Origin of the sequence: Planomicrobium sp. YIM 101495 (assembly GCF_009707665.1) — a bacterium.
GTDB lineage: Bacteria > Bacillota > Bacilli > Bacillales_A > Planococcaceae > Planococcus.
This window is the reverse complement of the sequence record NZ_WLZW01000006.1, coordinates 1-57215: the sequence shown is the minus strand read 5'-3', so window position 1 is coordinate 57215 and position 57215 is coordinate 1. Positions and strand designations below refer to the sequence as shown.

At 49.6% G+C, this 57215-nt stretch carries 55 protein-coding genes, 2 tRNA genes, 1 rRNA gene, 1 other RNA gene, 2 pseudogenes and 1 other annotated feature (1 of these 62 running past the window's edge); of the genes and pseudogenes, 11 read left to right on the top strand and 50 right to left on the bottom strand.

Annotated elements, in window-relative coordinates; all coding sequences use genetic code 11:
* From ftsH to tilS, 3 genes are all read right to left on the bottom strand, one after another.
* Positions 1–45, bottom strand: partial view of an ATP-dependent zinc metalloprotease FtsH gene (gene ftsH / locus GIW82_RS14180; RefSeq protein WP_154750611.1) — the beginning only. The gene continues 1971 nt to the left of window position 1, outside the view; only the first 45 of its 2016 coding nucleotides appear in the window; it begins with the start codon at positions 43–45; the stop codon falls past the left edge of the window.
* A 123-nt stretch (positions 46–168) separates the two neighbouring features.
* Positions 169–720 carry a hypoxanthine phosphoribosyltransferase gene (gene hpt / locus GIW82_RS14175; RefSeq protein WP_154750610.1) on the bottom strand — a complete coding sequence of 184 codons (552 nt, stop codon included), beginning with the start codon at positions 718–720 and terminating at the stop codon, positions 169–171.
* Positions 721–751: 31 nt separating this feature from the next.
* Positions 752–2128 carry a tRNA lysidine(34) synthetase TilS gene (gene tilS, locus GIW82_RS14170; RefSeq protein WP_154750609.1) on the bottom strand — a complete coding sequence of 459 codons (1377 nt, stop codon included), beginning with the start codon at positions 2126–2128 and terminating at the stop codon, positions 752–754.
* Between the two features lie 92 nt (positions 2129–2220).
* Here tilS and GIW82_RS14165 point away from each other — a divergent pair.
* Positions 2221–2294: transfer RNA gene (locus GIW82_RS14165), tRNA-Met, on the top strand.
* A gap of 42 nt (positions 2295–2336) precedes the next feature.
* On the opposite strand, the gene GIW82_RS14160 is transcribed toward GIW82_RS14165, so the two are convergent.
* The 3 genes from GIW82_RS14160 to GIW82_RS14150 all read right to left on the bottom strand — a co-directional run bounded on the left by GIW82_RS14160 (position 2337) and on the right by GIW82_RS14150 (position 3880).
* Entirely contained in the window at positions 2337–2816 is a 480-nt protein-coding gene (locus tag GIW82_RS14160) for a DinB family protein (RefSeq protein ID WP_154750608.1), read from the bottom strand.
* Between the two features lie 108 nt (positions 2817–2924).
* A complete protein-coding gene (locus tag GIW82_RS14155) occupies positions 2925–3344 on the bottom strand; it encodes a S1 domain-containing RNA-binding protein (protein WP_154750607.1) in 420 nt (139 codons plus the stop codon).
* A 116-nt stretch (positions 3345–3460) separates the two neighbouring features.
* A complete protein-coding gene (locus GIW82_RS14150; protein WP_154750606.1) occupies positions 3461–3880 on the bottom strand; it encodes an FtsB family cell division protein in 420 nt (139 codons plus the stop codon).
* Between the two features lie 275 nt (positions 3881–4155).
* Between GIW82_RS14150 and GIW82_RS14145 the strand changes: the two genes are divergently transcribed.
* Both GIW82_RS14145 and argF read left to right on the top strand, forming a co-directional pair.
* Positions 4156–7248: a carbamoyl-phosphate synthase (glutamine-hydrolyzing) large subunit gene (locus GIW82_RS14145; protein ID WP_154750605.1), complete on the top strand. Its 3093-nt coding sequence runs from the start codon at positions 4156–4158 to the stop codon at positions 7246–7248.
* A complete protein-coding gene (gene argF / locus GIW82_RS14140; protein ID WP_154750604.1) occupies positions 7249–8214 on the top strand; it encodes an ornithine carbamoyltransferase in 966 nt (321 codons plus the stop codon). It abuts the gene before it with no gap.
* Positions 8215–8508: 294 nt separating this feature from the next.
* Here argF and GIW82_RS14135 read toward each other — a convergent pair whose 3' ends face one another.
* The 19 genes from GIW82_RS14135 to metG all read right to left on the bottom strand — a co-directional run bounded on the left by GIW82_RS14135 (position 8509) and on the right by metG (position 29059).
* Positions 8509–8667 carry a hypothetical protein gene (locus GIW82_RS14135; protein ID WP_154750603.1) on the bottom strand — a complete coding sequence of 53 codons (159 nt, stop codon included), beginning with the start codon at positions 8665–8667 and terminating at the stop codon, positions 8509–8511.
* 366 nt (positions 8668–9033) lie between these two features.
* Positions 9034–9324 (bottom strand): RNA-binding S4 domain-containing protein, encoded by a 291-nt coding sequence (locus GIW82_RS14130; protein WP_154750602.1) that lies wholly within the window; start codon positions 9322–9324, stop codon positions 9034–9036.
* Positions 9321–10787 (bottom strand): bifunctional methyltransferase/pyrophosphohydrolase YabN, encoded by a 1467-nt coding sequence (gene yabN / locus GIW82_RS14125; RefSeq protein WP_154750601.1) that lies wholly within the window; start codon positions 10785–10787, stop codon positions 9321–9323. The genes GIW82_RS14130 and yabN overlap by 4 nt, the downstream gene beginning before the upstream one ends.
* Entirely contained in the window at positions 10784–12373 is a 1590-nt protein-coding gene (locus GIW82_RS14120) for a putative polysaccharide biosynthesis protein (RefSeq protein ID WP_154750621.1), read from the bottom strand. The genes yabN and GIW82_RS14120 overlap by 4 nt, the downstream gene beginning before the upstream one ends.
* A 42-nt stretch (positions 12374–12415) precedes the next feature.
* On the bottom strand, positions 12416–15949 hold the full coding sequence (gene mfd, locus GIW82_RS14115) for a transcription-repair coupling factor (RefSeq protein WP_154750600.1): 3534 nt from the start codon (positions 15947–15949) through the stop codon (positions 12416–12418).
* A gap of 63 nt (positions 15950–16012) precedes the next feature.
* On the bottom strand, positions 16013–16573 hold the full coding sequence (pth, locus tag GIW82_RS14110; protein ID WP_154750599.1) for an aminoacyl-tRNA hydrolase: 561 nt from the start codon (positions 16571–16573) through the stop codon (positions 16013–16015).
* A gap of 102 nt (positions 16574–16675) precedes the next feature.
* On the bottom strand, positions 16676–17311 hold the full coding sequence (locus tag GIW82_RS14105; protein WP_154750598.1) for a 50S ribosomal protein L25/general stress protein Ctc: 636 nt from the start codon (positions 17309–17311) through the stop codon (positions 16676–16678).
* A gap of 98 nt (positions 17312–17409) precedes the next feature.
* Positions 17410–18378 (bottom strand): ribose-phosphate diphosphokinase, encoded by a 969-nt coding sequence (locus GIW82_RS14100; RefSeq protein WP_154750597.1) that lies wholly within the window; start codon positions 18376–18378, stop codon positions 17410–17412.
* An 18-nt stretch (positions 18379–18396) separates the two neighbouring features.
* Complete coding sequence (glmU, locus tag GIW82_RS14095; protein WP_154750596.1) at positions 18397–19767, bottom strand: bifunctional UDP-N-acetylglucosamine diphosphorylase/glucosamine-1-phosphate N-acetyltransferase GlmU; 1371 nt, start codon at positions 19765–19767, stop codon at positions 18397–18399.
* A gap of 221 nt (positions 19768–19988) precedes the next feature.
* Entirely contained in the window at positions 19989–20273 is a 285-nt protein-coding gene (gene spoVG, locus GIW82_RS14090) for a septation regulator SpoVG (protein WP_154750595.1), read from the bottom strand.
* 171 nt (positions 20274–20444) lie between these two features.
* Complete coding sequence (locus tag GIW82_RS14085; RefSeq protein WP_154750594.1) at positions 20445–20822, bottom strand: RidA family protein; 378 nt, start codon at positions 20820–20822, stop codon at positions 20445–20447.
* A gap of 1 nt (position 20823) precedes the next feature.
* Complete coding sequence (gene purR, locus GIW82_RS14080) at positions 20824–21651, bottom strand: pur operon repressor (RefSeq protein WP_154750593.1); 828 nt, start codon at positions 21649–21651, stop codon at positions 20824–20826.
* Positions 21652–21706: 55 nt separating this feature from the next.
* Complete coding sequence (gene ispE / locus GIW82_RS14075; RefSeq protein ID WP_154750592.1) at positions 21707–22570, bottom strand: 4-(cytidine 5'-diphospho)-2-C-methyl-D-erythritol kinase; 864 nt, start codon at positions 22568–22570, stop codon at positions 21707–21709.
* Between the two features lie 245 nt (positions 22571–22815).
* Positions 22816–23082, bottom strand: a complete 267-nt coding sequence (gene veg / locus GIW82_RS14070; protein ID WP_154750591.1) for a biofilm formation stimulator Veg — start codon at positions 23080–23082, stop codon at positions 22816–22818.
* A 169-nt stretch (positions 23083–23251) separates the two neighbouring features.
* Positions 23252–24130, bottom strand: coding sequence for a 16S rRNA (adenine(1518)-N(6)/adenine(1519)-N(6))-dimethyltransferase RsmA (gene rsmA, locus GIW82_RS14065; RefSeq protein ID WP_154750590.1), 879 nt, complete (start codon positions 24128–24130; stop codon positions 23252–23254).
* Complete coding sequence (rnmV, locus tag GIW82_RS14060; protein WP_154750589.1) at positions 24127–24687, bottom strand: ribonuclease M5; 561 nt, start codon at positions 24685–24687, stop codon at positions 24127–24129. Before rnmV ends, rsmA begins: the two co-directional genes overlap by 4 nt.
* Positions 24688–24789: 102 nt before the next feature.
* Positions 24790–26067, bottom strand: coding sequence for a ubiquitin-like domain-containing protein (locus tag GIW82_RS14055; RefSeq protein WP_370456250.1), 1278 nt, complete (start codon positions 26065–26067; stop codon positions 24790–24792).
* 75 nt (positions 26068–26142) lie between these two features.
* Complete coding sequence (locus GIW82_RS14050; RefSeq protein WP_154750588.1) at positions 26143–26910, bottom strand: TatD family hydrolase; 768 nt, start codon at positions 26908–26910, stop codon at positions 26143–26145.
* A 190-nt stretch (positions 26911–27100) separates the two neighbouring features.
* The gene (metG, locus tag GIW82_RS14045; protein ID WP_370456248.1) at positions 27101–29059 is read right to left on the bottom strand and encodes a methionine--tRNA ligase; all 1959 of its coding nucleotides are present in this window, start codon (positions 29057–29059) and stop codon (positions 27101–27103) included.
* A gap of 265 nt (positions 29060–29324) precedes the next feature.
* Between metG and GIW82_RS14040 the strand changes: the two genes are divergently transcribed.
* Positions 29325–29603, top strand: a complete 279-nt coding sequence (locus GIW82_RS14040; protein ID WP_154750586.1) for a transition state genes transcriptional regulator AbrB — start codon at positions 29325–29327, stop codon at positions 29601–29603.
* Positions 29604–29708: 105 nt separating this feature from the next.
* Here GIW82_RS14040 and rsmI read toward each other — a convergent pair whose 3' ends face one another.
* The 15 genes from rsmI to GIW82_RS13965 all read right to left on the bottom strand — a co-directional run bounded on the left by rsmI (position 29709) and on the right by GIW82_RS13965 (position 41603).
* A complete protein-coding gene (rsmI, locus tag GIW82_RS14035) occupies positions 29709–30578 on the bottom strand; it encodes a 16S rRNA (cytidine(1402)-2'-O)-methyltransferase (RefSeq protein WP_154750585.1) in 870 nt (289 codons plus the stop codon).
* Positions 30575–30841, bottom strand: a complete 267-nt coding sequence (locus tag GIW82_RS14030) for a GIY-YIG nuclease family protein (RefSeq protein ID WP_154750584.1) — start codon at positions 30839–30841, stop codon at positions 30575–30577. Before GIW82_RS14030 ends, rsmI begins: the two co-directional genes overlap by 4 nt.
* On the bottom strand, positions 30831–31568 hold the full coding sequence (locus tag GIW82_RS14025) for a tRNA1(Val) (adenine(37)-N6)-methyltransferase (protein WP_370456247.1): 738 nt from the start codon (positions 31566–31568) through the stop codon (positions 30831–30833). The genes GIW82_RS14030 and GIW82_RS14025 overlap by 11 nt, the downstream gene beginning before the upstream one ends.
* A 93-nt stretch (positions 31569–31661) precedes the next feature.
* Positions 31662–32024 (bottom strand): DNA replication initiation control protein YabA, encoded by a 363-nt coding sequence (gene yabA / locus GIW82_RS14020; RefSeq protein WP_370456251.1) that lies wholly within the window; start codon positions 32022–32024, stop codon positions 31662–31664.
* A gap of 10 nt (positions 32025–32034) precedes the next feature.
* Positions 32035–32847 (bottom strand): PSP1 domain-containing protein, encoded by an 813-nt coding sequence (locus GIW82_RS14015; protein ID WP_154750581.1) that lies wholly within the window; start codon positions 32845–32847, stop codon positions 32035–32037.
* Positions 32848–32851: 4 nt separating this feature from the next.
* Positions 32852–33844: a DNA polymerase III subunit delta' gene (gene holB / locus GIW82_RS14010; protein WP_154750580.1), complete on the bottom strand. Its 993-nt coding sequence runs from the start codon at positions 33842–33844 to the stop codon at positions 32852–32854.
* Between the two features lie 96 nt (positions 33845–33940).
* Entirely contained in the window at positions 33941–34270 is a 330-nt protein-coding gene (locus tag GIW82_RS14005; RefSeq protein ID WP_154750579.1) for a cyclic-di-AMP receptor, read from the bottom strand.
* A gap of 72 nt (positions 34271–34342) precedes the next feature.
* Positions 34343–34963, bottom strand: a complete 621-nt coding sequence (tmk, locus tag GIW82_RS14000; protein ID WP_154750578.1) for a dTMP kinase — start codon at positions 34961–34963, stop codon at positions 34343–34345.
* A gap of 21 nt (positions 34964–34984) precedes the next feature.
* A complete protein-coding gene (locus GIW82_RS13995) occupies positions 34985–36403 on the bottom strand; it encodes an aminotransferase class I/II-fold pyridoxal phosphate-dependent enzyme (protein ID WP_195914063.1) in 1419 nt (472 codons plus the stop codon).
* Positions 36404–36529: 126 nt separating this feature from the next.
* The gene (locus tag GIW82_RS13990; protein WP_154750576.1) at positions 36530–36745 is read right to left on the bottom strand and encodes a YaaL family protein; all 216 of its coding nucleotides are present in this window, start codon (positions 36743–36745) and stop codon (positions 36530–36532) included.
* A gap of 16 nt (positions 36746–36761) precedes the next feature.
* Entirely contained in the window at positions 36762–37358 is a 597-nt protein-coding gene (recR, locus tag GIW82_RS13985) for a recombination mediator RecR (RefSeq protein WP_154750575.1), read from the bottom strand.
* A gap of 13 nt (positions 37359–37371) precedes the next feature.
* Positions 37372–37692 (bottom strand): YbaB/EbfC family nucleoid-associated protein, encoded by a 321-nt coding sequence (locus GIW82_RS13980; RefSeq protein ID WP_154750574.1) that lies wholly within the window; start codon positions 37690–37692, stop codon positions 37372–37374.
* A 27-nt stretch (positions 37693–37719) separates the two neighbouring features.
* Complete coding sequence (dnaX, locus tag GIW82_RS13975; protein ID WP_154750573.1) at positions 37720–39447, bottom strand: DNA polymerase III subunit gamma/tau; 1728 nt, start codon at positions 39445–39447, stop codon at positions 37720–37722.
* A gap of 149 nt (positions 39448–39596) precedes the next feature.
* Positions 39597–39863, bottom strand: an RNA gene (gene ffs, locus GIW82_RS13970) — signal recognition particle sRNA large type.
* 111 nt (positions 39864–39974) lie between these two features.
* Entirely contained in the window at positions 39975–41603 is a 1629-nt protein-coding gene (locus tag GIW82_RS13965; protein WP_154750572.1) for a glutathione ABC transporter substrate-binding protein, read from the bottom strand.
* A gap of 353 nt (positions 41604–41956) precedes the next feature.
* Here GIW82_RS13965 and GIW82_RS13960 point away from each other — a divergent pair, with 353 nt between their 5' ends.
* The 5 genes from GIW82_RS13960 (at position 41957) to GIW82_RS13940 (ending at position 46066) form a co-directional block, all read left to right on the top strand.
* On the top strand, positions 41957–42862 hold the full coding sequence (locus GIW82_RS13960; RefSeq protein ID WP_154750571.1) for an ABC transporter permease: 906 nt from the start codon (positions 41957–41959) through the stop codon (positions 42860–42862).
* Positions 42863–42877: 15 nt separating this feature from the next.
* Positions 42878–43825, top strand: coding sequence for an ABC transporter permease (locus tag GIW82_RS13955; RefSeq protein WP_154750570.1), 948 nt, complete (start codon positions 42878–42880; stop codon positions 43823–43825).
* An 18-nt stretch (positions 43826–43843) separates the two neighbouring features.
* Positions 43844–44902 carry an ABC transporter ATP-binding protein gene (locus GIW82_RS13950; RefSeq protein WP_154750569.1) on the top strand — a complete coding sequence of 353 codons (1059 nt, stop codon included), beginning with the start codon at positions 43844–43846 and terminating at the stop codon, positions 44900–44902.
* Positions 44847–45860: an ABC transporter ATP-binding protein gene (locus GIW82_RS13945; protein WP_154750568.1), complete on the top strand. Its 1014-nt coding sequence runs from the start codon at positions 44847–44849 to the stop codon at positions 45858–45860. Before GIW82_RS13950 ends, GIW82_RS13945 begins: the two co-directional genes overlap by 56 nt.
* 113 nt (positions 45861–45973) lie before the next feature.
* A tRNA-Ser gene (locus GIW82_RS13940) sits at positions 45974–46066 on the top strand.
* A 217-nt stretch (positions 46067–46283) separates the two neighbouring features.
* Here GIW82_RS13940 and GIW82_RS13935 read toward each other — a convergent pair.
* Together GIW82_RS13935 and GIW82_RS13930 are read right to left on the bottom strand one after the other, a co-directional pair.
* Positions 46284–46952 (bottom strand): deoxynucleoside kinase, encoded by a 669-nt coding sequence (locus tag GIW82_RS13935; RefSeq protein ID WP_154750567.1) that lies wholly within the window; start codon positions 46950–46952, stop codon positions 46284–46286.
* Positions 46949–47587 carry a deoxynucleoside kinase gene (locus GIW82_RS13930; RefSeq protein ID WP_154750566.1) on the bottom strand — a complete coding sequence of 213 codons (639 nt, stop codon included), beginning with the start codon at positions 47585–47587 and terminating at the stop codon, positions 46949–46951. Before GIW82_RS13930 ends, GIW82_RS13935 begins: the two co-directional genes overlap by 4 nt.
* 165 nt (positions 47588–47752) lie before the next feature.
* Here GIW82_RS13930 and tadA point away from each other — a divergent pair, with 165 nt between their 5' ends.
* Complete coding sequence (tadA, locus tag GIW82_RS13925; protein WP_154750565.1) at positions 47753–48241, top strand: tRNA adenosine(34) deaminase TadA; 489 nt, start codon at positions 47753–47755, stop codon at positions 48239–48241.
* Positions 48242–48254: 13 nt separating this feature from the next.
* Here the strand turns inward: tadA and GIW82_RS13920 are convergent, their stop codons facing one another.
* From GIW82_RS13920 to GIW82_RS13905, 4 genes and pseudogenes are all read right to left on the bottom strand, one after another.
* Positions 48255–49112, bottom strand: a complete 858-nt coding sequence (locus GIW82_RS13920; protein ID WP_154750564.1) for an alpha/beta fold hydrolase — start codon at positions 49110–49112, stop codon at positions 48255–48257.
* Between the two features lie 131 nt (positions 49113–49243).
* Positions 49244–50518: a serine--tRNA ligase gene (gene serS, locus GIW82_RS13915; protein WP_154750563.1), complete on the bottom strand. Its 1275-nt coding sequence runs from the start codon at positions 50516–50518 to the stop codon at positions 49244–49246.
* Between the two features lie 64 nt (positions 50519–50582).
* Positions 50583–50789, bottom strand: a binding site (T-box leader).
* Positions 50790–50855: 66 nt separating this feature from the next.
* Positions 50856–51296 (bottom strand): annotated as a pseudogene (locus tag GIW82_RS13910) (VOC family protein); the annotation flags it as partial.
* Positions 51289–51699, bottom strand: a pseudogene (locus GIW82_RS13905) (flavin reductase family protein); the annotation flags it as partial. The pseudogenes GIW82_RS13905 and GIW82_RS13910, both read right to left, overlap by 8 nt.
* Positions 51700–52057: 358 nt before the next feature.
* Here GIW82_RS13905 and pdxR point away from each other — a divergent pair.
* The gene (pdxR, locus tag GIW82_RS13900; RefSeq protein WP_154750560.1) at positions 52058–53452 is read left to right on the top strand and encodes a MocR-like pyridoxine biosynthesis transcription factor PdxR; all 1395 of its coding nucleotides are present in this window, start codon (positions 52058–52060) and stop codon (positions 53450–53452) included.
* 43 nt (positions 53453–53495) lie between these two features.
* Here the strand turns inward: pdxR and GIW82_RS13895 are convergent, their stop codons facing one another.
* The 4 genes from GIW82_RS13895 to rrf all read right to left on the bottom strand — a co-directional run.
* Positions 53496–54854 (bottom strand): serine hydrolase, encoded by a 1359-nt coding sequence (locus tag GIW82_RS13895; RefSeq protein WP_154750559.1) that lies wholly within the window; start codon positions 54852–54854, stop codon positions 53496–53498.
* Between the two features lie 100 nt (positions 54855–54954).
* The gene (gene guaB, locus GIW82_RS13890; protein ID WP_154750558.1) at positions 54955–56418 is read right to left on the bottom strand and encodes an IMP dehydrogenase; all 1464 of its coding nucleotides are present in this window, start codon (positions 56416–56418) and stop codon (positions 54955–54957) included.
* A 106-nt stretch (positions 56419–56524) separates the two neighbouring features.
* On the bottom strand, positions 56525–57001 hold the full coding sequence (locus tag GIW82_RS13885) for a glutathione peroxidase (RefSeq protein WP_154750619.1): 477 nt from the start codon (positions 56999–57001) through the stop codon (positions 56525–56527).
* A gap of 143 nt (positions 57002–57144) precedes the next feature.
* Positions 57145–57215 (bottom strand): 5S ribosomal RNA (gene rrf / locus GIW82_RS15085); the annotation flags it as partial.

Genomic DNA, 57215 nt, shown 5'->3' with positions numbered 1-57215 from the left:
AAAAATCAATAAATAAAATATGGTGTATCGAAATATGCGATTCATCCCGCGCCTCCTCACAAAGTTTCCCAAAACTATACTAAATACTACCACACGAACGATTAGTCACACAAAGAAAAGCTCTTGCCACATTAATGAGAAACCCGTAAAGCGATCAAAGGTTTCCGCTTATTTTTCTTCGTCCGCGTAAATGGCTGGTTTCAGGATGCCGATATACGGGAGGTTCCGGTATCTTTCCATATAATCCAAGCCATAGCCGACAACGAATGCATCCGGCACTTCAAAGCCGATGTAATCCGCTTGCAGGTTGACTTTACGTCCTGTCGGTTTGTCCAACAGTGTAACGATCCTGATCGATTTTGCTTTCCGATACTTGAATAGGTCTACGAGATAGCTTAGTGTCAGTCCGCTATCGATGATGTCTTCGATGATCAAGATGTCGCGCCCTTCTACACTTGTGTTCAAGTCTTTGACGATTTTCACTTCACCGGAAGAAACAGTTGCGCTGCCGTAACTTGAAACATCCATGAAGTCCATCTCGATGTAACCGTCGATGCGCTTCATCAAGTCCCCCATGAACGGCATGGCACCTTTCAGTACGCCGATCGCGAGTGGATATTTCCCTTCGTAATCACGCGTCAGCGCCTCCCCTAATTCACAAGCTTTCGCTTGCAGCTGCTCTTCTGAAATCAAAACGTTTTCGATGTCTTTTTCTAACATGATGAACCTCCTAGTAATCTTGCTTGCATTTTCAAATCAATTGTTCGATCAATGCCCAATTATCTTCCGGCCGCTTCTGCCGGCTCATATGAAGAGATGAACGAATGCCTGGCACTAGCAGGATGTCCCCGCCGTCGATCGCAACGACCGGATGCTCCGCCCTTTCAGGCAATGGCACTTTCTCATCGATCATCAAACGTGCTACTTTTTTCGGCTGCTCCATCCCGGATAGCTGAATCCGGTCTCCTGGCTGCCGGTTCCGCAGGACAGCCTTTGCCGTCTCCGGCGCCTTGAAGTACCAGGCATCTCCAGGACCTACCTCCTGCTCCTCCAGCCGGACAACACGGAATCTCCGGTTGCCACGCTCCGTCCACTCTTCACCGAGCAGCACTTGCCCCCTTTCGCCGTCTTCCAGGGGAAGCGCTTGACGGGTGAAGCGCATCCGGCCATAACTCCGGATGGCTCTTCCGCCTTTCGGAAGGTGTATAAAAACAGTGCCGTCTGTCTGTTGCATCGCTTGTTGCACTTGTTCAGCCAATTGCTTTGTAAAAGTCACAGAACCCGTATCGTACAGGTAATTCAATAGTATTAGAACCATTCTTTTTTGTAAAGCAAGTGCTTCCTGACAGAATGTCGCCACGTCGACCGAGAAGCCATCCTGTTCCGGTTGCATGAGAAAATGGACTTTCTCTTCCGCCAGCTGCGTGAGAAAGCGGTCCTGCTCCTGCAGTTCTTCTGTGAACTCCGTCACTTGGCGGGCAAGCCACTCATTTTCCTGCTGCAGTAAGGGGATGACTTGCTTACGAAGCCTGTTCCGCGTGTAGACAGGCTCTGCATTGCTAGGGTCTTCCCGGTACGGTGTTCCCCGTTCCGACACATATGAAAGGATCTCATTTTTCGACACCGAAAGGAACGGACGGATCAGCTCTCCTGATGCGAACGGTCGGCGTACGGGCATACCTTTCGCACCCTCAGATAGTCTACCCCTTACAGCTGCCAGTAGCACCGTCTCGAGCTGGTCATCTTCATGGTGGGCGACCGCGAGCTTCTCAGCTCCCGTAGCGCGCATCGTTTCTTCGAAGAAGCGGTAGCGCTCTTCCCGGCACACTTGCTGTTTATTGCCGCCACGTTCTGCGAGGATAGCAGGAATCGGGATGGCCGCACTGTAGCACGGAATCCCCCACTTTTGACAAGTCTCTTCTACAAGGCGACGGTCTTCGCTGGATTCCTCTCCCCGCAGCATGTGATCGACATGCGCTGCGCTGACCTTGATGCCTTGTCTATGCATATAGGAAAGAAGCGCCATTGAATCGGCGCCACCGGAACAGGCGACCAAGACATGGTCTTCTTTTGCAAACAACTGTTGGCGTTCATTATAGGAAGTCACACGGTCTTCAAGCGGCTCCACATCGGCACCTCTTCCTGTTAAAAATTAATTGCTGAAAAAGAATTGACACTTTGCGATCCCAGTAATATAATACTATTTGTCCGTTTGATTACGGCGGCGTAGCTCAGCTGGCTAGAGCGTACGGTTCATACCCGTAAGGTCGGGGGTTCGATCCCCTCTGCCGCCATCGATAAAAAAAGCGTTCCTTAAATTTAAGGAACGCTTTTTTCTATGCCAAAAATCCGTCGATCTGACGTCTATGATGGGCATCGTGCTCAAGAATTCCTTCAAAATAATCAGCAGGTGTCATGCTGTTCCCGCTGATTCTGAATGCGCTGTTCCAATTTTCCTCAGGCATCTCTTCAATCACTTTCCCTAATAGCGCACGCTGTCTCTGAGCATGTGAGAGCACTTCCGGGAAACGGTAATTGTCCACCGACCGGACAGCTTCGCGGTTGAACGTGTCCACCTCAGGAAACGTACCGACTTCTCTGCCGGGCTCCATTTGATTGATCCGTTCTTCCCTGATGAACCGGTCCCACTCTGCCATGTGATACAAAATCTGCGATATCGACCATTTTCCTTCAGCGATGGGGGCATGGGCTTCCTCATCCGTCTGAACGGATGTATTCAATGATGCCAAATAAACTTCGTAGTCTTTGAATGCTTCGAGAATTTGTTGTTTTTCCATGATTCTCTTCACTCCCATTAGGTTCGGATTGATAAAAAAACGCTCCCCTTTTCAGAGAAGCGTTGCCTGAATCTTTTTGTAAGCTGCATCGAAGCATCTTTTTATGCCTTTAAAACAGCTAGCAAGTTACCCTCTTCTTGCACCTCGTCCGCCGCGTTTCGACTCTGTTGCGCGTTTCAATGAAGAAAGGTTATCTTCACTTTCTTTCAAGAACTTAGCCATTTTCGTTTCAAAATTCTCTTTTGGCTGACGATCGAACGTACGGTTGTTCGAACGTGGACGTTGCGGACGTTCAGAGCCGCCTGCCGGTTGAGGCTTCGCTTTACGGATGGAAAGACCGATTTTACCGTCAGCTTCCACATTCATAACCTTGACTTCGACCATTTCGCCTACCTTCAAATGGTCGTTGATGTCTTTCACATAGTTGTCGGCGACTTCACTGATATGCACGAGGCCTGTCTGACCGCTTGGAAGCTGTACAAAAGCTCCGAAGTTTGTAATTCCTGTTACTTTACCTTCTAACTTGCTGCCTACTTCAATCGACATAAAAAAAATGCTCCTCCTTAAAGTTTAGATGATCTGTTTGGAGACCAAATTCAGATATATCACCGCCAAAACACCAGCAATATCCTACTTTTATTATACCAATCAATGAAAAAGAGTCAACTAGACGGCTCTTTTTCCTCTTCCTTCGCCCCTTCTTCAGGCAATGTAAAAATGAGCTCCTCATCTTCCGACAAGAAATACCTCTTGCGTGCGAGCTTCGCGATGTACTCATCATCATTCAACAGCATGATCTGTTCCTGCAAAATTCCTTGTTCAGCTTCGATCTCGGCAAGCGCTGCCAATGCTTCTTCTTGTTGCCGTTCTTTCTCAGCGATCGTCTGTGACTGGCCATACCACGTGACTCCGATCCAGATCGCAGCCAAAAGAACCAATATACCGAAAACGGTCAACCTCCTGAATAACCTTACTTTCTGTGCTTGCTGCCTTTTTTCCTGTCTTTCCTTCGAGCGGACATAGTCATTTCGAATCGGAGCAACTGCGCCGACAGCCGACTTCTTCTGTTTCTTCAACGTCATGACTGTTTGCCTCCCCTACAATTCATCCCAGTCATTATACAGGATTTCCCGGTGTATTTTAAGCGTCTTTATATGGAATTTAATAATTTTCATCGAATTGTAATAAGGTTAATAAAAATACAGTTGACTTAATTTTTATACAAATATATAATCAATAATATTCATCAGAATGAATATTTACTCTCAAAACGTAATTTATATACAAGCTAAAAGAATAAGACAACAAAGCAAACCGCTCTGTTCTCTATCACTTATAGAAAAGAAGGTGCACATTCATGCCGAAAGAAACGAACATTCAGAAAGTTCTGGTCATCGGTTCAGGTGCCATAGTCATCGGCCAAGCTGCTGAATTCGATTATGCCGGCACTCAAGCTTGTCTCGCTTTGAAAGAAGAAGGGTGCGAAGTCATACTCGTTAACAACAACCCCGCGACGATCATGACGGACGACCGCATCTCCGATAAAGTTTACTTCGAGCCTCTGACACCCGGGAGCATCACCCGTATCATCGAAAAAGAACGGCCTGACAGCTTACTTGCAACGGTCGGCGGCCAGACGGGATTGACCATCGCGATGGAACTTTCAGCTTCCGGAATTTTGGCAAAATACGGCGTATCGCTCCTCGGCACACCGATGACAGGAATCAAGCAAGCGGAAGATCGCCAGAAGTTCCGTACATTGATGCATACATTGAATCAGCCGGTCCCAGCCAGTGACATCATTTATTCTACCGAACAAGCGCTGCAGTTCGCGGCAACTGCAGGCTATCCACTGATCGTGCGTCCTGCCTATACACTCGGCGGCTTTGGCGGAGGCATTGCAGCGGACGAGAGCAGCTTCCTCGAACTTGTCCGACAAGGGCTCTCTGCCAGCCCAATCGGCCAATGTCTCGTGGAAGTGAGCATTGCAGGTTATAAAGAAATCGAATACGAAGTGATGCGCGATGCTTCCGGTACATGCATCACGATCTGTAACATGGAAAACTTGGACCCGGTCGGTGTTCATACGGGCGATTCGATCGTTGCCGCACCGAGTCAGACATTGACGGACCAAGAGCGCCACATGTTGCGCGGCGCTTCCATCACTATTATCGAAGCGCTCGGCATCATAGGGGCATGTAACGTCCAGTTTGCCCTGCACCCGGAAGATTCCACTTACTATTTGATCGAAGTCAACCCGCGTGTCAGCCGTTCGTCGGCACTCGCTTCCAAAGCGACGGGCTATCCGATCGCCAAAATCGCAGCAAAACTTGCACTCGGCTACAAGCTCGAAGAATTGACGAACCCGGCGAACGATTCGAAGTCCGCCTCTTTTGAACCAGTTCTCGATTATGTTGCAGTCAAAATTCCGCGCTGGCCATTCGATCAATTTCCGGCAGCCAACCGAACACTTGGCACGCAGATGAAAGCGACGGGCGAAGTGATGGCGATCGAGCAAAATATCGAAGCGGCTCTCCAAAAAGCAATCCGATCGCTGGAATTGCCACTTGATGGTTTCCGGCTTCCTGCTCTGCAAGCTATGACGAAAGAAGAGCTTTATCATCTCGCACACCATGTGGATGATCGCCGGCTGTTTGTCCTGTTCGAATTGCTGATTCTCGGAGAAAGCTGCGAAGCGCTACAGGAACTGACAGGCATCACACCATTCTTCCTTCAAGCACTCGAACACATCGCCAATGAATGGAGCACTCTCCAAACGGTCGACTGGCATGCGGTCAAAGCGGATCAACTACAAGCGGCGAAAAAGCTCGGCTTCAGTGACCAGCAGCTGGCGGACATGTGGGCGGTCGCCCCGCAACAAGTCGCACAGCGCCGAAAAGACTGGTCCATCCTTCCTTCCTATCGGATGATCGACACGTGCGCAGCCGAATTCAAATCGGAAACGAACTATTTCTACTCCACTTGGTGCGGTGCGTCCGACGAGCGCCAAAGCCAAGCGAAGAAAGTAGCAGTCATCGGCTCCGGCCCAATCCGTATCGGTCAAGGCATCGAATTCGACTATTGCTGTGTGCATAGCGTACTCGCCGCACAAAAACTCGGCTACGAAGCAATCATGATCAACAACAACCCCGAAACGGTATCGACCGACTTCGAAATCGCCGATGCTCTGTACTTCGAACCGCTTACAGCGGAAGACATCTTGCATGTACTGGAATTCGAAGGCATCGATCAAGTCATCCTGCAGTTCGGTGGCCAGACGTCCTTGAACCTCGCGGAAGAAATGGAACAAGCCGGACTCACAGTACTTGGCTCTTCTGCACAACTGCTCGACCAAATGGAAGACCGCGACCGTTTCTACCAGTTCCTGAATTCCATCGGTCTGGAAAGCATCCCGAGCTTCACCGTACAAACTGCCGCTGAAGTGCCGGCCTTTGCTGCCAAACTCGGTTACCCGGTCCTGCTCCGCCCGTCCTACGTGATCGGTGGCAGCGGTATGGCCGTATTCCACAGTGAAACGGAATTGGTGGATTGGCTCGAGCATACGGAGATGTCATTCCCACTGCTCGTCGATCACTTCATCATCGGCAAAGAAGCAGAGATCGATGTGTTGAGTGACGGAAAACAAGTATGGATCTCTTCAGTTTTCGAACACCTCGAAGGTACCGGTGTTCACTCAGGCGACAGCTTATCTGTCACGCCACCTGTTACCTTATCCATTGAAGAGATCGGAAAGATGACGGACGTGGCGACAAAAATCGCACAGCAAATCGACTTCATCGGTCTATTCAATATTCAATTCGTTTTCGAAGACGGAGAATTGTACGTCATGGAAATCAACCCACGTGCATCCCGTACCGTTCCAATCAGCTCGAAAGTGACCGGCGTCCCGCTTGTCCAGCACGCCACGTCCTTGATGCTCGGTGTCCCATTCAACGATCTCGCGATTGAGAGCACGTACAACGGACAGCCGGAATACACGGTCAAAGCACCGGTCTTCTCACACATTAAGCTGCCTGGCCTGTCCCCCGTGCTGTCACCGAAGATGATGTCGACTGGCGAAGTCATTGGCTCCGCTGCTTCATCAGCTGAAGCGTTGCAAAAAGCGCTAATTGGCAGTACAGCAGGACTCGCAGACTTATTGAAAACCGGTACTGTGTTCATCGCTGATTCTTCCGTTGAAACTGCGGACACTGCATTTTGGAAAGAGCACGGCTTCACAGTCGTCACAGCGGCAAATCAGCCGTTCGACCAATGGATCCAATCAGATAATAAAAAAGCATATATCGACTTTCACGCGCAACAAGCGGATCAGCATCCACAAACTGCAGCAGTCCACCGTATACATGTGTGGACACGCCCAGAAACCGCAGCGGCATTCAAACGTTTCATCCAATCAAGCGCCCCAACTAAAAAAGGAGTGTATGTCTAAATGGCAACCGTTTACCAGACCATCCCACAACTCAGCCAGCCGCATTTGTTAACGCTGGCTGACTACAGCGCACAAGAAATCTTGGATCTTTTGGACTTAGCAATCAAAATGAAAAAGCCAGAGAACAAGCACCGTCCCCTCTTACAAGGGAAAATTCTCGGCATGATTTTCGAGAAGTCATCGACACGTACACGTATCTCCTTCGAAGCGGGCATGCTCCAGCTTGGCGGACACGCGATGTATTTGAACACACAAGACACGCAGCTCGGTCGCGGGGAAACTTATGGCGACACAGCGCGTATCCTGTCCGGTTACTTGGATGGCGTCATGATCCGTACATTCAAGCAAGAAGCGGTTGTCGAGCTTGCGACAAACAGTACAGTTCCGGTCATCAACGGACTAACTGACGATTACCACCCGTGCCAAGTGCTTGCGGATTTCATGACTATCCTGGAAGTGTTCGGTACTTTGAAAGGCAAGAAGTTCGCTTACATAGGCGACGCTAACAACATGTCCAATTCCTTGATGATCGGCGCGGCAAAAGTCGGCATGGACTTGTCCATAGCTACACCTGCCGGCTATGCGCCGAACCAATGGGTCATTGACGCAGCGGAAGGGTTCGCGAAAGAAAGCGGCGCTACGCTGACGATTACGACAGATCCGAAAGAAGCGGTGAATGATGCGCATATCATCTATACGGATGTGTGGGCGAGTATGGGGCAAGAAGAGGAAGCAGCTGAACGACTGGCACACTTCGAAGGGTTCCAGGTGAACGAAGCGCTCACAGCACTGGCCGATCCGAATTACATCTTTATGCACTGCTTGCCAGCACACCGCGAAGAAGAAGTGACGACCGCGGTTCTTGAAGGGCCGCATTCCGTCGTCTTCCAAGAGGCTGAAAACCGCCTGCACGCGCAAAAGGCACTGCTTGTAGCATTGATGGCCGATCCGAGCATCGAGATTTGATTGTTGTGGAGTGGGCGTCGCAATGGCAAGCGCTTGCGGCTTAAGGACATGGCTCCCGGGATAAGCCGAGCTGAAAACCGCTCGTCTTATCCCTCCACCATGTCCAGGCCAGCCACTTCGCTGGGGTGTGGGTTAAATTGGAGTATGGAGACAGGTAGTGTTTCTTTCTAATTTCAATGTTTCATAGTTGCTTGGCGGCTGACTACGTAGGCCACTGGGATTCTTAGTTGGTGAGTGGAAAAGGGAAAGGGCTTTCTTTTTATTATGAAGAGTTCTTGAACAGTTTGAAATTATTCATTGAATCTGGTGAAATGCGATATCAAGTGCGTGAAGGGCGATATGAAGGTTACGAAATGCGATATCGAACACGTGAAGTGCGATATGAATCTGGTGAAATGCGATATTGGACAAGCAGAGTTCTTTTTCCCTGGTCAAGTCGATGCCAAATTCCAAATGGATACCCTCCTGAACTCACCGCCTACTATTCGACACCTTCTGATTGAAAGCAACGAAGTCTGCTACGCCAGATTCATCCAACTCACAAAAATTCTATTCCTCTTCTCTTGTCAAAGGAGCGGAGCCGGAATGGAAGAGTGAGCACGCGCCGGAGGAGCAGTGAAGGAGCATAGCGACTGAGTGACTGAGCGACTCTTAGAGACCCCACAGGTTGCGCAAGCGACCGAGGAGGCTCGGGTCAGCGTCTCCAGCGTGCGAAGCTCTGGAATGCAGGGCAGCCGTTCTCCAATTACATCACCCACACAACAAGAGAGGGCCAGAACAACGACTCGTGGTTTTGGCCCTCCTCCTATTCCCGAACCCTCACGCTTCATCATCGATGAATTCGGGTTCGACTTTCTCGGTTTTTTCTTCTCTCAGAATCGTATACATCTGTGCCGTTTCTTCTTTCTTCGCCATTTCTTTCAACTGGTCGATGCGGACAGTCACAATTTTTTGGCCGAAGCGGATCTGCAGCTCGTCGTTTTCTTTGACGACTGTGCTCGCTTTCGCTTTTGTTCCATTGATCATCACACGTCCTTGGTCCGCCACTTGCTTGGCGAGTGTGCGGCGCTTGATCAGCCGTGATACTTTCATGAATTTATCGAGTCTCATGTTCGTTCCTCCTGTTCGCGCGCTTTCGCGTCGTTCCAGAAGCCGTCCAGCTGCTCAAGTGTATAATCTCCGAACTCCCCTGTGCCTTCCTGGACTTGCTGTTCGACATACGAAAAGCGTCTGCGGAATTTTTGGTTGGCTTGCACCATCGCCTGCTCCGGTGACAGGCCATGGAAGCGAGCAAGATTGACGAGCGTGAAAAGGACATCGCCCAACTCATCCAGCTGGCTGTCCTTCGTTCCTTTCTCCACTTCATCACGGAATTCCTGCCACTCTTCCGCAAACTTCGTCCATGCACCTTCTGCATCTCTCCAACTGAATCCGACACCAGCGGCTTTTTTCTGGAAATTGTAAGACGTCAGCAATGAAGAAGCCGCTCGTTCCTGACCATCCAGTAACGAGAGGGTTTCTCCTTTTTCAGCCGTCTTGATCGCTTGCCAATTGGCAGTTACTTCTTCGGCTGTAGCCGCCTCGGTATCAGCGAACACATGTGGGTGGCGACGGATCATTTTAGCCGTGATCGATGCCAGCACATCTTCCAGCTGGAAGAAGCCATTGTCTTCCCCGATCTGGGCATGCAAAAACACTTGCAGCAACACATCCCCAAGCTCTTCGATGATTGCATCGTCATCCTGCTCCTCGATCGCTTGCAGCAGCTCATGCGCTTCCTCCAGCAAATACGGGCGCAGCGATTCATGCGTTTGTTCACGGTCCCACGGACAACCGTCCGGACCACGCAGCGTCGCGATGACATCGCGGAATGTTTGCCATTCCTTCAAGCGGTCTTCTTGCTCCGTTGCAGGTGGTACGTAAATGGTCGTCAAATTGTCGATTTCCATCGCACGGTCCAGCTCGTATAAAGGCAAGGTGCGGAGCTTTTCATTTGCCGAACCGGCAGCGGTCACAATCGTCACCGGGTAATCGTCGGTGTATTTCTCCATCAGCGTCAGTTTCACTTCGGATGCACTGAACGAATCGTACACTTGCGCGATGAGCAGATGCTGATTCATGTGCACTTGTCCACTTGAGAACGCCACGCCGTCTACTAGCTGGAAGCCTTCGATCGGATCGATGCGAAGTGCGCCAAAAATCGGGTCGAGAAAGCTTTGTCCCCCTTCGATGTTTAAGTGACAGCGGCCTTCTTCTTCCGCTTTAATCAACAACTGCACGGTTTGTTCGGCCACTAACGGGTGACCTGGCACTGCGTAGTACACCGTGCCTTGTTGTGCTGCGGCGATTAACGTTTCTGCAATCTCTACATAGACTGGTCTAAACTGGTCGTATTTTTCATACACAGTATCGAAGGATGAGAACGTCTGCCCTTCTTCCGCGAGTTCAGCCAGTACGGGATGATCGTTGGTCCGCACATAGAGCGGTGTCGCTTGTTTAAGTTTCTTGTAGACTCCGAGCGGCATTTGATCAAGATCACCTGCTCCGAGTCCAATAATATGAATCTGATTCATTCTATCCCTCTTTTCTGTCGGTTACTTCGCAACTTCAATTGAAAAGCTGCCATTTTACGGCCAAGCGGCACACTGTACCATTGCCGTTCCGTGATGACACGGCTTGTTGCAATGATTGTTAAAAAGATGATGGCGCCAAAAGGCACAGCAGTCAGTGCTGTCAATGAAGCACCAGTACGGCCGCTGCCAAATACGAAGCGATCGGCAACTGTCGCCCACGCTGTCGTTCCCGCGACCATTACGATTGTGGCAAACAACAGCCAGCCGTAATAACGGAGCGGGGCAAATCGGATGGACCAGTGGCGCTTGAAGCTAATGAACAAACCTATTGCACTGAGTGCTAGCCCGATATTGCCGGCCGTTGCCGCCCCTGTGATGCCCCATAACGGGATAAGCAGCGCATTCCCCACCACTTTCAGTCCAAGGCCTGCAAGCAGCCATAGAACCGGAAGAAATAGCTTGCCGATGCCTTGGAGAAGCGATGTCAGGACTAATGACAGCGATAGCCAAATGATTTGCCACGAAAAGACAATCAACGCGAACGAACCGGTCCGCGAGCCGAACAGCATTTCATTGACGTATGGCATCACAGCGGTCAGTCCGCCTGCTGCAGCTGCCGCAAACAAAAACGACATCCTGTAAGATAGCGCAGCATATGTCGCCGCTTTGGCAAGATCATTCTTTTTCTTCATTTCAGCGACGAGTGGCACAATCGACAGAACGAGTGAACTCGCGATGACGATGCCAAACTGAACGAGCGGTTGTGCCCGGTCGTACACTCCTTTTTGTTCCATGGCGGTCATGCGTTCTGTCCCGCTCTCTGTCAGCAGACGGAAAACGGTGAAGGAATCGACCAGCTGAAATAAGAGGAGAATCAATGAACTGACACTGATGCTTATACTGATAGCAGCAAGCTGCTTGATAATCGGGTAGCGTTTGATTGTCGCGCCATTTTTCAAAGCGAGCCGGTCAAACGACGGGCGGCGGTATGGCAATAGGAATAGAACCGCTGCTGCGCCACCTGCCACTGCACCAAAAATCGCTGTTTGGCCTGCATGATAAAGCGTCCCGCCCTGGGCAAGTACGATCCACGTACCGATAAGAATGACGGCGACGCGGACCATTTGTTCACCTACTTGCGCAACAGCGATCGGCTGCATTTGGCCTGCCGCTTGTAGCCGCCCTTTCACGAGTGCCGCAACTGGCATGAATAGCGCGGCAAAAGCGCCGGTCTTCAGGAGTGGCGCCAGCACCGGGTCTCCCATCCAATGTGCCAGTCGGTCGGAGCCGAAATATAGCATAGCAAACCAAAGGATGGACAATGCCATCAAGAAACCTAAGGCCGTTTTTTCAATGGCCCGATGGACTGACGGGTCGTGGTCCGCCAATAGCTTCGAGACCGCTACAGCAAGCCCATAAGTCGTCCACACCGCGAAAATCCCGACAAACGGATAAATTTGCTGGTAAATATAGAAGCCTTGGTCGCCCACCATGTTCTGGAATGGCACACGGTAGAGCGCACTGAGCAATTTCACGAGAATGCCGGCCATCGCTAGCCAAACCGCCCCTTGCATAAACTTCTTCATCTTTCGCTGTTCTGCCAAGGAGCTTCCCTCGCTTTCCACCGTTCACTCTGCCGCTTTTTGATCCTGCAACGTTTCCGGCAATAGTTTCATCATGCTCTCCAATACGTCGAATGGATGCTGTTTCTTCGTTTTCTTCTCATCGATAGTCATCGTCAGCTTCGTTCCGGCCATGCCGAAATTGACAGCCCGGTCAAACGTGCTCGCTTTTTGGTACAGCTCGCCGATTTTGATCTTGGCTGTTCCTTGTTCCGTAAAACGGACTGTGATGATCGGTCCGTTTTGCTTGATGGATTCCGCTCCGACTTGGCGCGCCCATACTTTCATGCGCGCGATGCGCAATAAACGATCCGTCTCAAGCGGCAGATCGCCGAAACGGTCGATCAGCTCTTCCTGGAGGTCAAGCATCTCTTCTTCGCTTTCGACTGCCTTCACGCGCTTGTACATTTGGATTTTTTGGAAGCCGTCCGGAATATACGTATCCGGAATATAGGCATCGAGTGCAAGGGAGATTTCCGTTTCCAGCTCTTCTTCTTTTTTGACACCGCTCTGCCGCTCATCGATTGCATCCTGCAGCATTTGCGAATACAGATCGAAGCCGACCGAGTCGATAAAACCGTGCTGCTGGGAGCCAAGTAAGTTCCCTGCCCCGCGGATCGTCAAGTCGCGCATGGCGATTTTGAAGCCTGAGCCGAGCTCAGTGAATTCCTTGATCGCCATTAGTCGCTTCTCTGCCACTTCGCTCAAGATCTTATCTCGCTGGTACATGAAATAAGCGTAAGCGACGCGGTTCGAGCGTCCGACGCGTCCTCGTAATTGGTAAAGCTGGGACAGCCCCATTCGGTCCGCATCCTGGATGATCAATGTGTTGACGTTTGGAATATCGATTCCTGTTTCGATGATCGTCGTCGTCACAAGCACATCGTATTCCCCTTCTAGAAACGCGATGATGACCGATTCCAACTCAGTCTCCGTCATTTGTCCGTGCGCATAACCGACGCGCGCTTCCGGCACCAACGACTGGATTTCCTCGACTTTCCGCGTCATGTCTTCGACGCGGTTATATAAATAAAACGTCTGGCCACCGCGTGCCATCTCCCGTTCGATCGCTTCGCGCACAAGTGCGCCGTTATGCTCCATCACATAGCTCTGCACAGGGAACCGGTTCGCTGGTGGTGTTTCGATGACAGACAGGTCCCGGACCCCGATCATCGACATGTGCAACGTCCGCGGAATCGGCGTTGCTGTCAGTGTCAGGACGTCGACATTCGTTTTCATCTGTTTGATTTTCTCTTTATGTGTCACTCCGAAGCGCTGCTCTTCATCGACGATGAGCAAGCCGAGATCTTTATAGGCAATGTCTTTCGAAAGAATGCGGTGAGTGCCGACGACGACATCGACCGTCCCATTCTTTAAACCTTTCAACGTTTCGGTTTGTTGTTTTTTCGTACGGAAGCGGCTCAACAAGCCGACTTCCACCGGATAATCCTTGAAGCGCTCCATCATCGTTTCGAAATGTTGTTGTGCGAGGATGGTCGTCGGAACAAGAAATGCGACTTGCTTACCGTCAAGGACTGCCTTGAACGCCGCACGTACCGCCACTTCTGTCTTGCCGTAACCGACATCTCCACAAAGAAGGCGATCCATCGGGCGTTCCCGCTCCATGTCGCGCTTCACTTCGCCGATCGAACGCAATTGATCGACCGTTTCCTCGTAAGGGAATTCCGCTTCGAATTGCTGCTGCATGTCTTGGTCGACGGAGAACGCGAAACCTTTTTGTGCTTCCCGCTCTGCATAAAGCTTAATCAAGTCATCCGCAATATCCTGGACGGCTTTCGAAACTTTACGACGCGTTTTTTGCCACTCCGCTCCGCCCATCTTATGAAGCTTCGGCTCTTTTTCCTCGGACGCGACATATTTCTGGATCAGATCGATCTGGTCGACCGGGACGAACAGCTTGTCTTCGCCTTTGTAGACGATGTGCAAGTAGTCTTTATGCACGCCGCTGACTTCAAGCGTTTCCATCCCAATATATTTCCCGATCCCGTGATGCACATGGACAATGTAATCGCCCGGCTTGATCTCAGAATAGCTCTTAATGCGCTCGGCATTCGTCAGCTTTTGCGGACGTGCTTTTTTCTTCGCCTGTTTCTTGAACAACTCGGCATCCGTAATGACTGCCAAACGCTGCAGCGGCATCTCGAAGCCGCCCGACATGGAACCGTCCACGAGATACATGACCCCTGGGACTGTCAGACTGCCTTCCTCGTAAAACGCCGCTTCCATCTGGTAATCGCTGAGCACTTCACGGACTTTCTCCATCCGCTCCGTGCCTTTGGCTAAGACGAAAACAGTGAAGTTGCTGATCTTCCAACGTTCCGCCTCTGCTTTCAATAAATGCATCTGACCGTGGAACGATTGCATCGGCTTGCAGGAGTATGCGATGGAACGTTTTATTTGGACGCCCGGGAATGTCCGGACGAATAGCGAGATGTAAACACGTCGCTGAACAATGTGTTGCAAGGCCGTTTTAAATGGTCGGGCAAGCTCCATGCCGTGCAGGAATTTCCCTTCCTCGAGCATCGATAGCATCCAGTCGGCTTCTTCTCGCTCGAGCGTCTCGACCATTTCCTGGATCCGGCCGAGCTCGTCGAATAGAATGATGCCATCATCCGCAAAGTAATCCGTTAAGAACGACGTCTGTGTCTCGGACAGTGCCGCGTATTTCACAGACTGCTCAGGTGCATCCCCTTGTCGCAGCATGTCAACATCGTGCTGTGTATGCAACAACAAGGCTTCTTTCGTTTCATCCATCTTGACTTTTTTCAGTGTTTTTGCCAATTGGCCTTCGATGCGGTCTGCCAGCGCTGCCTTTTCCGTTTCCGGCAAGATCCATTCGGAAGCCGGAAGCACCGTCAGCGTCTTCGCTTTTCCGAGCGAGCGTTGGTCTTCCGCCGAAAAGCTGCGGATGGAATCCACTTCCGTGTCGAACAGTTCAATGCGTGCCGGGTGATCGAAGTTCAATGGATAGATGTCCAAGATTCCGCCGCGCAAGGCAAATTCACCTGGCGCAGTGACCATCGATGCGCGTGAATAGCCCATCGCAACGAGCTGCTGCAGCCAGTAGTCGATATCCAGCTCAGTACCTTCTTCTGTCCGGAGCGTCATCTCCCGCCACTGGCTCTTCGCCGGAAGCCGTTTTCTCAGCGCTGCGGCCGGCACAATGTAGATGCCTTTGCCGATACTTTCCATATGGCTCAGTGTGTCGATGCGCTGTGCGCGCAGTTCCGGTCCGGAAAAGGACAATTCCGCTGCGATCAGCTCGTCTGCCGGGTAGAGATGAACCATCTCGTCTTCTGACAGTCTGATTAAATCGTCGTAAAGACGCTGTGCATGCAGCAAGTTCGGCGTCACTATCATCATCGGCTTGTTCGTGCCGCGGGAAATTGCTTCGAAATAAAGGGCTCTGGCACTGCCTGATAAGCCGGAAACAAGCTGCTGATCAGCGCCTGTGTTCAATTCTTCAATCAGTCTTTGCAGGTTTTGGTCGTTTGAAAAAGATCGTAATATCGGGTCCATCCATCGTTCCTCCTCCCCAATGTCAACAGAAAAAAGCTCTGAACGCTGCGCGTCAAAGCAAGGTCATCCGTTATATTGGTTCATCACTTCTATAAATGGCTTGTTCAGCCAGTATTCACAAGCATCTGCACTTTTCTTCACGGCATCATCAAGCAATGGCCGTTCATCTTTCATGAATCGTCCCAGCACATAATCCGGCACTTTCATTCCGGCAGGCGGGCGTCCGATTCCGATACGCATCCGGTTAAAGTTAGGCGTGCCAAGATGCTGGAGCAATGACTTGATGCCATTATGTCCACCAGCGCTGCCTTTTTGGCGAAGGCGCAATTGGCCAGGTGGCAAATCGAGATCATCATAGACAACGACGATATCTTCAATGTCGATGTCGTAGTACTCCATTAATGGCTTAACGCTTTCTCCTGACAAATTCATGTAGGTGAGCGGCTTCAAGAGCACCACTTTGCCTTCAGGACGATGGACTACCGCGTATGCCCCTTTAAATTTCGACTGGATGAGCGGTGCATTCCATCTGTTTGCCAGCTCATCAATCGTCTCGAAGCCAATGTTGTGCCGTGTCTTATCATAAGGTTTGCCCGGATTGCCGAGCCCAATAATCAATTTCATCCGCGTTCTTCCTTTTCAATTCAGTCGATTTCCTAACTTCCGATCTTTAAAACAGAAAAAGAGGGGCTGTCCCGAGACAGCCCCTTGTTCTTTTTCATCTCATCATTTTTCTTCTTCGTCAGCGCCGATGACTTCCGGTTCTGCTCCTTCAGCAGCAGCATCTTCCAGTTCATCCAACTCTTCTTGTGAACGTGGGGCAGTGATCGCAACAAGCGTGAAATCGTCTTCATCAAGGATTTCGTAGGAGACTTTACTACGAATATCCCCGACTGTCAGACTTTCACCGATTGCAAGCTCTGACACATCCACTTCCACTGCATCCGGGATATCTGATGGTTTCACGCGGATTGTGATTTCACGGTTAGGCTGCGTCACCGTACCGCCTTCTTTTTCACCTGGGGCTTCCCCTACCAAGTGAACCGATGTAGCTACTTCCAGCTCTTCGGTCATATTGATTGCAAGGAAGTCCACGTGCTTGAAATTGCCTTTCAATGCATCGCGCTGATAATCACTCAAAACGACGTTGAACGATTTGCCTTCCACATCAAGACTGATGACACCGTTCCGTCCTGTTTCACGCAATGTCTTCACTAAGTCGCTTTCAGTTACCGAGACGGTCAACGAATCGGTCTTATATCCATAAAGGACGCCTGGCACTTCACCTGCTGTGCGCAAAGCCGTTAATGTCGAATGTGGTGTACCCTGTTCTCTCTTTTTTGCCTTCATTTTTGTACTCATTCCATTTCACCCTCCAGTAATTTTTAGAAACACGATTAGTAGTAATATACCCTAAACCTTCCTAAGCCAAACCTTTGGACAGAAGAGCCGTCAGTGAATCAATCGAATAAAGTAGAGACGGATTTCTGTTCGTGTACGCGAACAATTGTTTCTGCAAGCAATTTCGCAACAGACAATTGCTTGATCTTGCCGATGTGTTTCTCTTCAGGAAGTGCAATCGAGTTCGTGACGATCAATTCTTTGATGACCGAATCGTTGATGCGCTGAACTGCCGGTCCTGAAAGAACCGGGTGCGTACAGCAAGCATATACTTCTTTCGCACCGCTCTCGATCAATGCTTGTGCAGCGATTGAAATCGTTCCTGCCGTATCGATGATGTCGTCGATGATGATTGCTGTTTTGCCTTCTACGTTCCCGACGATGTTCATCACCTCTGCGACGTTCGGACGCGGCCGGCGCTTATCGATGATTGCGATCGGCGCTTTCAGGCGATCGGCCATCTTACGCGCGCGCGTTACACCACCGTGGTCAGGCGAGACGACGATGACATCTTCAAGATCAATTGAAGATTCATTCAGGAAATAATCGGAAATCAATGGAACTGCAATCAAATGGTCAATCAAGATGTCGAAGAATCCTTGGATTTGCGGTGCATGCAAATCCAATACAATGACGCGTGTCGCTCCTGCAGTTTCCAGCAAGTTCGCTACAAGCTTCGCCGTAATCGGTTCGCGTGAACGTGCTTTACGGTCTTGGCGTGCATAGCCATAGTAAGGCATGACGACGTTGACTGTGCGTGCAGATGCACGCTTCACTGCATCCACCATGATCAATAGTTCCATCAAGTTTTCGTTGACGGGCTGTGAAGTGGACTGGACGATGAACACGTCGCACCCTCGGATACTTTCTTCGATATTGATCTGAATTTCTCCATCACTGAAATGTGTAACGGAACTTTTGCCAAGCGGCAAGCCGACGTGCTCTGCAATTTCCTGAGCAAGTGCCTCGTTCGAGTTTAATGAAAAGATTTTCAACTTCGTATTTGCCGCATCAATTTGATAACCCATTCGGTGCGTACCTCCCAATTATTTCCTGTTTATTTTTTTTGCATAGCCTTCTTTATTCTCTTGGCGGGAACGCGCAATCGCCAACGAATCTTCTGGTACATCCTTGGAGATGGTCGAGCCTGCAGCTACATACGATCCTTTGCCGACAGTCACCGGTGCAATCAAGTTCGAGTTGCATCCGATGAAGGAATCGTCTTCGATTGTTGTCAGGTGCTTGTTCTTGCCATCATAGTTCACTGTAATCGTTCCGCAGCCGATGTTGACGTTCGTGCCGACGTGCGCATCGCCGATATAGCTCAGATGGGAGACTTTGCTGTTGTTGCCAAGCTCCGATTTCTTCACTTCGACGAAGTTGCCGATCTTCACTTCATCCCCAAGCTGGCTGTCCGGGCGAATGTGTGCGAACGGACCGACTTTTGTTTCGTTGCCGACCGTGCTTTGCAGGACGACGGACGAATGGATCGTCGTGCCATCACCGATCCGGCTGTCGACGATTTGGCTGTTCGGGCCGATCAAGCAATCTTCACCGATTACTGTCGCGCCTTCGATCATGACGTTCGGCTGCAGCACCGTGTCAGCGCCGATTACCGCTTCGGCACTGATGAATGCTGTCGCCGGGTCGATGATTGTCACGCCTGCACGCATGTGCTTCTCGGCAATGCGTGCGCGCATCGTGTTCTCAGCTTGGCTGAGTGCGACGCGGTCATTGACGCCAAGCGTCTCTTCGAAACTGTCTGTCGCATAGGCAGAGATGGTCGCGCCTTCATTCTTCAGAATCTCGATGACATCCGGCAAATAATATTCGCCTTGGGCATTTTCATTGGACACTTTCTTCAATGCTGTAAATAACGCTTCGTTGTCGAAGCAGTACGTGCCGGTATTGATTTCTTTCACTTGCTGCTCTTCGGCAGAAGCATCTTTTTGTTCGATGACCTTCGCGACATGCCCTTCTTCGTTCCGGATGATGCGGCCATAGCCGGTCGGGTCATCCGCAAGTGCTGTCAGGATCGTTGCTTTCGCGTTCGTCTCTTTATGGTGGGCAAGCAAATTCTCCATCGTTTCCGGACGGATGAGCGGTGTATCTCCGCAGACGACCAAAGTCGTTCCTTCCAGTCCTTCGATCATGGATGCAGCTTGCTGGACCGCATGAGCTGTACCGAGCTGCTCTTCCTGCAGCGCATACTCACTCATCTCCCCTAATTGCTCTTTCACTTTTTCTGCGCCGTGTCCGACGATTGTGACTGTTTTCGCGACATCCAACTGACGGATGTTGCGTGCCACATGTTCAACCATCGGCATACCGCAGACAGGATGCAACACTTTATAAAGTTTTGACTTCATGCGGGTTCCTTGACCAGCAGCCAAGATCACTGCGTATGTATGAGTCATATTTTAATCCTCCGTCGTCAAAATGGATTTGAAGTTCAGCTTACAGATAATCTTTCCGGATTTTGGAAGTGCGTCTAAATCAAGTTTTCAGCTGTTTACGCTGTTATTAACTATATAGGAAAAAATGATGTATTTCAAGGAACGGGATGATGACAAAGCCTTGACAAAAATGACATAAGAAAAAGAGCCTCTTTTTATGAAAGGCTCTTCGGCTTGGGAGATTATACGCCGGCTTCTTCATAAACCGGATCATTTTCGCTTTGTTCATAGGCCGTCAGGACGGCTTGCTGGAGTTTGGAGCGGGTGTCAGAATTAATAGGATGCGCAATATCACGGAATTCCCCGTCCGGTGTCCGTTTGCTTGGCATTGCCACAAACAGTCCACCATTCCCGTCGATCACCCGAATATCATGAATCACGAACTCATCGTCCAGGGTGATGGAAGCGATCGCACGCATTCTTCCCTCGGTTTGGACACGGCGAAGCCTTACGTCAGTAACTTCCATTCTTTCACCACCTCTCTTAGCTGCAATTTACTGTCACTCTAATCACTATTCGCCTAAGACTTCCTTATTCCTGCCGATAAACTCAGATTTGAAAGAAAATTTCTTCAATTAAAAAGATAGAAGAAAAAAACAGCAACTCTGCGATATTTGCAGAAGTGCTGTAATCGTTAGTTATGCATTTACAAGTGCTATGACTTCGATTTCGACTTTGGCGTCTTTTGGCAGGCGCGCTACTTCAACCGTGGAACGTGCCGGCTTATGATCGCCGAAATAAGATGCGTAAATTTCGTTCAGCTCTGCAAAGTCGTTTATGTCCTTGATGAACACAGTGGTCTTGACCACTTGGTCCAATGAGCTTCCTGCTTCAGCCAGAACCGCCTTCAAGTTCGCAAACACTTGGTGCGTCTGTTCAGTGATCGTTCCGTCTACGAATTGGCCATCCGCCTTCAACGGAATCTGTCCGGAACTGTAAAACATGCCGTTCACCACGATGCCTTGCGAGTATGGGCCGATTGCTGCCGCCGCTTGATCTGTCACTACGTATTTCATCTCATCGTCCTCCGTCTGTTAAGTAGTTTCCTTGTTGCAATTCAATGGACCGCTCTTTTTCATCGACGCTTGTCAATTTCACAAGCGACAAGTAATCGTCCACGAGACATTCATCCGCATGCTCCGCTTCTACGAGTACAGCTACTCCTGCCAGCGTACAATCAAATTCTTCCAGCAAATTCTTCATGCCGTTCATCGTACCGCCGACTTTCATGAAGTCATCCATGATTAAGACGCGCTGTCCGCTTTTCATGCTTCGCTTAGAGAGCACCATCGTCTGGATACGCCGTGAAGAGCCTGATACGTAATTGATGCTGACCGTCGATCCTTCCGTCACTTTGCTGTCTCTGCGCACGATGACGACCGGTACGTTCAAATGTCTTGCCGTTGCTTGGGCGATCGGAATCCCTTTTGTCGCGACCGTCATGATGGCATCGATTTTCTGATCAGCAAATGCAGAGGCAAATACTTTCCCGACACGATTCATCATGCGCGGATTGCCGAGGACGTCCGTCAAATACAAATAGCCGCCTGGCAATAATCGGTCCGAATGGCTTAATTCCTCCAGCAGTTCATCTACCACTTCTTGGACGGCGGTATCCCGCAGCTTCGGCACGAATTTCACACCGCCCGCTGCACCAGGTACCGTCTGCAGAATGCCGATGCCTTTTTCCTCGAACGTCTCCTTGATGATGCCGAGGTCTTCACTTATCGAAGATTTGGCAGATTCGTACAGATCCGAGAAATACGTCAGCGGAATCAACGTATGGGGATGGTCCAGCAAATAATGCGTCATATCAACAAGTCGTTCACTGCGTTTCCATTTCATGGCTACCTCTCCTAAATCCGAATGTTTAAAGCAAACCTACCATAAACATACGCTTTTAAGCAAGTATCTCCCGCTCCCCGATCATCCGTACAGCATATACTTCCGAACAAAAACCGCGAAGACCATTATAGATGCGTGAAATTCTTGCTTCTTGCTGGACCAGTCCGAAGACGGTCGGGCCGCTGCCACTCATCAAGACCGCGTCCGCACCGAATTTCTTCATGTGATCTTTGATTTGCTGCACTTCAGGATGCATGCCGAGTGTCACGCTTTCCAGCGCATTCCCGAGATTGTCGCACATCGCTTCGTAGTCGCCGGCATGGAGCGCTTCGATCATCGCTTGAGTGTCGGGATGATCCGCAGTCTCAGGATTGAATGCGCCATAAACTTCTGCAGTAGAGACCCCGATTGTCGGCTTCGCCAAAATGACCCAGCAATGCGGTGGTGCCGGCAGTGCTTCGATGATTTCGCCACGTCCTGTGGCAAGTGCCGTACCGCCGTAGACGCAGAATGAAACATCCGAGCCGATCTTCGCGCCAAGCTCCGCCAGTTCGTCCAATGACAGATTAAGCTGCCATAGGCGGTTCAGCCCTTTCAATGTAGCAGCTGCATCACTCGAGCCGCCTGCAAGTCCTGCAGCGACCGGAATCTGTTTTTCCAAGGAAATGATGACACCGGTTTTGATGCCGAATGTATTTTTGATCAGTTCGGCTGCCTGGTAGGCAAGGTTGCGGGAATCATTCGGGACGAAACGGTCGTCCGAACGGATGTGGATGCCACTCGCCGTACCCATCAAGCCGATCCGGTCCGCCAAATCGACGGTCGTCATGATCATTTCGACTTCATGGTAGTTGTCGGACCGCTTGTGCAGCACATCTAATGTTAAGTTGATTTTGGCAGGTGCTTTCACATAAAGCATGTTACACAGACTCCTTTGTCCATAAGTTCAGTTTCGTGCGAATGCAGTTCCGATATTCCGTAAAATGGCGCTTTCTTCCCGGCCTTTCAGCAATAGCATTCCCTCGCTTAACTTAATGGATGGGTTAATGGAGACTATTTTAACATATGCAGGGGGTGGATGGAAAAGCTGTGAAAATAGAAAAAACTCACAGAGGCGACGATCGCCCTCTGTGAGCATAAAAAATATGGAAATAAAATTAATGATTATCTAATAACGAGTGCTTCTGCTTCTTCTTCTTCGTAGACTGTAATCTCTACGGCTTCTGTTAAGATGTCTGCGTAGCTGTAAGAAACACGTTCAAACGCATGTTCATCCTGGTCAAGCTCAATGACAAATACGGAATGATATGTTTCTCTCAAAATCCCGGCCCGTTCGACCGTTTTCTTGCGACCTCCGTTTGCTTTTAACACCAAACGTTTTCCTAAATGCAAATCCATCGACCTTTTAATATCCGCCAAAGTTTTAGGCATTTATCTACACCTCACTCGAAGATAAGCATACGATAAACAGCCGAATTTGTCAAGCAAATTTTATATTTTAACAAGTTTGGCGACCAGCTGTCAATATTTATTTTTCCGAAACATTTCAGAAGAACAGCAGATGTGCCAGGAGTGTGAATAATTCTGACAATTTGTTCCTTTACGAAAATGAAGGATATAATGCGTTCGCCAACTGCGCGAATTCCTGGATTGTTAAGGTCTCTCCGCGGCGTGATGGTTCGATGCCTGTCCCTTCAAGTGCTTCGATGATCGCTTCTTTCTTCGCCTTGCCTTCCGGAAGACCGGCTTGCAAGTTGTTGAAGATCGTCTTGCGGCGCTGAACGAACGAAGCACGGGTCACGGTAAAGAAAAACTTCTCGTCGGTTACTTGTGCGATCGGCTCGGTTCGTTTGATCATACGGATTACTGCGGAATCGACGTTCGGCTGTGGCATAAAGACGGTCGGTGGGACGATCATCGCAAGTTCCGCATGTGTATAGTACTGGATAGCAATTGACAACGAACCGTATGCTTTTGTTCCTGGCTTCGCCGTGATGCGTTCCGCCACTTCTTTTTGCAGCATGACGACAAGGCCACGGATCGGTAGGTTCTCTGTCAACAAACGGATGATGATCGGTGTGGTGATGTAGTAAGGCAAGTTGGCGACGACCATGATGTCTTCATAGCCGACCAATTGTTCGTCGATTGTTTTCTGGACGTCTGCTTTCAAGATGTCTGAATGGACGATGTCGATGTTGTCGTAAGGAGACAACGTGTCTTCGAGCACCGGCAGCAAGCGTTGATCGATTTCGAAGGCAAGAACCTTCCCTGCCTGACGCGCCAATTGTTCCGTCAATGCGCCGATGCCAGGACCGACTTCGATGGCAGCCGAGTCTTTCGTCAGCCCTGCGTGATCGACGATGTTGCGCAAAATGTTCGGATCGATCAAGAAGTTCTGCCCAAGGCTCTTCTTCACTTTCAGTCCGTATTTGTCCATGATCTGTTTCGTGCGAATCGGTGTTGCTATATCTTTGGTCATTCTTTTTCCTCCTGGTTCACCATTTGTACCGCCTGTCCGAATTGCTCTTTCGTGATGCCGAACAGCTGCAGGCGTTTATGCAGCTGCTTGCCATTTGTATAACCGATGCGTAAATGTGCGCCGACGCGTGTCCGTCGCTCCTTGGCGGCAGGATGTCCAATCAGCCGTGCATCGATCAGATCTTCCAATGTGATGAGAGACTTCTCAGAAGCAGTCCGGGGAGTGTACACGGCAGCTAACGCTTCGCGGATATCTGCATCACACGCATGCTCGATGCCAAGGCCTTTACCATTTTTGGCGATGGTCTTTTCCTTCGGTAAGAAGGCATGCTTCACTCCTGGGATATGTTCTTCAATAATAGCACGAATGCGCCGGCCAGGATAATCCGGATCGGTAAAAACGATGACGCCCCGTTTTTCCACTGCATGCGCGATTTTCATCAACGTCTCTTTTGAAATTGCTGAACCGTTCGTCTCGATCGTGTCTGCGTCTACCGCCCGCTTGATTGCGGTCGTGTCGTCTTTTCCTTCTACTATAATAAATTCTTGGATGCGCATATCGGTTCCTCTTTCCTTCGATGCCGTTTTAACCATAGTTTACGGGGTATACAGATAAAAAGCTTTCCCGGTGATTACCGGGAAAGCCAAGTTGCCTCGCTATTAATTAAGGATTTTGATCTTCACTTGCTTACGTCCGAATGCCAATGCATCCGAGCGGTTTGGAACGAAGATGTCGATTTTGTTGCCTTTGATTGCGCCGCCAGTATCGCCGGCAATCGCATTCCCGTAGCCTTCAACCCATACTTTCGTGCCGAGTGGGATAACGCGTGGGTCTACAGCGATGACTTTCAAGCCAGGATTCGCTTTCAAGTTGATGCCCGTTGCTGTAATCCCGGAACAACCAGCACAGCTAGCTGTATAAGCTGTTGCTGATACGTAGAACTCTTTGCCGCCAGAAGATGGTGCTGCAGCCGTTGATGCGGCTGTCGAAGCTTGTGTTGCAGCTGTTGTCGAAGCTGTTGTCGCTTTTGAAGAAGAAGCATTGCTGCGTGAAACGCTCGCAACGATCGTTTTCGTGCCTACTGCTGTAATTTGTTTCTTCGGCTGTTTCACAACTTTCTCTTCTTTCAAGTTGCGTTTCACTTCTTTGCCGTTTTCTTTGATGACTTCATATGTTTTCGAGATGACGCCGTTCTCGCCTTTTTGGACAAGCTTCTCTTTCCCTTTCAGGAGCGAATCATCTTTCTTCGTTTCTGAAGCGAATTTCATTGAATCCTCCACTACATCGGTGACCTTTTCTACGCGAACCACTTGAATTTTCGCATCTGGCTTCACTTCTTCGTCCATCGCCATCTCTACTCGATCAAGTTCTCCTAATTCGATTTTATGGTGCTTTAAAAGATCAGCGACCGTAGTCGAAGTGGACCATACTTTCTTCTCTTCCAAACCATTAAGGATTGTTACCTCATATGCTTTTTCGATCTCGATTGTTGTGTCCTCATCCACTTTTTCTTCCAGTGCCGGCACCACTTTATCGTGTTCCGTCACTTGAATGCCCGCTTTTGCCAAAATGGCGGATACCGTGTTATCTGTCGTCCATGCTGTTGCAGCTTCTCCATCCACTGCGAATGCATATTCTTTTGCCGCTTCCCATTCGACTGCTGTATCTTCTGTGATTGCTGTCTCTGTGGATTGGCTTAAATAGTCATGTTCTCCGACTGAAACTTCTTGTTCCGTCAAGAACTCGCCGAATGTATCTGCATGTGTGCGTACTTCTAGTTCTTCTCCGTTGGCTGTAAATGTTACGGTATTCTTCGTACCTTCATACACGGCAAATGTTAAAACTGCAGCAAAAAGCAGGAATGTAGCGATCGTGACCGCCATGGATTTTGCTGAAAAATTTTTCACATTCGTCCTATTTGTTGGTTCTTTCGTCAAAAATAACTCCTCCTTAGTTCACCTGAGCGATTATATAGAGTTCATTTCATGATGTCAAATTAATTGATATTTTTCTTAGCTTAATTTAAAGAAATTGATGGCATTTTTTGTCGTTTCTTCTGCCACCTCCTCGAGCGGCAACCCTTTCAAGCGGGCGATCTCTTCCGCTACGAGCGGGACGTATGACGGTTCATTTCGCTTCCCGCGATATGGATGCGGCGCCAAATAGGGTGCATCCGTCTCGATCATCAAATGCTTCAATTCGATTTCTTCCGCCACTTGCTTCGGTTTTTTGGCATTTTTGAACGTTACCGGTCCGCCAAGGGAAATCATGAAGTTAAGCGCAATGCTTTCCTTCGCAGACTCGACGCTCCCGCTGAAGCAGTGCATCACGCCGCCGATTTCTTCTGCGTGCTCTTCGCGTAAGATGCGCAGCACATCTTCCGTCGCATCCCGGTTATGGATGATGACCGGCAATTTCACGCGCTTCGCAAGATGAATCTGCTTGCGGAAAACTTCCTGCTGGATGTCTTTCGGTGACTTGTCCCAGTGGTAATCAAGACCCGTTTCACCGATGCCGACCACTTTTGGGTGGGCAGCAAGCTCTTCGATCCAAGCTAGGTCCTCTTCGGTGCAGTCGATTGCATCGACCGGATGCCAGCCGACGACTGCATAGATGAACGGATAAGCTTCAGCGAGCTCCAAAGCGCGCTTGATTGTCGGTCGGTCGAATCCAACGACGACCATCTTCTCCACTTGCTGTTGGCGTGCACGCTCGATTGCTTCTTCTATATCTTCATTAAATTGTTCTGCGTTTAAATGGACATGTGTATCGATAAACATTTTACATTCTCCTCACAATACTTCTTTATTTTAAACTTTTACGTTATGTCATTCTTCACGTGAATATTACATTTCGCTAACAAAACATGATAATCGTGTAACAATCCTGCCGGTAAGCAGTCCATTCGACTCGTGCTAGCATAAGAAAAACGCCCTACTTTCGTCAAGTAGGACGCTTTTTTGTGTATTTTTATTTGATTTTTGCACCGTTCGGTAATAGTTCTGCCACTTCTGCCAATTGGAGCAGTCCATCTTGTTCACCCGCAAGGATCATCCCTTGAGACAACTCCCCGCGCAGTTTAACTGGCTTCAAGTTGGCCACGACGACCACTTTACGTCCGACCAATTCCTCCGGCTTGTAGTGTTCAGCGATGCCCGACACTACTTGACGCTGCTCGTAGCCGAGATCCACTTGCAATTTGAGCAGTTTGGATGTTTTCGGTACCGGCTCACACGCTGTAACCGTCGCTGCGCGTAAATCAACTTTCATGAAGTCGTCGATTGTGATTTCTTCACCCTCAGGTGCATACATCACTTCCGCTTCTTCCTCAGTTTCTGTAACAGGACCGCGCATCTGTTCACGAATGTAGGCTACTTCCGGTTCGATTTCCAAACGTGGGAAGATTGGTGTTCCTTTCGCAATGACTTTTGTGCCTGCCGGAATGCCACCGAATGTTTCAAGCGTATCCCATGCCAATGCATCTTCGCTAAGTCCGAGCTGTTCGATGATTTGCTTCGGCGCATTCGTCAAGAACGGCTGCAGCATTACTGCGATCATCCGCAAGCTTTCTGCCAAGTGACCCATGACCGAATCAAGCTGCTCTTTTGATGCGTCGTCTTTCGCGAGTACCCACGGAGCCGTTTCATCGATGTATTTGTTCGTACGGGACACAAGGCTCCACACTTCCGACAACACGATACTGAACTGCATTTTTTCCATATGCTTTTCGTAAGCTGCGACAGCGTTACGCGCAGTTTCCTGCAACGCTTTGTCGAAGTCCGTTCTTTCCGTTCTGACAGCGGGGATATTCCCGTCGCAGTATTTATTGATCATCGACACGGTCCGGTTCAGTAAGTTCCCGAGGTCGTTTGCCAAATCGAAGTTCGTCCGTTCGATAAATGATTCTGGTGAGAAGACGCCGTCAGAACCGAATGGCAATTCACGCAACAAGAAGTAGCGTGTCGCATCCAGCCCGTAACGCTCGACAAGCATTTCGGGATAGACGACGTTGCCTTTTGATTTCGACATTTTGCCGTCTTTCATCATGATGAATCCGTGTGCGAAGATTTTCTTCGGCAGCGGAAGATCCAACGCCATCAAGAAGATCGGCCAGTAAATCGTATGGAAACGGACGATATCTTTCCCCACAACGTGCACATCCGCAGGCCAGTACTTGTTGAAAAGCGACTCATCATCCGAACCGTAGCCGAGTGACGTGATGTAATTGGACAACGCATCGACCCAAACATAGATGACGTGCTTCGAATCGCCAGGCACCGGTATGCCCCAGTCGAATGACGTACGTGAAACGGAAAGATCTTCTAAGCCCGGCTTGATGAAGTTGTTGATCATTTCATTCTTACGAGACTCCGGCTCGATGAATTCGACATGGTTCTCGTAGTAATCAAGCAAGCGGTCTGCATACTTCTTCATGTTGAAGAAGTACGATTCCTCTTTTACTTTATGGACAGGTCGTCCGCAGTCAGGGCAGTTGCCATCCTCAAGCTGTGCTTCCGTATAGAACGATTCACACGGCGTGCAGTACCAGCCTTCGTATTCCCCTTTGTAAATGTCGCCATTATCGAGGAATGTCTGGAAGATCTTTTCGACACTCTTCTTGTGGCGCTCTTCTGTCGTCCGAATGAAATCATCGTACGTGATATCCATGATCGACCATACTTTTTTGGCAGCATTCGCCATCTCGTCCACGAACAGCTGTGGCTCTTTGCCGGCTTCATTCGCCTTTTCCTCGATTTTCTGGCCATGTTCATCCATGCCCGTGAGGAAGCGGACATCGTAGCCTCTCAAGCGCTTATAGCGAGCCATTGCGTCTGACGCAACAGTCGTATAAGCCGTTCCAATATGGAATTTTCCGCTTGGATAATAAATGGGTGTGGTTAAATAAAATGTTTTGTCGGTTCCTGTCACGAAAAATTCCCCCAGTTCAATGTTCTACTCTCATTTTAGCGAAGGAAGACGCTTTATACAATCCTTCAGCTTCTTCTTTCCACTACTCTGAAATTAGTGGTCGTACCAATTCGTAGCAAAAGAATGTTAAGAATAATACGATTTCACTGTAAATGGTGGTTGTTTTTCGTTGACCAAAATGTAAGTTGTTGGTATCATTTATGACAGGAAGTGGGAAATGTCGAATTTTGACGAAAAACCTGCAAATATGAGAGGAGAAATGGACATGAAATCAACTGGAATCGTGAGAAAAGTAGATGAACTTGGCCGCGTAGTTATTCCAATCGAATTGCGCCGCACATTGGACATCGCTGAAAAAGATGCTTTGGAGATTTATGTAGATGATGACAAGATTATCTTGAAAAAATATATGCCAAACATGACTTGTGCAATCACAGGGGAAGTTTCTGATGACAATATGCGCCTTGCTGGTGGCAAATTGATCTTGAGCCCTGAAGGTGCCGATATCCTGGTAAAAGAAATCCAAAACAGCTTGAAGTCATAATCAAATGGCAGGGCAGCCGATCGCTTCCCCGCCATTTTTTCGTTCTCTTCTATAAGAATACAACAGGGCACACTGGATTTTCAGCGTGCCCTGTTTCTGATCCATTTACTTATGATACGCGTCGTAAACTTCGCGCTTTGGCAGCTTCCGGTCGACCGCTACTTGCTTGATCGCGTCTTTGGACCTTCTATCGTCCTTCGCCATCACTTGTTCGACATGTTCAGCGATTTCCAGCTTCTGCCACCATACCTCTTGCTCCGGCTGTTCTTCTTCGGAACTTCCTTCCACGACGAGACAGAACTCGCCGCGCATTTCGTTCGTTTCCGCCCACTCCAACGCTTCAGCAAGTGTCCCACGCAGGAACTCTTCGAATTTCTTCGTGATTTCCCGGCCCAAGACGATGCGCCTGTCGCCTCCGAATACCGTATTGAACCCTTTCAGGCATTCTTTCAGCCGATGGGGCGCTTCGTAGAACAGCAACGTTTCCTGCCGGCGGGCCAGTTTTTCGAGCTCGGTGACCCGCTCCTTTTTCTTACGCGGCAAGAAGCCATAAAACAGAAACGGCTGTGGGGAAATCCCGGATACGATCAATGCGCTGAGCGCTGCATTGGCGCCCGGCACCGGTACGACGCGGTAGCCTTCCTCCAGCGCCTTATGGACGATGTCTTCACCCGGATCGGAAATGCACGGCATGCCTGCATCACTGACGAGTGCGACGGATTGTCCGTTGTCCAGGAAGGATAGGATTTTATGCCCACCGCTTTCCTGGTTGTGCTCATGGTAGCTGACCAGTTTCGTCTCTATCGCGAAATAATTACACAAGTGCTTCGTATTGCGCGTATCCTCTGCCGCAATCACATCGACCTCTTTTAATAAACGCAAGGCGCGCATCGTGATGTCTTCCAGATTACCGATCGGTGTCGCGATGAGATAAAGCGTCGGCTCATCTCCTTGAAAGCTTTTTTGTGAGTTCATCCAAGTTCCTCCTGTTTCCCGGATATGTGTTGAATTTTCTGCGCTTTCGTCAATTGCTTGAACGCATATTCCGCCCGCATCGCTTCCGTTTTCGTGCCGAATGCTTCCTGGTGCAATAAGACAACTGGCCTCTTTGCCCGCGTGTATTTTGCACCTTTCCCGGCATTATGAGTCGCCACACGCTTCTCCACATCCACTGCATACCCGGCATAATACGAACCATCCGCGCATTCAAGCACGTAGAAAAAATGTTCATTCCCCATACAGCAGTTCCCGCACTTCTTCCGTGTATTCGTTATCATCGGTGTAGACGATTAGCGGCGGCAATACTTTCAAGTCCGGCTTGCCGTCTTTCACGCCTTCGATCAACAACGTATTCGCCTCTTTCCCTGCCTTCGGGTAGATGAGCCGGATCCGCTTCGGCTCCAGCCGGTTTCTCCGCATCGCTTCGATGATGTCGATCAGTCGTCCCGAACGATGGACAAACGCCGCTTTGCCGCCCTGCTTCAACAACTGGCTGGCTGAACGAATCGACTCATCCAACGTCAAATGCAGCTCGTGACGGGCAATCGCCATGAATTCACTGATGTTTTTCTCGCTTCGTTCATGGGCAGGGAAATACGGTGGATTGCACGTCACCGCATCGTACTTCTCGATGCCGAGGACAGCTGGAATGTCTTTCACATCTCCTTCCAAGATTTCGATCTGCTGCTCCAGTTTGTTGTATGCCACGCTGCGCCGTGCCATGTCGGCAAGCCGCGCCTGCAGCTCTACACCGATGATCGGCGACTCCGTCCGTGCGCTCAAAAAGAGCGGGATAGCTCCGTTTCCAGTACATAAATCGACAATTCTCCCACGTTTATTGCGCGGAATGTGCGCAAAACGGGCAAGCAGTACAGCATCTAATGAAAATGAGAAAACGGACGGACTTTGGATGATCCGTAAATCTTCTGCCAGTAAATAATCGAGTCGCTCGTCGTCCAATAACATCGCGCACCCTCCTTCTTCCATAATAAAAGGCTCCGCCGTCTAACTGGCAGGAGCCTCTAACTGCGGTTCATCAGGCTTTGCACCTTCACCGTCTCAATTCTGCTTGTTCAAGAATGATAAGCAGAACAGGCAATCATCGCCTTTTCGTGAACTGCCGAAATGAACATTACAGACATGATATCCTTCATGATACAGCCGCGCCAGGTTGTCATAGCCTTCGCCGATTTCCATGGCAGCCCGCTGCAGTTTGCCAGTCTTCACGGCAGGCGGTGTTTGTGGAACTTCTGCATGAAGCTCTTCCAACCGCTTGCGCAAATGATGGTTCTCCAATTGCAGTGCATGATGTTCTTCCATCGTATGGGCTACGACGGCTTTCAATTCACTGAATTGCTGCTGCATCGATTCCAGCTGCTGCTCGAAATCCATGACAGTATCTAAAAAGTTCCGTTCCTTCACTTCTAACACCTCACGCTCTCGTTCCTTGATCCACCAACTCATCCAATGTATATTCCAGCGGCTGATCGTGGTCGGCGATCCGGATTTTCAGCACCCGTTCCAATAGATTCATGGATACAACGCGTCCTTGGCCGTCCGGAGTCGTCACTTGCTCACCCACATCCGGCATCGCTTTTTTCGCTTCTTCGTATTCATCGTTTTCATATTTCAGGCAACACATCAACCGTCCGCACAATCCTGAAATCTTCGATGGATTGAGTGAAAGATTTTGATCTTTCGCCATTTTGATCGACACTGGTTCAAAATCACCAAGGAATGTCGAACAGCAAAGCATCCGGCCACAAGGACCGATGCCACCAAGCATCTTCGCTTCATCGCGCACGCCGATTTGGCGCAGCTCGATCCGCGTCCGGAACACAGACGCCAGATCCTTTACCAAGTTCCGGAAGTCGACACGCCCTTCGGCAGTGAAATAAAAGATAATCTTGTTGCGGTCGAATGTGAATTCAACATCGACAAGATTCATTTCCAGCTTATGATCGACAATCTTCCCTGTGCCGACTTCGAATGCATGTTGCGCTTCCAGCCGGTTGTCTTCCACTTGCTGGCGGTCGCGCTCCGATGCCACACGCACCACTTGCTTCAGCGGCAGTACGACATCGTTTTCCCCAACTTCTTTGACAGCGACGACGACTTTCCCATACTCGACGCCACGTGCCGTTTCGACGATGACATAATCGTCTTTATTGATCACAGATTCACCAGGATCGAAATAATATATTTTACCCGCTTTTTTGAAGCGGACACCTATCACTTTATACAATTGCTTACCCCTCCTGCAGATTTAGCATCAACTGCTCCATCAGCAACGTCCGGTTCATATTACGCGGCAATTGCTGCTTTGCTTGCAGTATCGCTTGCAGCTGATCAGACAGCGCGGTATACGAACGCTGAAGAGCCATCTGCTTCCAAGTTTCTTCCATGTCCGGATACGTATAAACCGTTTCGAGTCCTGCCTTCGCGGAAGCAATGTCCCGATAAGCAAATAATAACATGTCCAGACCTCTTTCGGCATCTTCTTTTTCCTTGAAAAGCGGAAGCCAGTCCGATTGAACCATTAAAAGTGCTTCATGAATATCAGCAGCAACGGCCGTCACTAGTTTCAAGACGGTCTTGCGTTGCTGCAGAAACTGCTCGTCCTCTGCAAGAAGCGCTGCCTGTTCTGCGCTTTGTGTCAGCATGCTGACCGTCGCTGCAAGTGATAGCGCCATGCCACTGCCTTTCAAGTTCTCCAGTAAAACTTCCCGCGATAGCGGCTGGAATGAAATGAGCTGGCAGCGTGAACGGATCGTCGACATGATGGAATGCAAGCGTTCTGTCAGTAGAATCGCTGTCACATCTTGCCCCGGCTCTTCCAGGAACTTCAGAAGTGCGTTCGCTGACGATTGGTTCATGCGATCCGCTTCTTCGATGATGTAGATTTTCCGGCCGCTCGTAAAGCCGGTCTTGCTCATCATGGCGATCAGTTCACGGATCTGGTCGATCTTGATGAATTGTCCATCCGGCTTGATTGTCGAAATGCCGGGGTGATTCCCAGATTCATACAGCCGACAACTTCTACATGTTTCACATGGAACATTTTGTACGGGATTTTCGCAAAGTAATAACTTCGCGAAAAAACCGCTTATTTCACGCTTTCCAGCTCCAGCCGGACCTTCGAATAAATAGGCATGCGCCAACCGCTCCTTCTCGAATGCCTGCTGCAGCCGCTTCATAACGACCGGCTGGATTCGTTCAAACGTCTTCCCTGTCTCCAGCATATCTCTCACCTTCAGACTTTGCAAAAAATCCCGTGCCCTAAAAGGGGTCACGGGTCATATGACTGCAATGGGCCGGTTTTCCTGCCCACCCTCTATTCAAAAATGATGGAATTGTTCGATCGGCAAGACGAAAATCGTTGCACCGCCGACTTCCACTTCCACTGGATAAGGAATGTAAGAGTCCGCATTTCCACCCATCGGTGATACTGGCGCCACCATCTGTTCACGTGAACGGCAATTATCACGAATCAAATCCAATAGTTTCGGCACGAGTTGATCATCGACACCGATCAAGAACGTTGTATTCCCTGAACGCAGAAAGCCTCCTGTACTGGCAAGCTTCGTGGCCCGGAAGTCATTTTTCGTCAATGCGTTGGACAAACGGTTGCTGTCCTGGTCCTGTACAACTGCGACTACAAGTTTCATCAGCTTTCACTCCTTTTCAGCATTCCTACCCTATCTCAATTATAACACGAACAAAAACAACCTGGGTGAGTTTCACAAGTATGAATCAATGATTTTCATAGCGGCACGGCTAACTTCCTCCAGCCCTTGCTCTGCATCGACGACGCGGATCCGCTTCGGGAAGCGCTCAATCAACAATCGGTATCCTTCACGGACCTCGTGATGGAACTTCAGCGATTCGATGTCGAGACGGTTGATTTCGCGTGTCTCATCTTTCTCGATCCTGCCGAGCCCCGTTTCCGGTGACACGTCGAAGAACAATGTGACGTCCGGCAAGTAAGAATCGACTGCAAAACGGTTGATTGCATACACTTCATCGACGCCTAACCCCCTTGCATGGCCTTGGTACGCGAGGCTGCTATCGATAAAGCGGTCACACAGGACGATCTTCCCTGCGTTAAGTGCCGGCACGATTTTCTCCACTAAGTGCTGACGGCGAGCTGCTGCGTATAACAGCGCCTCTGTCCGGGCATCCATCCCTGTATTGGCAAGATCCAGAATCACGGAACGGATCTGTTCCGCAATCTCGATACCGCCCGGCTCACGTGTCTGGACGACTTCATGCCCCATCGCCTCAAGCTCCGCTTTGATTCGTGCAGCAGCGGTCGTTTTCCCTGATCCTTCTCCGCCTTCTAAACTGATAAAACAACTCATCCCTATCTCTCCATTCCGATATTAACGCTTCATGACCTTCAGTAATTTTTCCTTCAGCCGGTGCTCTCCTTGAATCGAAGCACCAAATGCAAGGTTATCCATCAATAAGGCAAGCTTTTCCGTGCTCCACACTTCCCCCGGAACGATCAACGGAATTCCTGGTGGATATGGAATGACCGCCCCGGCTGATACTCGCCCGGCCGCTTTTGTCCACGGCACCCATTCACACCCTGCAGACGAGACTTCCCGGAATGTATACTCTGGCTCACTCATCATCTCTTTTTGGAAAGGGGCTGCCAGCCATTCCGTACGCGGTTTGCTCGCCAATGCTTTCACGGCATCCTTGATACGGCTGCGGATTTCCGCAAACGGGAAGCTCTGCCCACTCTTTAGGAGTGGCAGCACAAGAAGCACTTGGTATGCATCCGCCAGTTCCGGATAGATGCCTTCCGCTTCCAGCTGCTCTTTCAATTGAAAGCCGCTCCACCTTTCCACCCGCAGCATCAGCTTCAGTGGATCGTCCGACTCAACGACCGTCAGTTTCGGGATGGCAGAAAGCCCTTCTAAGAACAGGCGGCGCTTCTCCTCGAAGGAACGGTGGTCGGCTTGTGTATATGTATGAAGATACGCGCGTGCATCGTCCAAAGAAGCCATCAGCAAATATGACGGGCTGCTCGATTGCAGCATGCGCAAATATTTTGTGAGCTGCTCCGGCTTGACCATCTCTCCTTGCACATGCAAAAACGAGCCCATCGTCATCGCCGGCAACGTCTTGTGCGCTGAATGCACGACGACATCTGCGCCGTGCACTAGTGCCGATGCAGGGAACGGACCCCCGATGCGTAAATGGGCACCGTGCGCTTCATCGACGAGTACTGGCACTTCGTATTGGTGAGAAAGTGCGATGATTGCTTCCAGCTCCGCCTGGACGACACCGTAATAGTTCGGGCTCGTCAAGACCACTGCTTTGGCATCCGGGTACTGTTGCAGCGCCTGTTCCACTTGCAGCGCCTCAAGTCCTGCGGCCGTCATCGTCTCCTCGTCCCATGTAGGCGTCAGGAAAACAGGGACCGCTGCAGCAAGTTCGAGCGCGTGGAAAATCGACTTATGGCAGTTCCGCTGGACGATGATCCGGTCACCCGGCTCACAAACCGCATAGATCATCGCAAGGTTGCCGGCAGTGGAACCATTGACAAGGAAGAAGCTCTCTTCTGTCCCATATGCTTCTGCAAGCAGCTCCTGTGCTTCCCTGATCGCCTCTTCCGGATGATGCAGATCATCCAAGCCTTCCAATTCCGTCACGTCATAAGCGAGCGCTGGCCGGATCGCGTCCGGAAGCGTCGACAGTAATCCGTTTTTGTGCCCCGGCACATGGAACGATACCGGCTGTTGCTGTTGGAATTTCAGCAACGCTTCTACTAGCGGGCGACGTTGTGTCATCTCGATCATCCTTCTTGTTTATTGTGCTTTCATTATACCGAAAAACACCGATGATTTCGGCATTTACGTTCCTCTTTGAAAATCGGCAACAAAAAAAGCCGGAATCGAAATTCCAGCCCTACGTGATTAATGGATCTTCACTTGACGATGCCGAGCTTCTTTCAGCAGGAACAAATATTTGCTCTCTGCAATTTTCCGTTCCGCTTCCGCATACCCGTCATAATCATCCAGCAATTCATCGAGTCGTTTCGCCCTGCGCCATTCGCGACCCGCTGCCGTGAATTGTTCGAGCAGCTGGTCGTCGAACTCTTTTTTCAAGCGACCTTTTTTGGAAAACAGCATGTTCGGTTACTCCTCTTTACAGTTCACGCCGTCCTTCAAGTGCCTTCGATAGCGTCACTTCATCCGCATACTCCAAATCGCCGCCGACCGGTAGTCCATGAGCAATCCGCGTTGTCCGGATGCCTGATGGTTTGACGAGTCTGGAAATATACATCGCTGTCGCTTCCCCTTCGATCGTCGGATTCGTCGCCAGAATCAGCTCCTGTACTTCTTCGTTTTGCAGACGCTTCAACAAAGAAGGAACGTTGATATCTTCCGGACCGATTCCTTCCATCGGTGAGATCGCTCCTTGCAACACATGGTATAGACCGGAGTAATCACGCATCTTCTCCATCGCGATGACGTCTTTCGGATCTTGCACGACACAGATTGTCGAACGGTCGCGCTGCTGATCCTGACAGATGTGACATGGGTCCGTATCTGTGATGTGTCCGCAAACCGAGCAATAGCTAAGATTACGCTTCGCATCAACCAATGCTTTGGCAAAATCGAGGACGGTGTCTTCTTTCATTCCAAGCACAAAAAATGCCAGACGGGCCGCTGTTTTCGGCCCAATCCCTGGCAATTTCATGAAACTTTCCATTAATTTCGAAATGGGTTCAGGATAATGCATCAGTATTTCCCTCCTAGAACATGCCTGGGAGATTCAAGCCCTTCGTAAATTTCCCCATTGTTGCATTTGCATGCTCATCCGCTTTTTTAAATGCTTCGTTTGTTGCAACGACGATTAAGTCTTGCAATGTATCGATATCTTCTGGATCTACGACTGCTTCGTCAAGCACTACGTCAAGAACTTCTTTATGACCAGAAACGATCACTTTGACCATGCCGCCGCCTGTTGTTCCTTCGAACTGCATTGTCCCTAGTTCTTCTTGGGCTTCCGCCATCTGTTTCTGCATTTTCTGCATTTGTTTCATCATGCCTTGCATATTTCCTCCACCGCGCATGTTAATTCCTCCTTTGAATAGTAAACATTATTCATCATGCACTTCGACAAACTCTTTGCCGAAAAGACGTTCCGCTTCGGCGATGAACGGATCTTCCTCCGCTCCTTGTCCTTCCGGGAACGGATGATCTTCCGGTGCATCTGCCTGGCTGTCTTCTGTACTTGATTTTTTGCCATTGCTTCTGATGAACTCTTCACGGATCTTCAACCAGCTCGCCTCAGGCACGAAGATCGGCAAGTACGCCTGTCCTGTGTGCTGCTGCAAAAGCTGACCGAATGTCGAAGCGAAACTCCGGTTATCCGCGGCCATCTGACAATGGATATCATACTTGAATTTTAACACAAATGCATCATTTGATGCTGCTACCGGCTCCGCTTCATTCAATAAAGCGGAGTGTGATTTCTGCAATTGGCCAAGAACCGTCGCCCAATGCGATTTGATGGTCTGGATATCCGTCTTCGTCGCATTTTTCAGCACTTCCTCAATCCGTCCCACCGGTACTTTGAATGTGCTTTGTGGACGCTGACGGCGCTTCGCTTCGGCTGCTGGGGCCCCTTGTGCCGGAGCTCCATTCTTCAACTCGTTCTGTAAGTCGAGGACGAGCTGTTCCAGCCGCGCCACTTTGCCTTCGAGCTCCGGAGACGCGGCGGACGCTTGCTGGACGACTGCCGGCGTTGCTTGGACGATGCGCAACAGCGCCGTCTCCATGTAGATTTTCGTGTGGTTGGAAAAACGCATCTCTTGCTGAGTTTGCGTCAAAATACTGATCCAGTCATAAAGCTGTGCTGCTTCGACGCGTTGTGCCAGCTCTTCGAAGCGTGGTTCGAATGTCGCGAGCTCCAGCATATCGGTCAAGTCCGGTGCTGTTTTGATGACCAGTAAATCTCTGAAGAACGTGGTGAAATCCTCAGCTAACCGGACAGGGTCTTTCCCGTCCTGCACAAGCTTCTCCAATAAAGAAAGTGCTATGCCGACCTCTTTTTCGAGCAAGGCATCCGCAATCTCGTAAAACAGCTGCTGCCCGATCGAGCCAGTAACAAGCAGTGCGTCTTCCACCGTCATTTCTTCTCCACTGAACGAAACGACCTGATCGAGTAAGCTGAGTGCATCTCGCATGCCGCCCGCCGCTGCTTGCGCAATAATCTTCAGCACTTGTTCGTTGTAAGGAATCTCAGCATCCGTCAGTACTTCCACCATCCGGCTGACGATATCCGCCTGTGACAAACGTTTGAAGTCGAAGCGCTGACAACGGGAAATGATCGTCAACGGCAACTTGTGCGGCTCTGTTGTCGCCAAGATGAACACCGCATGTTCCGGTGGTTCTTCCAACGTTTTCAGCAACGCGTTGAACGCGCTGTTTGATAACATATGCACTTCATCGATAATATATATTTTAAATCGTGCGTTCGCTGGGGCAAAATGGACCTTCTCGATGATCTCCCGCATTTCTTCCACACGTGAATTGGACGCCGCATCGAACTCGATGACATCCGTATTCGAGCCTTCTGTAATACTCAGGCAAGAAGCACAAGCGTTACAAGGTTCTGCAGCAGGAGATTGTTCACAGTTCAGCGCTTTCGCGAATATTTTCGCAGCACTTGTCTTCCCAGTCCCACGAGGCCCTGAAAACAGATAGGCGTGCGTTGTCTTATTGTAAAGGAGAGCGTTTTGCAGGGTTTGTTTGACGTGCGTCTGTCCCGTCATTTCGGAGAATGACTGAGGTCGGTACACACGGTAAAAAGCTTGGTACGTCAACGTTTTCCCCTCCTCCTCTGATTTTTGTAAGTCATCCTCCATTATACCATAGACCGTACGTGGCTGAATGGTTTGTTCTCCTATCCGAAGACATGAAAAAACCTGCCTGCCGATCATCGGCAAACAGGTTTGGATCATTATGATTAATGCCGTGCACCTTTCTCTGACTGCTGCACACAAGCGTTACTCTTGTCGTTGGCTCGATCTAGGCGATCCCGCGGCACATGAGAATGTCCACTTAATGCTGCTTCCTTCCGGACCTGACATGGTTCATGGGTTCGCATTGCGCAGGACCCAGATGTCAACACTACGTGCAAGAGGCTGACCTCGCAATACAAACAGCCTCGAAAAGGAATTCAGTCCTGCTAGAGCGGATTGCAGGTGATAGGGCACCGCTACCTCCCCACCTAGCACGGCATTTACTAGTATATAAAACTTCGACTGAAAAATCAAATCAAATCACGCCGTTCCAAGAAAAAAGCCCGCTATTTCCGTTTACCGGAAAAGCGGGCTTTGGCAACAATCGATTATTCAGAGATTGTTACATCTTTCAATTGGTAGATACCTGAAGTATCGATTGAGAATCCTTCAACTTTATCGGAAATCCCGTTCAAATATTCAGTGTGAAGCAAGAATGCCATTGGTGCATCGTCAGTTAGAAGCTGAGCAGCTTCTGCGTAAAGCTCTGCACGTGCATCCGGATCTGCTTCACGGCGACCTTCGTCTAACAAAGCATCGACTTCTTCATTTGTGTAGAATGAACGGTTACCTGGGTTACCGTGCTGTGAAGAGTGGAACAATGCGTACATGCCGTAGTCAGCGTCTCCTGTCGGGTTAGACCAACCAAGGATGAACATGTCGTGCTCACCTGCAGCTGTTTGCTCAAGGTATGCACCGAATTCCATAACTTCGATCGAAACGTCGATGTTCAATTCAGCAAGGGCTTCTTGAACAAGTACTGCGATCGCTTGACGTTGTGGGTTATCGTTTGTCCAGATGGAAGTAGAGAATCCTTCAGCCATGCCCGCTTCTTCAAGAAGTGAACGCGCTTGGTCCATGTCGAATTCTACAGCATCGATGTCTTCAGTATAACCGAAGATTCCTGGAGCCAATGGTCCGATTGCCGGGATACCAAAATCTTCATAGACACCAGAGATGATTGCCTGGCGGTCGATTGCATAAGAGATCGCCTGACGTACCAATGGATCGTTGAATGGTTCTTTTTCTGTGTTGAAGCCAAGGTATGCAAGGCTTGAAGATGGTGTTTGCATCACTGACGCTACGCCAGAGTTGTTCAAACGTTCCACTTCGTTCGGTTGAACCGGATCGATGATGTGAACGTTCCCTGTTTCAAGATCCGCTGCACGTACCTGAGAGTCAGGAACAACGCGGAATGTTACAGAATCAACGTTTGCTGGAGTATCCCAGTATTCTTCATTTTTCACAAGCTTGATTTCAGAGCCTGGGCTCCAAGAATCGAACTTGAAGTAACCTGTGCCGACTGGCTCTTGAGAAACGACAGAACCTGGATCAGCTCCGCCTTCAAGTGCTTCGTAGTCTGCTGTGATCTGTGTTGGAGAGATCATTCCCCCACCGTTGTGTGAAAGGTGAGCCAATAGTGGAGCGAATGGATATTCAGTCGTGATTTCTACTTCATAGTCGTTGATCGCTTCTACGCTTGTAATCATTTCATAAAGGAAGTAACGTGGTGAAGCAATTGCTTCGTCCAGTACACGCTCAAGGTTCATTTTTACTACTTCAGCGTTGAAGTCTTCGCCGTCATGGAATTTTACGCCTTCACGCAATTTGAATGACCAAGTCAATTCATCGACTTGCTCCCATGATTCAGCCAGACCAGGAACGATTTCGTTGTTATCGTTGCGGTTGACCAATGTCTCATAGATATTTGCTTGAACTACGGATGATGGCACGTCGTTTGAACCGTGCGGATCAAGTGAAGATGCATCGGAAAGTACTGCTAGGACCAAGTCCCCACCAGCTGCTGCGTCTCCATTTTCTGTAGCATTGTTATCGTCGTCTGTGTCTGTTTCCCCGTCTGACGAATCTCCGTCACTGCCGCCTGCACAAGCTGCTAGAACCAGTGCCAACATCAATGTCATGAAAATCGCCCAAAGTGACTTTTTGGATAATGCCATAATTTGTTTCCCCCCATTTAAATCGTTTTTCGAATACTACGAAGGACATAATATTCTGAAAACAATATAGCATAAATTCCCCTTGAAGACAATGCAATATATTCTTTTTTTCCAAACATTCAGCAATGTTCCGTGCTATTCGATATACAGAAATACTAATAATTAAGATTCCCCCTATTTATTATTAATGAAAAAATATTTCAGTATAGCTATACCTTTTTCTGAAAAATCCTTCTATTTAGTTCATTCATAAAATAGGTTAACAATGCCTATCATTTTTAAGCATTTTCTAGTAAAATTAAAAAGTCTAATAATTTTAGATAGTTATTTTCTAATAGAAAGGGTGCTTTTCAATGAGTGAAGAAACAGTGAATCAACCCGTCACTGCCAAGCGTGTCAATCCACGCGTTGAAAGCTATAAACAGTTTTGGCGGCGCCTCAGAAAAAACAAAGGTGCGGTCATCGGTGGTATTCTGATTCTCTTCTTTATCGTCCTAGCATTTGTCGGACCATGGATCGTCACTTCATTCACTGACTTGCGGCCGAATGCGACCGATCTTACCAATAAACTTGCCGGTCCTTCCGCAGCACACTGGCTCGGTACCGATGGGTTCGGACGTGATATCTTCACCCGCCTTATTTTCGGTACGAAATTGACTTTGTATGTTGGGTTCTTCTCGGTTCTCCTCGGTGGAGTGATCGGGGTCATCTTCGGGATCGTAGCAGGCTATTACGGCGGCAGAGTCGATACCATCATCATGCGTTTGATGGATGTCCTTCTTGCATTCCCTGGAATCCTGCTTGCACTTGCAATCGTAGCGGTCCTTGGCGGTAGCTTGACGAACGTCATCATCGCGGTCGGGATTTTCTCGGTGCCGGCATTCGCCCGTATCGTAAGGGGGTCGACCTTATCCGTCAGGAAGCTGGAATACATAGATGCGGTACGCGCACTCGGAGCTTCCGATTTCAGAATTATTTTTAAACATATCTTGCCGAACATCCTGTCACCGATCATCGTTCAAGCATCCCTCCGTGTTGCGACAGCGATTCTGACAGGTGCTGGACTTTCCTTCCTCGGTCTCGGGGCACAGCCTCCTGCTCCTGAATGGGGCGCGATGCTGAACGAAGGACGTCAATACATGTATGAAGCCGGTCACGTTGCTTTATTCCCAGGTATTGCGATTGTAATTGTCGTACTCGCCTTCAACATCTTCGGTGATGGCGTACGCGATGCACTTGATCCAAAAATGAAAAAGTAAGAGAGGTGCGAAACGTTGACAAAATATATTATCCGACGTCTTCTACAGACGATCCCCGTACTGATCGGGGTAACGATTCTTGTGTTCTCCCTTATGCACCTTGTTCCTGGGGATCCTGCACAGATCGTCGCTGGTGAAGGCGCTTCTGAACAAACAGTAGAGAACATACGCGAACGATTAGGTCTTAACGAGCCGATCCCGGTTCAATATGGAACATTTCTTCTGAATGCTGTCCAGGGAGACCTCGGAGCTTCTGTACGCTCAGGCCGACCGGTCATGGATGAAATCGGCTCGAGGTTCTGGGTGACGGTGGAACTCGCCGTCTATGCCACAATCGTCGCCGTGATCTTCGGTTTGATCGCCGGGATCATCGCGGCAGTTCGCCATTCGACATTCGCTGACTCCGGCATCATGGTCGTGGCACTGTTCGGTCTTTCGATGCCGAACTTCTGGTTCGGGCTCTTGCTCATCCAGTGGTTCGCAATCGGGAACTGGATGCCTGAATCGCTCGAATTCCTCAAGATGCGGCCATCCGGCTGGGGAGACTCCTGGCGACAGATCATCCTGCCGGTGCTGACGCTCGGAACAGGTGGAGCCGCGATCATTGCGCGGATGACACGTTCTGCGATGCTTGAAGTCATCGATCAGGACTACATCCGTACTGCCCGCGCTAAAGGGGTATCGGAACAAGTCGTCACATACCGTCACGCATTGAAGAACGCATTGATTCCAGTCGTTACTGTCGTAGGTCTGGAGTTCGGTGGATTCCTTGGTGGTGCGGTCCTGACAGAAACGATTTTCGCCATCAACGGGATGGGACGTTTGACGATCGATGCGATCCGTACACGCGACTTCCCTGTCGTACAAGGAACTGTGTTGGTGATTTCCGTCATCTTCGTACTCGTGAACTTGCTTGTTGATATTTCATACCGCTTCTTGAACAAACGAATAGACTTGAATTAGAAATGAGGTGTCCGCAAAATGAGCTCGCAAGAAATAATTTTAGAAGTGAACAACTTACAAACATCTTTCAATACAGATGCTGGGGAAGTCCGCGCAGTTGACGGCGTCAGCTTTAAAGTGCCGAAAGGAAAGACACTCGGCATTGTCGGAGAATCTGGTTCAGGGAAAAGCATCACCTCTCTTTCGATCTTGAGATTGCTTGCTAAGAACGGCAGCATCAAAGGCGGAGAAGTCCTTTATAAAGGGCAGGACTTGCTGAAGTTGACCGAAGCACAGATGCGGAAGCTGCGTGGAAATGAAATCTCGATGATTTTCCAGGAGCCGATGACATCTTTGAACCCGGTATACACAGTCGGACAACAAATCGGAGAAGCACTGAAGCTCCATCAGAACATGTCGAAGAAACAAGCGCATGACCGTTCTGTAGAACTCTTGAAGCTTGTCGGAATCCCTTCCCCGGAAAAACGAGTCAAGAACTTTCCATTCGAACTGTCAGGCGGGATGCGCCAGCGTGTCATGATCGCCATGTCACTCGCATGCGACCCGGAAATCCTGATTGCTGATGAACCGACGACTGCACTGGACGTTACGATCCAAGCACAGATCCTTGAACTCATCAAAGAGCTCCAGGACCGCCTTGGCATGTCCGTCGTCTTTATCACGCACGACCTAGGCGTCGTAGCGGAAACATGTGATTACGTAGCCGTCATGTATGCAGGGCAAGTGGTCGAGTACGCGGATATCCGCAGCCTCTTCCACGAACCGAAACTTCCGTACACGATCGGACTATTGAATTCATTGCCACGTCACGACATCGACCAGGAAAAACTAGAGCCGATCGAAGGAAACGTGCCGAGCCCTTATAATATTCCGACAGGATGCCGCTTTGCGCCGCGCTGTCCGGCAGCAACAGACCTGTGCCGCGCGAAAATGCCGGCACTGGAACCAGACGAAAAAGGCAACCAAGTGCGTTGCTGGATTTATTCAGAAGAATGGGATGGAGAAGCGGAGGTGGAAATCTATGGCGAAACAAGAATTGCTAAAGGTAGAGGGTCTAAAACAGTACTTTCCGATTAAGGGAGGCTTCCTCGGCCGAACAGTAAATCATGTAAAAGCCGTGGATGATATTAGTTTCACCGTCTACGAAGGTGAGACGGTCAGCATCGTCGGGGAATCCGGGTGCGGAAAATCCACGACGGGACGTGCGATTCTTCGTCTTGAAGAACCGACTGAAGGAACGGTCGAATTCCGGGGAACGAACTTGGCTTCCATTTCCAAGAAAGAAATGCGGAAATTCCGGAAAGACTTGCAGATTATTTTCCAAGATCCATACGCGTCGATCAACCCACGTCAGACGGTGTCATCCGTCCTGTCGGAAGCGATGGAAATCCAGGACGTCCTGCCTGCAAGCAAACGCCGTGCGCGCGTAGAAGAGTTGCTTGAGACGGTCGGTCTTCTTCCGTATCAGGCAGACCGCTTCCCGCACGAATTCTCAGGCGGTCAGCGCCAGCGAATCGGGATTGCGCGTGCGCTATCCGTCGACCCGCAGCTGATCATTTGTGACGAGGCTGTATCAGCACTGGACGTATCGATCCAGGCACAAGTACTGAACTTGCTGGAAGAGCTGCAGGAAGAGTACAACTTGACGTACTTGTTCATCTCGCATGACCTTGGAGTCGTCCGCCATATTTCCGACCGCATCATCGTGATGTACCTCGGGAAAATCGTGGAGATCGCTGACAAGGAAAGCTTGTTCGACAACCAGAAGCACCCATATACGAAAGCGTTGCTGTCTGCGATCCCAGTACCGGATCCGGACCGCAAAAAAGAACGGATCGTCCTTCGCGGGGACGTCCCTTCCCCGATCGATCCGCCGACAGGCTGTCGTTTCCATACGCGCTGCCCGTTCGCGACAGACAAATGTATCCAGGAAGAACCTGTATTGCGCACTGCCGGCAACATGAAGGAAGGCCACCAGGCAGCTTGCCATTACATCGAGGAAATCGCTGCAGGCACGAAAGAATCGATCTATTGATTCCCATCCCCTTATCCACCATCGGATAAGGGGATTTTTTATTTAAAAACTTTTTTCATCAAAAGTGTTGACGGCATATCCGAAAGTATGTTAAATTAATTCTTGTCTGATACGGAGGAATACCCAAGTTTGGCTGAAGGGATCGGTCTTGAAAACCGACAGGGGAGTCAAATCCCGCGGGGGTTCGAATCCCTCTTCCTCCTCCATTTTTGAATTTACACGCGCATATAAATTCGAGATTGGTTCGTTACGAAAGTAGCGAATTTTTTCTTAAAGGTATGTGACTGAAAATTATAACTTGAAATTCGATTCGAAAAGCTCAGCTGATGCTGGCGCTTTTTTTATTTCCCAAGAAATGAATAGAAAAAGAAGCGAGAAACCATTGACGGTTTGTCGCTTCTTTTGTTGTTTCGCTTCGTTTCCTTATTTGCGCAGTGCGGACGTTTGTTTCATGAAATTTCCGATGCGCGAAACAATGCGTTCCGTGCAATCCGGATCATTCAGCAAGTCATAATCCCGGATGTCGAGGCGCAGAACTGGGCATCCAGTAAAGCTGTTGATCCAGTCTTCATAGCGTTTATGCATTTCGATCCAGTAGTCGACCGGCGTCTGCTGCTCCATCGCACGTCCGCGCTCCTGAATGCGGCCTACGATGTCCTCGATGGACCCTTCCAAATAGATCAGCAAGTCCGGGTGTGGGAAGTAAGGTGTCATGACCATCGCCTCGAATAAGTTCGTGTACGTGCCATAGTCGACATCGTTCATTGTCCCTTTCTCCCAGTGCATCTTCGCGAAGATTCCTGTGTCTTCATAGATTGAACGGTCCTGGATGAATCCTCCACCGTATTCGAACATCCGCTTCTGTTCCTTGAAACGTTCTGCAAGGAAGTAGATTTGCAAGTGGAAGCTCCATTTTTCAAAATCACTGTAGAACAGATCCAAATATGGGTTGGCGTCCACTTTTTCAAATGACGTACGGAATTGCAAGGCGTCAGCCAAAGATTTGGTCATCGTCGATTTCCCGACCCCTACTGTTCCGGCAATCGTGATGACGGCATTGTCAGGAATGCCATATTTATCGCGCAAATTCATATCGTTAAACTCCTTTGTTGTAGTGTTTCATCGACCTTGTCAAAGATCCGCTTCAGATCGCCGCTGTTCTGCACGAAATCCAAATCATCACCATTAAAGCGCAAGACCGGGATTTCCGGGTGCTGTTTCTCGAAGTGTTCGATAAAGGTCCGGTAATCTTCCACCAATTGTTCCATGTATGCCGGGGCGATGTGCTTCTCGAATGTACGGCCGCGCATTTGGATGCGGTCCATCAACGTGTCGAGACTCGCGTCCAAATAAATGACCATGTTCGGCTTCGGCATATCTGCCGTCAAGATTTCATAGATGGCTTCATACTTCGCATATTGCGCTGGCGGCAATGTCCGCTTGGCGAAAATCAAGTTCTTGAAAATATGGTAATCCGCTACGACCGCATCATTCGCAGATTCAAGTTTTTGCTGAATATCCGCCAATTGCTTGTAGCGGTTGCATAAGAAGAACATTTCCGTCTGGAAGCTCCATTCTTCGATGTCTTCATAAAATTTACCCAGAAATGGATTTTCATCCACGATTTCCTTTAATAAATGAAACTCATAATGATCGGCAATGGCTTTGCTGAGTGAAGTTTTCCCCACACCGATCGGACCTTCTACCGTAATGAAAGGTACCGGCATTCGAAGTCCTCCTCTTCCTATATCAAATAAGTTGCAGTACGTTCAATTTTACCATAGGCGTCGAATGAAAAGTAGAAGAAATCTTTGATCGGTGATAAAGGCGCGCTGATTTTGATGCACTTCGTTCATAACCTTGCTACACTGTTTCTTAAGGAGCGATGCAGGATGACGATAGAACAACAAGAACACGATTACATGCAAGATGCGATAGAAGAAGCAAAGAAAGCCGGTGCGAAAGGCGAAGTGCCGATCGGTGCGGTGATCGTCCATGAAGGAAAAATCATCGCACGGGCGCATAACTTGCGGGAGACGACGCAAAACGCGGTCACTCACGCCGAACTGCTGGCGATCCAGGAAGCGTGCCGGGTCATCAGCAGCTGGCGGCTTGAGGAGACGACGATGTACGTGACGCTCGAGCCTTGTCCGATGTGCGCAGGCGCGATTCTGCAGTCACGGATCCCCGAAGTGATATACGGCGCACGGGACGCCAAAGCAGGCTGTGTGGATTCGCTCTACCGCCTCTTGAACGACGATCGGTTCAATCATCAATGCACGGTTACAGAGTCGCCTCTGGCCGAGGAATGCGGACAGTTGCTGACCGATTTCTTCCGGGTGCTGCGTGAGAAGAAAAAACAGCAAAAGCGGGGGCACTGAGCCCCCGCTTTTGTTATTCGATGAATTCCTTGATGAGCCGGTTGACGATCCGGGGCTGCTCGTGCTGCACCCAATGTGTCGCATTGCCTATGAACATGCCTTCTCCATTCCCGCAGAACTTGAGGCTTTCCACCGCCAGGCTCTTCAACAGGAATGGGTCGCCCACTCCCCAAATGATTCTGACGGGTGGTTCGATCAGTTTTCGCGGTGTTTGTTGCATGCTGCCTTTTCGAAGTGCCCTGTACCAATTGAGCATACCCGTTAGTGCACCAGGCTGCGCCCATGCTTTCCGGTACTGCTTCATGTCTTCTTCGGTGAAGCTTGCCCCTTTTCCGGAGCCCTTCATGGCCGTTTGCATGTAAGCAAAGTGATTGGCTGCCAATAGCTCCTCCGGGACCGTAGGCAGCTGAAAAAATGCCATATACGAGCTTTTCAGCCATTGCAGCGGGTTGCGCGCCATCACTTTTCCCATCGTACGTGGATGCGGAATATTCACAGCAATAAGCTTCTCGACAAGATCAGGCTTCGTCGCAGCAAGATGCCAGGCAACCGCTCCGCCCCAATCATGACCGACGATAATCGCTTGCTCCCAGCCGTAATGGGCAATCAAACCGGCGATATCATCCCGCAAGATGTCCAGCGTATACGCTTCGATTCCTTGCGGTTTGCTACTAAGATGGTAGCCTCGTTGGTCGGGCGCTATGACCCGGTAGCCGGCGTTTGCCAAATCTGAAATCTGATGCCGCCAACCATACCAGAATTCCGGAAATCCGTGCAGCAGGACGACTAGTTTCCCTTCTTTGGGCCCTGCTTCTGCCACATGCAAAGAAATGCCGTTTGTTTCGATGAAACGGAATGTCTGCGTGTCCATGAAAGTTCTCCTTTCAGCGCTTTTCCTTCTGTTTACCCATTTGATGATAAACAAAAAGCAACGCCGTCATCGATTGGATGACATGCGTTGCTTTTCCTTGTTCCACTGCCGATTCAAAAGTCGTCCGTCTCTTAGCTAATGACTTCTTTCCCGCCCATATACGGACGAAGTACCTCAGGAATAGTAACAGAGCCGTCTTCCTGCTGGTAATTCTCTAAGATAGCGGCAACTGTACGGCCGACCGCAAGGCCACTGCCGTTCAATGTGTGGACGAATTCAGGCTTGCCGCCTGCTTCACGGCGGAATTTGATGTTCGCACGGCGTGCTTGGAAATCTTCGAAGTTACTGCATGAAGAAATTTCGCGGTACGTTTCCTGGCTCGGGATCCACACTTCGATATCGTATTTCTTCGCGGCTGTGAAGCCAAGGTCCGCTGTACACATTTTCAAGACACGGTAAGGCAATCCAAGAAGCTGAAGCACTTTCTCTGCATGGCCTGTCAGTTTTTCAAGCTCGTCGTAAGAGTCTTCCGGCTTCACGAAGCGCACAAGCTCGACTTTGTTGAATTGGTGCTGACGGATCAATCCGCGTGTGTCACGGCCTGCAGAACCCGCTTCTGAGCGGAAGTTCATGCTGTATGAAGCGAACGCCTGTGGCAATTGGTCGCCTGGCAGGATTTCATCGCGGTAGAAGTTCGTTACTGGCACTTCTGATGTCGGGATCAAGAAGTAATCTTCTTTTTCGATCAAGAATGCATCTTCCTCGAATTTCGGCAATTGGCCCGTACCTGTTAAACTTTCACGGTTGACCAAGTACGGCGGCATCATCTCTTCGTAGCCGTGGTGCTCTTGGTGAAGGTCCATCATGAAATTGATCAATGCGCGCTCAAGACGTGCACCGAGGCCGCGGTAAAAGACGAAACGGCTGCCAGTCACTTTCGCGGCACGTTCAAAATCAACGATCTTCAAACCGGTTGCCAAATCCCAGTGCGGCTGCGCTTCGAAGTCGAATGCCGGTTTATCGCCCCATAGGCGGATCTCTTCGTTATCATCTTCCGAATCACCGAATGGCACGCTGTCGTGCGGAATGTTCGGTACACGCAGCATGATGTACTCCAGGCGCTCTTCCAGTTCGCGCAATTCGTCATCGATGACTTTGATATCGTCGCCGACCTGGCGCATTTTAGCAATCGCCTCGTCTGCATTTTCTTTGTTGCGTTTCATTTGTGCGATTTGCTGGGACGCGTCGTTGCGCTCCGCTTTCAACGTCTCTGTCTGTGCGATCAGCTCGCGGCGTTTCTTATCCAATGCCTCGAAATCATCGAGCACGGAAATATCCTCTCCACGCTTTGAAAGCTTTCGTTTCACTTCATCAAAATTGTTTCGTACAAACCGAATATCCAACATAGTTGAGTTCCTCCTCTTGAAATGTCGATGAAAAAAAGGCAAATAAAAATAGCCCTCTCCCCGGAAAAGGGACGAGAGCTACCCGCGTTGCCACCCTGATTGATCAGGCAGAAGCCCAATCCTCTTCATTACATAACGGCCTCTAGACCGGCATCGGCTTATCGCCATGCAACTCCGGGGTGGATTCACGCGCTGCTCTTCACCGGTTCGCACCAACCACCGGCTCTCTTCGGAAAAGCGGACACCTTACTAGTCCCATCAACGTTTCTTCTTTGAAATTACTCATACTTTACTATAATTCGAGCGTTTTTGCAAGATGTGCGGTGAAGCCGCTTCCTTACGTCAACGTCCGGACTTCGATCGGGATGAGCGATGCGGTCAGTGCTTCGCGACGGGATTCGTACTGCTCTGGCAGCATCAAGTGCTGACCCAGCGTTTCCACTGTTTCGTCATGTGAGAAGCCTGGAGGATCCGTAGCGATTTCAAACGAGATTTCCCCGTGTTCACGGAAATAAAGGGCATTGAAGTAATTGCGGTCTTTCACTTCCGTCACGCCGTATCCTTGGTTGCGGACATGCTCTTGCCATTCCAGATGATCTTGGTCGTCTTCTACGCGCCAAGCGATATGGTGCACCGTGCCGACTCCCATCTGCCCGCGGCCGAGTGGCGTTGCCTTCACATCGATGACATTCCCGATTTCGCCGTATGAACGGAAACGGACCAAATCGCCCTCTTCTCCCACTTTCTCAAGCCCCATGACTTGTTCCAGCGAGCCGGCATTCCATGCGCACTTTCGATTCTTCGATTCCTGGTGCGGAAACCGCTATGCTCGCTACGTACGTTAGTCCTGCCGCCTTCACTTCGCTTTCGGTCGATGGCAAAGACGCTGCAGTCTCATTAATCTGCGCGACGTTTTGATCATCCACGATATGCACGACGAACTCTGCGCTATCATAAATGTTTCGTGCGGTGTCCTTCACTTCCCCTTCTGGCCGCTGAATCGAAAGCGAGACCATCGGTGGATTGGAAGACACGATATTGAAGTAACTGAATGATGCGCCGTTGACGACTCCCACCTCGGATTGGGTCGTAACCAATGCAATCGGCCGCGGAACGATTGAACCGATCAACAACTTGTAATTGTCACGTTCCGTATTTTGCTTCGGATCGATTGAGATCACCTTGCCCAACTCCTTTAGGTTTATCTAGCTTCAATTTTCTTTAATTCGAGATATGTGGTTAAAAAATAATTTACATTTATCTTTAATTCAAGATAAAAATATCGTGATTAATTGCGTCAACTCTTGCATCTTTTTTCTTTTCACTTGGATAAAACTATTGCGTAAACGCCACAGGAAGCCGTTACAAGCGGTTTATCCCCTCCTCCCTCCCTTTGCTCCTTAAAAGAACGGCGCATTGCAAAACGCATTGCAATCCGTTTGCCGTGCACCGTTCCATCCGACAATCCAGTATAATGGGAAGTGACTTTTCATTCGATTCGATTTTCACATTTCCAACCAGATCAGAGGAGGATGCAACATGGACATGCTCATGTTTCAGTTACAGCGGAACGACGCGCAGCCGCTTTATCAGCAGTTATACGAAGCGATCAAACAAGCGATCATCGATGGCACCATCCCTGTCGGCACGAAACTGCCAAGCAAACGGAAACTCGCGGAATTCCTGGCCATCAGCCAAACGACGGTCGAATTCGCCTACCACCAGCTTGTCGCAGAAGGCTTCATCGAGTCCAGGGCACGGCGTGGATTTTATGCACAGCCGCTCGAGAAACTCGCATACATCGAAGCAGCGCCCGTAGAGGAGCCGGACGATGAGCCCATCACTTACCGATTTGATTTCAACTCTGCAGCTATCGACAGAGCCTCGTTCCCTTTTACAACGTGGCGGAAGCTTGCGAAAGACGTTTTCCACGAAGCGAACAGCGATCTTCTGCTATCCGGACACCCACAAGGCGATGAAGCGCTGCGCTTTGAAATCAGCCAGTATTTATACCAGTCACGCGGCGTGACTTGCAGCGCCGATCAGATCATCATCGGATCCGGTACCGAACAGCTGCTGCCGCTCCTAATCCGCCTGTTCGGACGCAAAATCGTCTATGGCTATGAAAATCCCGGCTACCCGCTCACTCACAGCATCTTCGATCACCACGACCGGGAATCCGTGCCGCTCCCTGTCGATGACGACGGACTACTGATCGAAGCGCTTGAAGCGTCACCAGTCGAGATTGCTTATGTCACGCCTTCCCACCAATTTCCAACCGGTGCAGTACTTAGCGCAAGGCGCCGGACACAGCTGCTCAACTGGGCGGTCGCCGACAATGGCCGATACATCATCGAAGACGATTACGATAGTGAATTCCGCTACACGAGCCGGCCGATCCCTGCCCTCCAGAGCCTCGATGTCAGCGACCGGGTCATTTACTTGAGCACCTTCTCTAAGTCGCTCATGCCGTCATTACGCATCGCCTACATGGTCTTGCCGAAGTCGTTGTTGCCTTTCTATCAGGAAACGTTTCGCTATTACTCTTCCTCGGTCCCGCGGTTCGATCAGCAGCTCGTTGCACGGTTCATGAAAGACGGGCACTTCTCACGGCACTTGAACCGGATGCGGAAGCTGTACGAAAAGAAAAGGGATTGGCTCATCGATGCGCTTGCTCCTTACCGTGACTCCATCACCCTATCAGGTGGCCAGGCAGGGATGCACCTCGTGCTGACAGTCGACATGGGATTGACAGAAGAAGAGCTCGTGGATCGCGCGCGGGAAGCCGGCATCCGCATTGCCGGCATGAGCGCTTATTACGTCGGGGCCCCTCCTTCCACGCTCCCCCGCGTCGTCCTCGGCTTCAGCGGGATGGAGAAGGATGAAATGGAAGAAGCCGCGCACCTCCTCCTTCAATGCTGGAAAACTGCATAAGAAAAAGGCCAGCGAAAATGAATGATTTCCGCTGGCCTTTTGATTAAAATAATCCTTTTACAAAATCGACTGCTCCACCCCATAGAGTCGAGAAGAAGCTACCGACTGCTTGCAGTGATAGAGAGAACCATCCTGCTTTCTCCACTGCCTCTGTCGTTACGACTTGGATTGGCGATTGTGCTTCATCAAGATAGCCCAATTCCGTGCCATCTTCTTTCGTCAGTTTCACCGTACCGACGACTTGTCCTGCTTCGATCGGCGCTTCAAGCTCACCATCTTCGTTCAGCAAAGATTGATCCAGCTCAAGCTGGGGAATGTAGGAATCTTTCTCGCTGGTCCGAATCATCATCGAAACTGGTTCATTGACGGCAATTGCCACTTGTTTCTCTTTTCCTTTCGTAACCGGCAATTGTTCATTGCCTTCGAACTGATAGCCTGTCGCTAATACCTCTTCTGTCGTGAACTGGCCAAAGCCGAAATCGAATAGCGCACGTGTCGCGTCAAAACGCGCTTTGTAGGAGCCTGCTCCTTCGCTATCGACTGCTTTCATGACAACTGCGATCAGACGTGTGTCGCCGCGTTTCGCCGTACCTGTGAACGCATGACCTGCAAAGTCGGTCGTTCCCGTTTTCAAGCCGTCGACACCTTCGTATTCGTAGATGAAGCCAGGAAGCATGAAGTTCCAGTTGTCCATCTTTGTTTCGTCTGCAGTCCCTTCACGGAAGAGCAAGGAAGGGATACTTGTCGTTTCAAGCACTTGCGGGTAGTCTTCCAATAGCACTTTCGCCAATTTCGCAACTTGGCTTGCCGGCATGACGTTCTCGTCTGTCGGACCCGTGCCTTCCGGATGCATATTTTTCAGATCCGCGTTATTCAATCCAGTAGAGTTAACGAATTTCGTATCCGTCAACCCTAGTTCTTTCGCTTTTTCATTCATCAGGCGGACAAATTCCGTTTCCGTCCCGGCAATTGTTTCAGCAATTGCGATAGTCGCAGCGTTGGCTGAATAGATCGCCATCGCTTCGTACAATTCCTTGATCGTATACTTACCATCTCTGCGTAGGGGCACGTTGCTCAGGCGCAAGTCCTGTGAAACAGCATACGTATAATCGGTCACGCTGTATTCCTGCTCCCAAGTGATCCGTCCCTCTTCTATCGCTTCGAACAAGAGATATTCACTCATCATTTTCGTCATGGAAGCGATTCCGAGTGGTGCTTCCGCATTTTGTTCATATAAGATCTTACCAGTATCAGCATCGACTAGAATCGCTGCATCCGCTAATATATTCAACGAGCTCTCGGCCTTTGTCTGTGTCGGCAACATCGAACTCACCATTAAAGTCATCATCAACAGCAACATTATCTTCTTAAGCACATTCTTCACAGAATCAATTACCTCCATCTATAAGTTTCCCCATGTTATTCTATCATATTATGAAAGCTGTTAAAGGAAAACATGAAAAAAGCACTCTTTCCATTTCGGAAAAAGTGCAATTCCTTTATTAAAGAGAATAGTTCGGTGCTTCTTTTGTGATTTGCACATCGTGTGGATGGCTTTCACGCAGTCCAGCACCTGTCATGCGGATGAACTGAGCTTCTTCGCGCAGCACTTGCAGATCCTTTGTTCCGCAGTAACCCATGCCTGCACGGATGCCGCCGAGCAATTGATGGATCGTATCCGATAACGGTCCTTTGTAAGGAAGACGGCCTTCGATGCCTTCCGGAACCAATTTCTTGGCTTCGTCTTGGAAGTAACGGTCTTTCGAGCCTTTTTCCATTGAGGCAAGTGATCCCATGCCACGGTACGTTTTGAAGCGACGGCCTTGGAAGATCTCTGTATCTCCTGGGCTTTCTGTCGTGCCTGCCAGAAGACTGCCGAGCATGACGACGTGTCCCCCTGCTGCAAGTGCTTTGATGATATCGCCTGAGTACTTGATGCCTCCATCAGCGATGATGGTCTTGCCGTGTTTTCTCGCTTCTGTTGCACAATCGTATACTGCTGTGATTTGTGGAACACCGACACCTGCAACGACGCGTGTCGTACAGATTGAGCCTGGTCCGATTCCGACTTTGACAATATCAGCGCCAGCTTCGAACAATGCTTTCGTTCCTTCTGCAGTTGCGACGTTTCCTGCGATGATCGCAATTTCAGGATATGCCGCACGGATCTGTGCGACCATCTCAATGACGCCTTTGGAATGGCCGTGTGCCGTATCCAAGACGATGACGTCCACTTGTGCTTTCACAAGCTCTTCTACACGCTTCATCGTATCTGTCGTTACACCGACAGCAGCTCCGACAAGCAAACGGCCTTGCTCGTCTTTTGCAGCGTTCGGGAATTCGATCACTTTTTCGATATCCTTGATCGTAATCAAACCTTTCAGGACGTTGTTATTGTCCACGATCGGCAATTTCTCGATCTTATATTGTTGGAGGATTTTTTCAGCATCTTCCAATGTTGTCCCGACAGGTGCTGTCACGAGACGATCTTTCGTCATCACTTCGTCGATCGCCAAGGAATAGTCTTGGATGAACCGAAGATCGCGGTTTGTGATGATGCCGACAAGCTTCTGCTCTTCTTCGTTATTGACGATCGGCACACCTGAAATGCGGTATTTCCCCATCAAATGTTCTGCATCATACACTTGGTGTGAAGGTGTCAGGAAGAAAGGATCTGTAATAACGCCGTTTTCAGAGCGTTTTACCGTCGTCACTTGCTCTGCCTGCTCTTCGATGCTCATGTTCTTATGGATGACACCAAGTCCACCTTGACGCGCCATAGAGATAGCCATTTTCGATTCTGTCACTGTATCCATCCCTGCTGAAATAATTGGGATGTTCAACTTGATTGTCGGAGTCAATTCCACAGACAAACTTACATCTTTCGGCAATACTTCCGAACGGGCCGGTACGAGCAATACATCATCAAATGTTAGACCTTCTTTTACGAATTTTGATTCCCACATATTCTGACACGCCTCCTGCTTCCTTTAAAATATTATTGTAAGGTTATCAGCGCCAGTCAGTAGTGTCAAGAATGCCTGAAGAAGAAAAAGTATTCGGAATGTTCCCTTACAATAATTCCTTCATATCTTCTTCGATTTCTTTCGGCGAAACCGCCGGAGCATACCGTTTGACAAGGTTGCCTTTTCCATCAATCAAGAACTTGGCAAAGTTCCATTCGATCGCTTCCGTGGAAGAATCATTTTGGTTTTTCGTCAAATGAGCAAAGAGCGGGTGTGCATGCTCTCCGTTCACATCGACTTTCTCATGCATCGGGAACGTCACCCCATAGTTGCGCTGACAGAACTCCATCGTCTCGCTCTGATCTTCGAACTCCTGGTTATTGAATTGCGCACACGGAAAGCCAAGGATCTCGAAACCTTCTTTCCCGTATCTTTCATATAGCTCTTGGAGTTCCTTGAATTGAGGCGTCAGCCCGCACTTGCTTGCCGTGTTGACAACAAGGAATGGGCGCCCTTCATACTTCTCTAACGTTTCTGTTTCACCGTTCGCTTTGTTCACTTCAAATGAGTAAATACTTTTCATCATGATCAGCCTCCTATTTTTCAGAATACAGGGAAGTATCGGGTGTTACAAGAAAGTGGTCTCAAAGGATTCCTCCGGCACCTATTGGAAACAATGCAAAAAAAGACCGCAACCGGAATCTACCCGGTTGCGGTCTTTTGTTTGCCTAGCGACGTCCTACTCTCACAGGGGGAGACCCCCAACTACCATCGGCGCAAAAGAGCTTAACTTCCGT

Excerpts from the sequence above, each read along its gene's own strand:
- GIW82_RS13950 (WP_154750569.1), top strand. The coding sequence starts at position 43,844 with ATGAGCTCGCAAGAAATAATTTTAGAAGTGAACAACTTACAAACATCT.
- GIW82_RS13965 (WP_154750572.1), bottom strand. The coding sequence starts at position 41,603 with ATGGCATTATCCAAAAAGTCACTTTGGGCGATTTTCATGACATTGATG.
- GIW82_RS13960 (WP_154750571.1), top strand. The coding sequence starts at position 41,957 with ATGAGTGAAGAAACAGTGAATCAACCCGTCACTGCCAAGCGTGTCAAT.
- GIW82_RS14100 (WP_154750597.1), bottom strand. The coding sequence starts at position 18,378 with ATGGGTTATCAAATTGATGCGGCAAATACGAAGTTGAAAATCTTTTCA.
- GIW82_RS13995 (WP_195914063.1), bottom strand. The coding sequence starts at position 36,403 with ATGACACAACGTCGCCCGCTAGTAGAAGCGTTGCTGAAATTCCAACAG.
- GIW82_RS14050 (WP_154750588.1), bottom strand. The coding sequence starts at position 26,910 with ATGTTTATCGATACACATGTCCATTTAAACGCAGAACAATTTAATGAA.
- GIW82_RS13980 (WP_154750574.1), bottom strand. The coding sequence starts at position 37,692 with ATGCGCGGTGGAGGAAATATGCAAGGCATGATGAAACAAATGCAGAAA.
- holB (WP_154750580.1), bottom strand. The coding sequence starts at position 33,844 with ATGCTGGAGACAGGGAAGACGTTTGAACGAATCCAGCCGGTCGTTATG.
- GIW82_RS13945 (WP_154750568.1), top strand. The coding sequence starts at position 44,847 with ATGGCGAAACAAGAATTGCTAAAGGTAGAGGGTCTAAAACAGTACTTT.
- GIW82_RS14030 (WP_154750584.1), bottom strand. The coding sequence starts at position 30,841 with ATGGGGAATGAACATTTTTTCTACGTGCTTGAATGCGCGGATGGTTCG.
- GIW82_RS13885 (WP_154750619.1), bottom strand. The coding sequence starts at position 57,001 with ATGAAAAGTATTTACTCATTTGAAGTGAACAAAGCGAACGGTGAAACA.
- GIW82_RS14105 (WP_154750598.1), bottom strand. The coding sequence starts at position 17,311 with ATGAGTACAAAAATGAAGGCAAAAAAGAGAGAACAGGGTACACCACAT.
- pdxR (WP_154750560.1), top strand. The coding sequence starts at position 52,058 with ATGGACATGCTCATGTTTCAGTTACAGCGGAACGACGCGCAGCCGCTT.
- GIW82_RS14150 (WP_154750606.1), bottom strand. The coding sequence starts at position 3,880 with ATGACGTTGAAGAAACAGAAGAAGTCGGCTGTCGGCGCAGTTGCTCCG.
- pth (WP_154750599.1), bottom strand. The coding sequence starts at position 16,573 with ATGAAATTGATTATTGGGCTCGGCAATCCGGGCAAACCTTATGATAAG.
- purR (WP_154750593.1), bottom strand. The coding sequence starts at position 21,651 with ATGAAATGGAAACGCAGTGAACGACTTGTTGATATGACGCATTATTTG.
- rnmV (WP_154750589.1), bottom strand. The coding sequence starts at position 24,687 with ATGCGCATCCAAGAATTTATTATAGTAGAAGGAAAAGACGACACGACC.
- yabN (WP_154750601.1), bottom strand. The coding sequence starts at position 10,787 with ATGAATCAGATTCATATTATTGGACTCGGAGCAGGTGATCTTGATCAA.
- GIW82_RS13930 (WP_154750566.1), bottom strand. The coding sequence starts at position 47,587 with ATGCCGGTACCTTTCATTACGGTAGAAGGTCCGATCGGTGTGGGGAAA.
- GIW82_RS13935 (WP_154750567.1), bottom strand. The coding sequence starts at position 46,952 with ATGAATTTGCGCGATAAATATGGCATTCCTGACAATGCCGTCATCACG.
- veg (WP_154750591.1), bottom strand. The coding sequence starts at position 23,082 with ATGCCTAAAACTTTGGCGGATATTAAAAGGTCGATGGATTTGCATTTA.
- GIW82_RS14155 (WP_154750607.1), bottom strand. The coding sequence starts at position 3,344 with ATGTCGATTGAAGTAGGCAGCAAGTTAGAAGGTAAAGTAACAGGAATT.
- serS (WP_154750563.1), bottom strand. The coding sequence starts at position 50,518 with ATGTTGGATATTCGGTTTGTACGAAACAATTTTGATGAAGTGAAACGA.
- recR (WP_154750575.1), bottom strand. The coding sequence starts at position 37,358 with ATGCATTATCCTGAACCCATTTCGAAATTAATGGAAAGTTTCATGAAA.
- GIW82_RS14085 (WP_154750594.1), bottom strand. The coding sequence starts at position 20,822 with ATGAAATACGTAGTGACAGATCAAGCGGCGGCAGCAATCGGCCCATAC.
- GIW82_RS13990 (WP_154750576.1), bottom strand. The coding sequence starts at position 36,745 with ATGCTGTTTTCCAAAAAAGGTCGCTTGAAAAAAGAGTTCGACGACCAG.
- GIW82_RS14145 (WP_154750605.1), top strand. The coding sequence starts at position 4,156 with ATGCCGAAAGAAACGAACATTCAGAAAGTTCTGGTCATCGGTTCAGGT.
- glmU (WP_154750596.1), bottom strand. The coding sequence starts at position 19,767 with ATGACTCATACATACGCAGTGATCTTGGCTGCTGGTCAAGGAACCCGC.
- argF (WP_154750604.1), top strand. The coding sequence starts at position 7,249 with ATGGCAACCGTTTACCAGACCATCCCACAACTCAGCCAGCCGCATTTG.
- GIW82_RS14120 (WP_154750621.1), bottom strand. The coding sequence starts at position 12,373 with ATGAAGAAGTTTATGCAAGGGGCGGTTTGGCTAGCGATGGCCGGCATT.
- tmk (WP_154750578.1), bottom strand. The coding sequence starts at position 34,963 with ATGAGTTGTTTTATCAGTTTAGAAGGCGGAGAAGGATCAGGGAAAACG.
- GIW82_RS13895 (WP_154750559.1), bottom strand. The coding sequence starts at position 54,854 with ATGGAGGTAATTGATTCTGTGAAGAATGTGCTTAAGAAGATAATGTTG.
- GIW82_RS14130 (WP_154750602.1), bottom strand. The coding sequence starts at position 9,324 with ATGAGACTCGATAAATTCATGAAAGTATCACGGCTGATCAAGCGCCGC.
- ispE (WP_154750592.1), bottom strand. The coding sequence starts at position 22,570 with ATGCTTTATGTGAAAGCACCTGCCAAAATCAACTTAACATTAGATGTG.
- guaB (WP_154750558.1), bottom strand. The coding sequence starts at position 56,418 with ATGTGGGAATCAAAATTCGTAAAAGAAGGTCTAACATTTGATGATGTA.
- mfd (WP_154750600.1), bottom strand. The coding sequence starts at position 15,949 with ATGGACCCGATATTACGATCTTTTTCAAACGACCAAAACCTGCAAAGA.
- GIW82_RS14005 (WP_154750579.1), bottom strand. The coding sequence starts at position 34,270 with ATGAAACTTGTAGTCGCAGTTGTACAGGACCAGGACAGCAACCGTTTG.
- rsmA (WP_154750590.1), bottom strand. The coding sequence starts at position 24,130 with ATGACCAAAGATATAGCAACACCGATTCGCACGAAACAGATCATGGAC.
- GIW82_RS14040 (WP_154750586.1), top strand. The coding sequence starts at position 29,325 with ATGAAATCAACTGGAATCGTGAGAAAAGTAGATGAACTTGGCCGCGTA.
- GIW82_RS14025 (WP_370456247.1), bottom strand. The coding sequence starts at position 31,568 with ATGTTATTGGACGACGAGCGACTCGATTATTTACTGGCAGAAGATTTA.
- GIW82_RS13920 (WP_154750564.1), bottom strand. The coding sequence starts at position 49,112 with ATGGACACGCAGACATTCCGTTTCATCGAAACAAACGGCATTTCTTTG.
- tadA (WP_154750565.1), top strand. The coding sequence starts at position 47,753 with ATGACGATAGAACAACAAGAACACGATTACATGCAAGATGCGATAGAA.
- spoVG (WP_154750595.1), bottom strand. The coding sequence starts at position 20,273 with ATGGAAGTTACTGACGTAAGGCTTCGCCGTGTCCAAACCGAGGGAAGA.
- rsmI (WP_154750585.1), bottom strand. The coding sequence starts at position 30,578 with ATGAACTCACAAAAAAGCTTTCAAGGAGATGAGCCGACGCTTTATCTC.
- GIW82_RS14160 (WP_154750608.1), bottom strand. The coding sequence starts at position 2,816 with ATGGGAGTGAAGAGAATCATGGAAAAACAACAAATTCTCGAAGCATTC.
- hpt (WP_154750610.1), bottom strand. The coding sequence starts at position 720 with ATGTTAGAAAAAGACATCGAAAACGTTTTGATTTCAGAAGAGCAGCTG.